Origin of the sequence: Nonomuraea sp. MG754425 (assembly GCF_021699195.1) — a bacterium.
GTDB lineage: Bacteria > Actinomycetota > Actinomycetes > Streptosporangiales > Streptosporangiaceae > Nonomuraea.
Genome location: NZ_SSXE01000087.1, coordinates 1 through 56,236, shown reverse-complemented (window position 1 = coordinate 56,236; position 56,236 = coordinate 1). Strand labels below are relative to the sequence as shown.

The following is a 56,236-nucleotide window of genomic DNA, read 5'->3' as shown; positions in this document are numbered from 1 at the left end:
GACGGCGTGGTGGCGCAGAAGCGGTAGCGCTCCTCGGACTCCGCCATCGCGTACGCCAGCCGCTCCTCGTCCGTCAGCGTCACCCGCACCTCGACGCAGTCGGCCGGCGCGATCCAGCCCTGGTTCTCCATCTCCTTCCAGGGCGCGTCGTAGCGCTTGGGGCCGATCAGCGAGAAGACGTCGCCCTCGCGGCCGTCCTCGCGGACCAGCGTGGCGGTCAGGCCGACCCGCCTGCGCGCCTGGAGGTCGGCGGTCATCCGGAAGATCGGCGCGGGCAGCAGGTGCACCTCGTCGTAGACGATCAGGCCCCAGTCGCGGGCGTCGAAGAGCTCCAGGTGGCTGTAGACGCCTTTGCGCCGCGTGGTCATCACCTGGTACGTGGCGATGGTGACCGGGCGGATCTCCTTCTTGTTGCCGGAGTACTCGCCGATCTCGTCCTCGGTCAGCGACGTGCGCTTGAGCAGCTCGGTCTTCCACTGGTGCGCCGAGACCGTGTTCGTGACCAGGATGAGCGTGGTGGCCTCGGCCTGGGCCATGGCCGCCGCGCCGACGATGGTCTTGCCCGCCCCGCAGGGCAGCACGACCACGCCGGAGCCGCCGTTCCAGAACGCCTCGGCCGCCTCGCGCTGGTAGGGCCGCAGCGCCCAGCCGTCCTCGCGCAGCTTGATCGGGTGGGCCTCGCCGTCCACGTAGCCGGCCAGGTCCTCGGCCGGCCAGCCCAGCTTGAGCAGGGCCTGCTTGACGTTGCCCCGGTCGCTCGGGTGCACGACGACGGAGTCGGCGCCGAGGCGGTCGCCCAGCATCGGCTGGATCTTCTTCGAGCGCAGCACCTCTTCGAGCACGGCCCGGTCGGTGGAGGTCAGGACGAGGCCGTGGACGGGCTCCTTCTCCAGCCGCAGCCGGCCGTAGCGGGCCATCGTCTCGGCGACGTCCACCAGCAGCGCGTGTGGCACCGGGTAGCGGCTGAAGCTGATCAGCGCGTCGATGACCTGCTCGGCGTCGTGGCCGGCGGCGCGGGCGTTCCACAGCGCGAGCGGGGTGACACGGTAGGTGTGCACGTGCTCGGGGGCGCGTTCGAGCTCGGCGAACGGCGCGATGGCCTTACGGCAGGCGTCGGCCCGCTCGTGGTCGACCTCGAGCAGCAGCGTTTTGTCCGACTGGACGATCAGCGGTCCATCGCTCACTGGCTAATCTCCGTGGGTTCAGACGGGGGCCTGGCGCAACAGGACCATCGTCTCCTGATCCCGGCTCCCCCGCTCCGAGGATGCAACAACGCGCGGGCCAGGATTAGTCCGCGCGGATCGGCTGATCAGCGGCCGAACCAGCCGGTTGATCAGTCGTCGAAGGCGCCGGCGAGCCCCAGGACGATGAATCCGCCGATGGTCAGCACGAAGCCGACCCCGAACAGCACCCAGCTCCAGATGACCATGGTGCGCGCCTTCTCCGGCTCGGTGCCGGACCTGCCGATCGCCAGGCCGGCCAGGATGGCGCCGGGGATGGCGAGGATGTTGCAGCAGCCGACGACCGCCAGGAGATTGAGCACGAGGGAGACGATGGCGTTGGCGCTCGGCCCGCTGTTCCTCGGGGGCGGCGGCCGGCCGTAGCCGTAGGCAGGAGGCGGCTGCTCGCCGTACGGGGCGCCGTACGGCTGGTACGGGTATCCCGACGGGTCGTCCTGACTCATGTTCACCTCCAGACAGGTCAACACTTATCACGGAATTGACGCCCCTCTGACCGGGAGGACGAGATCGGCCGGCACCCGCGAAGCCCGCCGGCGGCGGGTCAGCCGAGCCTGGCGCGCAGCGCCCTGCGGTCGAGCTTGAGCACGCTCGTCAGCGGCACGGAGTCGACGAAGCGCACCTCGCGCGGGTACTTCACCCGCCCCACCCGCTCGCGGGTCCACTCGATCAGCTCCCCGGCGGTCACCGTAGCATCCGGCCCGAGCTGCACGAACGCCACGACCTCCTCCCCGAGCTGGGGGTCGGGGCGGCCCACGACGCCCGAGGTCACGACGTCGGGGTGCAGGTTGAGGGCGTCCTCGACGTCGCGCGGGAACACGTTGAAGCCGCCCCGGATGATCAGGTCCTTCTTCCTGTCCACGACATACAGGTAGCCGTCGTCGTCGAGGCAGCCGAGGTCGCCGGTACGCAGTTCCTTGCCGACCAGCGCGGTGCCGTCGGGGTCGGGCTCGTGCTCGCCCCAGTAGCCGAGCATCAGCGAGTCGCCGGTGACGCAGATCTCGCCGACGTCCCCGAGTTCCGCCGCCTCGCCGTCGTCGTCGCGGATGGTGATCGTGTACCCGGCGAGCGGCAGGCCGACGCTGCCGATCCGCCGCCGGCCCGGCGGGTTGAACGTGGTGACGGCGCTGGTCTCGGTCAGCCCGTATCCCTCCAGGATCTGCACGCCCGGCACCCTGCGCTCGAACTCCTCCAGCGTCTGCCGGCCGAGCGGCGCCGCGCCGCAGGTGAGGTAGGCCAGGTCGGGCAGCGGGTGGGATTCGAGCGGCTCGGCGAGCAGGAGGTGGATCATGGCGGGGACCACGGTGCCGTACTGGACGCGCTGCTCGGCGGCCAGTTCGAGGAACGCCCGCGGCTCGAACCAGCGCATCAGCACCGCCTGCTGCGGCTCGGTGGCGTGCATCCCGGCGATGGTGACGATCAGCCCGTACGCGTGCGACAGCGGCACGGGCACCAGCGCCCGGTTCCGGCCCTCCCGGTGGGACAGGTGGAAGGAGTCCCTGGCCACGTGCCACAGGCCGTGATGGCTCAGCATGACGCCCTTGGCCCTGCCGGTCGTGCCGCCGGTGTACATGAGGGCGGCCAGGTCGTCGGGGGCCCTGGGCACGGGGCCGCGCTCGGCCGCCCGTTCGAGCTCGGCCGTGTTCACGTGGACGGGGATGTCGACGCCGGCGGCGCGGACGTGCTCCGCCAGCTCCGGCGAGGTGACCACCGCGACGGCGCCGCTGTCGAGCAGGACGTGCCGCAGCTCCTGCGGCCCCACCAGGAACACCACCGGCGTCACCACCGCGCCCGCCGCCCACAGGGCCTGGTAGACCAGGGGCACCTCGGGGGAGTTGGCCATCATGACGGCCACCCGGTCGCCCGGCCGGATGCCCGCCTCGGCGAATCCGCCGCACATCCGGCGGGCCCGTTCGGCGAGCGCGTGGCTGCGGTGCCAGACGCCTTCGTAGTACATCGAGTCGTGGTCGTCGAACCGGTTCCACGACTCTTCCGCCAGCCTGCCCAGTGTCTGCTCGGTCACATGCACCACCTGATCCGTGTGAGGATGCCGAGTCAAGCCCGCCGCCTCTTGACTAGTCACTGTGGACGGTGTTCGTGTAGTCCGTAAATAGGTATATATCTTCTTCTGGAGTCATTCGTGTTTTCAGGCCCGCTAGATCGTGCAATGGTGGGATGCCGAGAGGCTGTAGGGTCTGAGCAGAGCAGTGGAGGGCTGGTCGGCGTGTCGGCACCGCGTCCATATTCGCAGGTCAGGGCGGATTTGGTGACGCTGTGCAACCCTCCGGTATAAAGCGAAGAATCTCGTTGTCCGACAATAATCGCTGTAGAAAACTTTCCCGTTCATTACCGAGGTGGCTTCGTGACCGAAACGCCTGAGCCGGGCGAGATCGACCTCGACAACATAACGCTCACCGGCAGTCTCATTGCCGTCACCGAGCATCTTCGAACGGTGGCCCGCCCGGCCACCCGAGACCTGACCCGGCGGGAGGCCGACACACTGCTGCGCTCCTACCTGGAGCCCGGCTGCTTCCCCGACGCCGTGCGCCGGCTCTCCACCCGCCACCTGCTCGTCCTGGTGGGGGAGCAGGAGACGGGCCGCCGATTAGGAGCGCTCGCGCTGCTGTCGCGCATGTCGCTGGCCGAGAGCACGATCACCGTGCTGTCACCGGCCGCAGGCGCGCCCGACCTGCTGTCCGCCACCGACTACGAGCCGGGCCGGGCATACCTGCTGCACGACTGGATCGCGGTCAGCACCGACCGCACCGAACTGGTCAACCTGGCCCGCAAGCTGGCCGAGCTGGGCTCGTACCTCGTGATCACCAGGAGCGGCGGCGTCTCGCAGGCCGTCGAGGTGGAACACCAGTGGGCCGTCCCCGAGCCCGGTGAGCTGTTCGACCTGTGCCTGAGGGCGTTCGGCCGGCGCGCCGGGCTGCGCGAGGAAGAGCTGACCCGGGCCAGAGACCTGGCGCTCGCGCTGCCGACCCCCGCCGAGGTCGTCCGCCTGGCCACCCACCTGACGCGGGCCGGCGAGCCGGCCGGTGAGGAGGTGGCCGCCTGGCTCGACACCAAGCCGGTCATGCGCGAGGTGCTGGCCGTGGCGGCGCTGGCGTTCGTGCACCGGCTGCCCGAGCCCGCCTTCGACGAGCAGCTCACCCGGCTCGAACGGCTCTGCGACGAGACCGGCCGCCGCCCGCTCACCGGCCCGCTGATCACCGTCGCGAACGGGCTCGCCGGATTCCGCGCCGCCCACCAGCGCGACCGCGTGCTGGCCGAACTGCTCACCCGGTACGGGTACTGGCTCTGGCAGCCGCTGCGCGAATGGGTCAGGTCGCTGCCCGGACAGGGGCCCGCCGTCCAGGTGCGGGCCGCCGAGGGCGTGGCGCTGCTGGCCCGGCACTCGATGAAGGAGGTCCGGCAGGAGTTCCTGGAGGTCTGGGCGCAGGGCAGCGCGGCCGAGCGGGTCGCGGCGGCCAACGTGCTGTCGTACATGTGCGCCGACGACACCCTCGCCCCCGAGGCGCTCGCCGTCGCGCTGGCCTGGGCCGGCGACCCGGCGGACATCAGGGCGACGGCGGCGGCCCTGGTGCTGGGCGGCGGGCTCTCCGTGCGCTACCCGGACGACTGTGTCCGGCTGCTGCGCCGCCTGGAGGGCGCCGGCGGGCCCGCCGCGGCGGTGGCGGGCCAGTCGCTGTCGCTCAGAGACCTGCCACGCCGGTGATGCGGTGCAGGGCGAAGCGGTGCACGGCGGCCCTGGTCTCGTCGTACGCGGTCAGGTAGCCGCCCTCCATCCGGGCCGGCTCCAGGATGCGTGAGGTGGCGTTGCCCTGCGAGTCGAGGTAGCCGATCCACACCCGCACGCCCTGCTTGATCGCGTCCTGCAACGCCGTGATGGTGGCTGTGGCGGGCCCGCGCGGCACCTGCCCGGCGGGGGCGTCCACCGGCTCCCGCCTGGCCAGGTGGGCGGCGTCGCCGGCCCGCAGCGCGCGTACGGCCGCCGCCGCGACCTCGGGGTCGAGACCGCTGGACGAGGCCACGGCCCGCGCCGGGGCGACCCCCTCGGTGCGGCGGCTCTCCAGTTGGGAGATGATCACGTCGCCGTCGAGCGACTCGGCGACCGGGGCGTACCCCATGGCCCGCAACGAGTCGACCAGCGCCGCCCTGGACGAGCGGGAGGCGATGACGGTCGGGGCCAGCCGGCGCAGCCGCAGCGCGGCCGAGCGGCGGTCGGCGGTGATCTGGTCGAGCAGCGCGGGGTCGTCGCAGCGCACGTACGCGCTCGCGGTGCCCACCCGGATCCGCCCGTGCCGCCTGGCCACGTCGGTCACCAGGTACGACAGCGCCTGCGGCATCGGCGTGGCCGAGTGCCGGGCCAGCATCGACACCAGCTCCTCGCCGCCGTGGCCCGCGTCGAGCGCGCGCCGGATCGAGCTCTCGCTGAACCGGTAGACCGTGGCCCCGCCCTTCGACTCGACGTCGGCGGTGAGCGTCATCCAGCGGTTGAGCTCGCTCGTGAGCGGGCCGGGCGCGACGGCGGTGAGGTCGGCCTGCAGCAGCACGTGATCGACGGGCTCGGGCAGCAGCGGCGCCAGCGTCTTGGCCGCCTCGCCGCCCTCGACCAGCGCCCGGCCGTGCCCGGACAGCGCGCCCAGCCCGGTCACGCCGACCTGCTCGGCCTCCCGCAGCGTGAAGTCGATGAGCTGCTCGCGCAGCGGCCCGCGATGGCGCGGCTGCTCCCACGCCAGCCGTTCCAGCACGGAGTCACGTTTCGGCGCCAGCCCCGGCACCGTGGCCAGCACGCCCAGCGTGACCGCCCGCACCCCCGGAGCGGAGGAGCGGCGCAGGTCGGTGTGCAGCGCGTTGAGCGGCCTGTCGCGTTCGTCGCGGTCGCCGACCAGGCCGGGCACCCGGTCCATGTGCAGCCAGGTGGCCGCCAGTGTCGTCCACCGGTCGGCGGTGGACCTGACCCGCCACAGGTCGTAGCCCGAGGTCGGCAGCCACTCGCCGTCGACGCCGCCGCCCGCCGCGACGAGCCCGGCCGCGTGCGCGACCTCGATCACCAGCGCCGCCACCCACTCCGGCAGGTCGAGCTCGCCCGCCGCGCGTTTCAGGTCGCGCACGCCCAGCCCGCCGGTGCGCAGCACGCCCGGCGGCTCGATGCTCCACCGCTCGCACAGCTCCTCGACGGCCCGGACGAACGAGAACGCCTGCCCCGCCGCCGTGCGGTCGGCCAGTTTCCGGTCGCGGGCGGTGCCCTCCAGCGGCGGCGGCTCGGCCGGCAGGTCGCGGTGCACCCGGCCGCCGCGCAGGTGGAGGCCGACCTCGCGGGGCAGTGTCACGCTCTCCTCGCCGGTGGCCGCCAGCAGGCCGCGCGCGAGCAGTTCCTCGATGGGGGACCGGGCCGAGGCCACCCGCACCTCGCGTCTGGCGTTGGGCACACGGCCCGCCGGCGGGCCCCAGACGAGCTGGTCGAGCGCGCCCCGCGCCTCGGGCGAGACGGACGCGATCAGGGCGGCGGGCTCGGCCAGCGCCGCGGCCAGGCGCTCCTTGCCGGAGCCCGGGGTGCCGGGGACGACGTCGTCGGCCATCTCGTCGAGCTGTTCGGGCGGGTGGTGGCGGAAGGCGTCGAGCGCGCGCGGGCCGAGCCCGGCCGGGTCGTCGAGCACCTTGCGTACGCCGGGGCCCAGCTCCAGCGCGTCGTCGGGCCCGTAGACCAGGGCCAGGTCACGCAGCCGGTCGAGTGCGGCGGAGAGCGCGGGCTCGGGGCCGGGGCCGGCCAGCGCCCTGCCGACGAGGTCGAGCAGCGCGCCCTTCGCGATCGGCTCCTCCCGCACCGCCAGCGTCTCCACGACGGCCAGCGTGAACCGGTCGAGCCGGTCGAGCACCCTGCCGATCGCCGAAGGACTGGCGGCCCGCGAGGCGAGGCCCTCCAGATGCGCGGGCACCGGAGTGATCAACTCGGGACGCGCGGAGACGAGCGCCCGTAGCTGTTCGTCGGTGCGCCCCCTGATCCACTCCGTGAACTCCATCGTTGCCATGGTATGTCCCCCCTGATTGAGGCAGCATGGCTAGGCGTGATAGAGCGCGCGGACCAGCTCGTACTGAACTATGTCTCCAAGGCGGCCGACGCCGCCCACGGGGTGCTGAGGGCCGACCAGCGGCTCGACTTCGCCGGACGCCTGCGGGCCAGGGTCGAGGCCGAGCGGCGCGGCAGCCAGGACGCCCGCGAGGTGGCGAAGGTGCTGGCCCGCTTCGGCGATCCGGTCGAGCTGGTCGAGCGCGAGGCCCGGCGGCTGGCCGGGCAGGGCGTCCCCACCGCGCGGGACACGGCGCTCGCGGGGGACACGCCTTCTGCCGCGGACGCGGTGTCTGCCGCGAACACGGTGTCCGCAGGTGACGTGGTGTCCGCCGGGCCGGCCGCCGCGGGCGCGCCGGCGGCGGTGCGGGGCCCGGGGGCGACGCGGCGCTTCCCCGCCATCGTGGACGACCGTGACGCCCCGGCCGGCGTCCACGCGCACCGGCGGCTCGCGCGGGGCCGGCTGGACCGGCGGCCGGGCCGGGGGCTGCCGTTCGCGGGGCTGCGCAGGGCGGCCATGTCCACCGCAAACCCGATGGCCACCGGCGGCAGGGACGCCAGGACCATCGTCAAGGAGCACCCCCGTGACGTGGCCGCCATGGTGATCCTGGTGCTGGCCGCGCTGCTGGTGCCGATCGACCTGGCGCCGCTGGCGATCTTCGAGGTGCCCCTGGTGGCGTGGGCGGCCGGTGCGGCGCTGGTGCTGTTCAGCGACGCGTGGAACGTGCGCGACAAATTTGCCGGGATCGGCGCGCCGCTGCTCGGCTACTCGGTGGGCGGGGTGCTCATCGGCGGCCTGCGGGTCGGGTTCGAGGCCGGGGCACAGGCGTTCGTCCAGCAGTTCTTCGACGTCAGCGGCACCATGTTCATGATCGGTACGGCGGTGGGCGTCGTGTGGCTGGCCTACCGGCTGCTCGACCTCAACTGACCGGCGCGGGGCTGGGCAGCAGGCCGATCGCCAGGCGTACCCAGGCGGTCACGAACTGGTCCTTCTCCGCGTGCCCCGGCAACTCGCCCACGGTCTCCTGGAACAGCCGGTAGTGCACCACAGAGCCCCCGAGCACGGCGGCGATGCCGGTCCAGTCGAGCTCGGCGTTGCGGTACTCGGGCTGCGCCTGGAACCAGGTCACGATGGCGTCGAACATCGGCTGCAGCAGCCCTTCGCGCACCACCGCGACCAGTTCGGGGAACTGGCTCAGGTCGCGGAAGAACACCCGGGTCAGCTCGGACTCCTCGCGGACCTTGGCCAGGCCCGCCCGGCACACGTGGGACAGGCGCTCCTCCAGGTCGACCGACGCCTCCATGGTGCTCAGCGCGGACAGGCTCTCGGCCACCTGGACCCTGGTGCGGCTGGCGTGCTCGTTGATGGCGGCGGCCAGCACCTCGTACTTGGACTTGAAGTGCCGGTAGAGCCCTCCTGCGCCGGGAGAAAGGCCTGAGGCGGCCTCGATCTCGGCCACGGACGTGGCGGAGTAGCCCCGTTCGGCGAAGAGCCTCAGGGCCTCGTCGATGATCCGCTCACGGGTCGATCTGCTCATATCTACGCTGATACCTCCGTAAGGAGAGTAATCGTTACGAGGCGGCACGACGGATCAGGCTCGCCAGAGCCGAGCCGACGGCCAGCCAGACGACGGCGGCGAGCCCGTAGTTGACCAGCGCCGTCCAGCGCGGGTCGGCGAGCTGGAACAGGTTGGCCAGGCCAAGCGACGACCACGAGGCGAGCGTCTCCACGTGCTGGTACCAGACGTTGGCCGGGTTGGCCCTGAACACCGTGAACAGCGCGTGGAGCAGCACGGCGAGCGCGGCCACCCGGGAGACCAGCCGCACCAGCCCCGCCAGGGCCATGACCGCGCGCCGCCAGGTGCTCACCACCCGCCCGCCCGGCAGGGCCGGACGGTGCGGACGCGGCGCGCCGAGGAGGCGACGAGCCGGTCCGCGGGCCTGGGCGGCGCGGAAGGCGGTTGGGGGGTGTCGGTCACAGCCGCTCCTCTCCGATAAGTAATTCCTTTCTTCCCATTCCCGCGCCCGCGGAACAAGGGCGGTTACGCGAGTGAGGGGCGCGTTTGGCATCCTGCACCTGTGGTGACTTCGGTGGGATTCGACCTTGACATGACTTTGGCGGACACGCGGACGGGCATCGCGGCCGTTTACGACGAGCTGTCCGTGCGATTGGACGTGCCATTTGACAGTGCGGCGATCGTGGACCGGCTGGGGCCGCCGCTGGAGACGGAGCTGGCCAACTGGCTGCCGTCGGAGCGGATCGAAGCGGCCGCGGACCTGTATCGCGAGATATATCCGAAATTGGGGGTTCCGGCACACACCGCCATGGCCGGCGCGCACGCCGCCATCGACGCCGTACGCCGGGCCGGGGGCGGGGTCATCGTGGTGACAGGCAAGAACGTGCGTGACGCGAGAGGCACGGTCACGGCACTCGGGCTGGATGTGGACGAAGTGGTCGGCTCGGTTTTCGGCGCGGACAAAGGATCGGCACTCGCGCGCTTCGGCGCGGCGGCTTATGTTGGTGACCATGTAGCGGACATCCAGGCGGCCCGCGCCGGCGGCGCCGTGAGCGTGACAGTCGCGACAGGCCCTTACACGGTGGGAGAGCTGCGTGAGCACGGAGCGGATGTGGCGCTGGACGACCTGACCGAATTCGCCGCCTGGTTCAGCGGTTGGCGAGAGCACGATGCACTTCGGTAATTGTCCCCTATTTACCCGGTCGCCCCCGGGCTTCGCGGGGCATAACCTACTTCCAGCCATCCTTCTTCTCGACTGTTTGAACGAGGTCCTCCTGTGCCGAGTGGCAAGGTCAAGTGGTACGACGCCGACAAGGGTTTCGGCTTCCTCACCCGCGACGACGGCGGTGAGGTCTTCGTCCATTCATCCGCGCTGCCCGCCGATGCCGGTGTGCTCAAGCCCGGACAGAAGGTCGAGTTCGGCGTGGCCGAAGGACGCAGGGGGCAGCAGGCGCTCTCGGTGCGGATCCTGGAGCAGCCGCCCACGCTGGCCAAGCCCAAGCCCTGGTGAGGGGCTGGGTGGGGTCGAGCGTGTCCGCCCGCTGCTCGGCGGGCTCGGCGGGCTCCTCGTGCGCGCCCGGCTCGGCGTGCGCGGCGGCCTCGCCGTAGCCGCCGGGCTCCGCGCGGCGGCGGCGCACCTCGGCCCTGGCGGCCCGCACCCGCCGTATCCTCGCGACCAGCAGCCACCCGAGCGCGGCCGTCAGCGCCGCCGCCAGCGTGATCAGCCCCGCCAGGCTGCTGCCGGTGAGCGAGAGCACCAGCCCGACCAGCCCGCCGAACACCCAGGCGAGCTGGAGCACGGCCTCCACCACGCCGAAGGTGGACGAGCGCACCTCCTCGCCGATCTCCCGCTGCACGATCGCGTCGAGCGCCAGCTTCCCCAACTCCTGGGAGAAGGCCGCGACCAGCGAGATGGCCAGCGCCGTCCAGACCCCGAAGAAGATCGCGGTGATGATGGCGGTCGTCACGGTCAGGGCCAGCGTGGCCAGCACGATGAGCTGCGGCGCGTGGTTGCGCGTCCAGTTCGCCACCACCGCCCCGGCCAGGCCGCCCAGCCCGGCCGCGCCCGCCAGCAGCGCGATCGTCTTGGGGATGTCGAAGAACGGGTCGCGCGCCCACGGCTCGGCGGACGCCAGCCACGGCACCGCCTCGTCCTGCACCAGGAACAACAGGAAGAACAGCAGGAACCCGGAGAACACGCGGACGGCCACGTTCGCCCAGACCGCCTCGGCCACCGTGGGCCCCACCTTGAGCAGGGTGCGCCAGCGCGGGGCCGCGCCCTCCTCCTCCATGTCGGGGGAGTCGACGTGGCGCGGCAGGCGGACGGCGGCGACGCCGAGCAGCAGGAAGCCGACCATGGCCACGCGCAGCACCACCGCGCTGCCCAGCCACGCGGTCAGGCCCGCGCCGAGCGGCACCGCCACCCCGGCCGAGACCAGCGTGAACAGCGCCACCCGCGCGTTCGCCGACACCAGCGTGATGTCCGCGGGCAACACGCTCGGCATGATCGCCGCCCGCGACACGTTGTACGACTTCGACAACACCAGCACGCCCAGCGCCCCGATGAACAACGTCGGCAGGTCGCCGGGCCCCACGGCCGCCGCCATGGCGAAGCACAGCAGGCCGCGCCCGAACAGCGTGCCCGCCATCACGTACCGGCGGCCCGACCTGAACCGGTCGAGTATCGGCCCCACGAACGGCGCCAGCAGCGCGAACGGCAACATCGTGATGACGAGGTAAAGGGCCACCGAGCCGCGTGCCTCGCCCACCGGAACCCCGAAGAACACGGTGCTGGCCAGCGCCACCGTGACCAGCGCGTCGCAGGCGCTGTTGCCGGCCGACAGCTCGATCAGCCGGCCGAGCCCGGTGCGGCCCGCTCCGCCCGCGTACGTGAGCCTGCGGGTGGCCTGGCCGACCTTCCGCGCGCCGCCGGCGGTGGCCTTGCCCGCCCTGGTGGTGCCGTTGACCGTGGCCTTGCCGGCGCGCACGGTCGCGCGTCCGGCGTCGGCGGCGCCGTGCGCCACCCGCCGGGAGATCTGGCGCGCCCGCTCCCAGCCGCCCTCCACGACTACCAGTCTTACCCGATCCGGCCCAGGTTCTCAGCGGGGGATCGGCCGTTGTGGGTCCCGCAGGTCCTGTGATGGGTGAGAATGAAGTGTGAGCGAACAGCACCTTTCGGCGGAGGCGGCCCGATGAGCCGCACCAGGGCCCGCGTCTCCGCTCCCGATCAGGCCTGTGTCGCCGCGGTCGATCTGGCCCGCGCCGCGGCCGAGGAGCTCGCGCGTCCGGGTGGGCCCGGCGAGCACCTCGGTTTCGAGAGCGAAGGCGACCGGATCGTCACCCACTACTTCACCTGCCAGGATCGGGCCTATCGCGGCTGGCGCTGGGCCGTCACCGTGACGCGCGCCTCGCGCGCGAAGAAGGTCACGGTCAGCGAGGCGGTCCTGCTACCCGGCTCCGGTGCGCTGCTGGCGCCCGAGTGGCTGCCGTGGAGCGAGCGGCTGCGCCCCGGCGACCTGGGCGTGGGCGACCTGCTGCCGACCGCGGAAGATGACGACAGGCTCGCGCCGGGTTTCACCGAGACCGACGACGACGCCGACCATCAGGCGGTTTTCGAGTACGGCCTGGGCCGAGCCCGTGTGCTCTCGGTCATTGGCAAGGACCGAGCGGCCAGACGCTGGCACTCGGGCGAGCACGGGCCACATACGCCGATCGCACACGCCGCTCCCGCGCAATGTTCCACCTGCGGCTTTTACTGGCTGCTGGCGGGGGGCTTGCGGCAGATGTTCGGGGTCTGCACTAACGAGTACGCCCCCGACGACGGCAAGGTCGTCGCCGCCGACCACGGCTGCGGCGCCCATTCCGAGGCCGCCGTGCAGCCGCCGCCCGTCGAGCAGGCCATCCCGATCCTCGACGATCTCGGATACGACCTGATGGAGGAGGAGGCGGGTTCGGTCGACGAATCGGCCTCCGAAGAGCTCGGCCATTCCTGAACGTGAGTGTCGGTGCGGGCCGCTACCCTACGGTGGCCCCCTAACTCTCCAATCAGGATCGTGATCGATGAGCGACACCTACGGCACTGACCGGATGCGAGCGGCCGTCCTGTCGGCTTGGACGGCCTCACCCGCCCGGTTCCGCGAAGACGCCAACGCGGAGGAGGACTTCGCGCTCGGCGGCTACCGCGATCGGCTGATCGTCGAGCTGGCCCAGAACGCCGCCGACGCGGCGCTGCGGGCGGGCGTGCCGGGGGTGCTGCGGCTGACGTTGCGCGGCGACGTGCTGACGGCCGCCAACACCGGCGCCGCGCTCGACGCCACCGGCGTGGAGAGCCTGTCCACGTTGCGTGCCTCGGGCAAGCGCGACGAGGCGGGCGCGGCGGGCCGGTTCGGGGTCGGGTTCGCGGCGGTGGTGTCGGTCTGCGACGCGCCGGCCATCGGCTCGCGCGGGGCGGGCGCGGTGCGCTGGTCCCGTACCGAGACGGCGGCGCTCGTCGCCGAGATCCCCGCGCTCGCGGGCGAGCTGACCGAGCGCGGCGGGCACGTGCCGCTGCTGCGGCTGCCCTTCGACGAGCCGCCCCTGATCGACATCCCCGACGGGTTCGACACCATCGTCCGGCTGCCGCTGCGCGACCAGGCCGCCGTGGAGGCCGTGCGCCGCATGCTGGCCGAGGCCGGGCCCGCGCTGCTGCTCGGCATGCCGGCGCTGGAGAGCATCGAGATCGACGTCGAGGGCGCCACCCGCGCGGTCGTCGCCGACGGCTGGCACGTGGTGTCGGAGTCCGGCGAGTTCACGCCCGAGCAGGTGGCCGGGCTCTTCGCCGACCGGCCGACCGAGGAGCGCGCCCGGCCCTTCTGGTCGCTGCGCTGGGCGGTGCCCGTCACCGGCACCGGCGAACCCGGCCCGCTGCCCGCCACCGTGCCGCCCGTGGTGCACGCCCCGACGCCCAGCGACGAGCCCATCGACCTGCCCGCGCTGCTGATCGCCTCGTTCCCGATGGCCACCGACCGGCGTCATGTGGCCAAGGGGCCGCTGGCCGACTTCCTGGTCGAGCGGGTCGCCGACGCCTACGTGCGGCTGCTGCGCGAGCTGCCCCGCACCTCCAGGCTGCTCGATCTGGTGCCCTCCCTCATGGGCAAGGGCGAACTCGACGCTCGCGTGCGCCGGGCCGTGCTGGCGCGGCTGCCCGTCACGCCGCTGCTGCCCGCGCTGTCGGCGCCCGCCCCGGCGGTGCAGACGCCGTCGTTCGCCGACTCGAAGGTCTACGAGCCCGACGCGGAGTGGCAGGTCGAGCAGCCCGCGCCCGAGCCCGACGGCGGCGGCTGGGTGGTGACGGGGCAGGAGGCGGCCGTGGTGGCCGCCGCCTCGGCCGAGTTGCTCGCCACCGTCGCCGAGTTCGTCCCCGGGCTGCTGCCCGCGGGCTGGCCCGCCCGCCATCCGGCCATGGCCGCGCTCGGGGTACGCCGGGTGGAACTGTCCGACATCGTCGATCTGCTGTCCGGCGAGGCCGTGGAGGCGCGCGAGCCGTCGTGGTGGCGCTCGCTCTACGGCGTGCTGCCGGCCGACGACCCCGAGTCGCTGGGCGCGCTGCCGGTGCCGCTGGCCGACGGCCGCCTGGTGCGCGGGCCGCGCGGCACGCTCATCCTGGCCGACGGGGGCGCCGAGCTCGACCTGACGCCGCTCGGGCTGCGCATCGTGCACCCGGAGGCGGCCCACCCGGCGCTGCTGCGGCTGGGCGCCGCCGAGGCCACGCCCCGCACGGTGCTCGACGATCCGCTGACCAAGGCCGCCGTCGCGCAGTCGCTCGACAGCCCCGACGCCGAGCCGGTGGCGCGGGCCGTGCTGTCGCTGGTGGAGGCGTCCGGGCTGGCGCCGGGTGAGGCGCCCTGGCTGGCCGAGCTGGCGCTGCGCGGCGCCGACGGCGAGCTCTACCCGGCCGGTGAGCTGATGCTCGCCGACGGGGCGCTGGCCGCGGTCCTGGAGTCCGACACGCATCTCGGGGTGGCCGCCGCCGAGCTGGAGCAGACCTACGGCCCGCGGGTGCTGGCGGCGGCGGGGGTGCTCGACGGGTTCGCCGTGGTGCACGAGCCCGACGTGCTGCTCGACCCCGACGACTGCGACCACGACCTCGACGGCGAGGCCGACTGGCTCGACCACGTGCTCGACCTGCTGCCCGAGCTCGACGTGCCGCCGCTGGTGCCCGAGTTCCTCGCGGTGCGCGACCTGGAACTGGTGGCCGACTGGCCGGCCGCCCTGGAGCTGCTGACCACGCCGCCGCTGCGGGCCTGCCTGCACCCGCTGCGCGTCGAGGGCGTGGAGGTGCCGTCCTACACGGCGTGGTGGCTGGCCAACCGTCCGGTGCTGGGCGGGCGCAAGCCGCTGGAGCTGCGACTGCCCGGGGCCGACCCGCTGCTGCAGGGCCTGTACGCCGACGCCCCCGCCGGGCTCGACGAGGCGGCGCTGTCGATGCTCGGCGTCCGTACGACGCTGGCCGAGCTGCTGGCCTCGCACGGCGGGCCGGAGGAGCTGCTCGACCTGATGGCCGACGAGTCGATCGAGGTCGACCGGGCCCAGTTGCGCGCCCTGTGGATCGCGCTGGCCGCCGTCGATCCGGCCCGGGTCGCGCCGCCGTCCAGGGTGCGGGCGGTGCTCGGCGGGTCGATCGTGGTGGCCGCGGCCGACGACGTCGTGGTGGTGGAGGCGCCCGACCTGCTGCAGCTCGTCACCGACCGGCCGCTGGTGCTGGCCCCGTACGATCTGGCCGAGGCGCTGTCGGAGCTGCTCGACCTGCCGCTGGCCGGCGAGCTCACCTCGGGCGCGGTCACCTCGGAAGGGGCCGGGCGGGAGGTGCCCGCCGCGGTGCGCTCGCTGCTGCCGACCGCTCCCTCGACGTACGTCGAGCACGAGAAGCTGCTGGTGGACGATGTGGAGTGCGCCTGGCGGTTCTTCGAGGGCTCCGTGCACTGCACCGGCGTCGACGGGCTGGCCAGAGGGCTGGCGTGGGCCACCGGCCAGTGGAACGACCGGCTCGCGGTGGCCGCCCTGCTGCGCGACCCGGAGGCGGTGCCGCTGCTGCTGGCCGAGGCCGACCTGTCCTGAGCACGCGCCCGGGGAGGCGCCCCCGCAGGCCCTCCCCGGTGTCCGTCGTTCAGGCGGCGCAGGTGCTGCCCGCGCCCGGCACCTTGCCGTCGATCAGGTACGCGTCCACGGTCCGGGTGAGGCAGCCGTTGCCGGTCAGGTAGGCCCCGTGCCCCTCGCCCTCGTAGGTGACCAGGACGCCCGTCCTGAGCTGCTTCGTCAGGGTCGTGGACCATTGGTACGGCGTGGCCGGGTCGCCCTTGCCGCCGACGACCACGATCGGGGCCGAGCCGGTGGCGTCGATGCGCTTGGCGGCGTCGTCGCCCGGCACCGGCCAGTGCATGCACGTCCCGGTGGCCGCGTCGTCGTACGACAGGATCGGGAAGATCTTCTTGATCCGCTCGTTGACCTGTTCGAGCTGCGCGGCGGTCGGGCGCTCGGAGGTGTCCGCGCACATGATCGCCGTGTGGCTGGTCATCATCGTGCTGTACGTGCCGTCGGGGCGGCGTCCGGTGTAGGAGTCGGCCAGGGCGAGCAGGATGGTCGCGTTGCCCTTGAGCGCGGCGGCGGTCGCCTGCTCCAGCACCGGCCAGCTCTGCTTGGCGTACAGGGGGGTGATGACCGCGAGCTGCCCCAGCTCGTAGGTCAGCTCCCGGTCGCCGACCTTGATCGGCTCGGTCTTGAGGCCCTCGACGAAGTCCTCGACCGTGCGCCTGACGGTGGCGGGGTCGGCGCCCAGCTCGCAGCTCTGCGCCACGCAGTCCTCGGCGAACGCGTCGAACGCGCGGGCGAAGCCCGTCGACTGGGTGACCGCCTGCTCCTCGAAGGTGACCTGGGGGTCGTAGGCGCCGTCCAGGACGAAGCGGCCGACGTTCTTGGGGTAGTGGGTGGCGTAGACCGCGCCGAGGTGGGTGCCGTACGAGAAGCCGAAGTAGTTGAGCTGTTCGTCGCCGAACGCGGCCCGCAGGAGGTCGAGGTCCTTGGCGGCGCTGACGGTGCCGACGTGCGGCAGCACCTTGGCGGAGTGCTGCCGGCAGGCGGCGGCGAAGTCCTTGGCCAGCGTGTCCAGGTCGGCGTCCTGGCCGGGGGCGAAGAGCGCGTCGAGCCCGTCGCCGCACCTGACGCCGGAGCTGCGCTCGACGCCGCGCGGGTCGAAGCTGACCAGGTCGTAGCGGGTGCCGAGGTTGGTGAACGCGGCGGCGGCCGCGGCCAGCGTGTCCACGCCCGACCCGCCGGGGCCGCCGAAGTTGAACACGAGCGAGCCGAGCCGGTCGCCGGTGGCCTTGATCCGGATGAGCGCGAGGTCGATCTGCTCGCCGCCGGGCGCGGCGTGGTCGAGGGGGACGGGAAGCTTGCCGCATTCGATGCCGGGTCCGGGGGTGAGCGGCTTGCCGTCGGGGCCGATCAGGTCGGTGCACGCGCTCCAGGCCACCGTGCCCGTGCCGGTTCCCGGGTTCGTGGTGCTCTTGTCGGCCGGGGCCGGGGTGCCGCAGGCGGTGAGGGCCGCGACGCCCAGGAGGAAGAGTGCGATGGGCTTCTTCATGCGAACAAGCATGGGTTGACGGGCATGTGTTGATGTAGTGGGCAGAAACACCACTTGGGGATGACTTCGGGGAACGTCCGGAGATGACTTCGGGGAATGCCCGGGGATGACGAATGTCAACCGTCCCCGGCGGCCGGAGCGGGTGGTCCGGGGATCGCGTGGTGGGAATGAAGAAGAGGTCCGGGGGCCGGACCTCTTCAGGGGTGGTGCCGGGTCAGAAGTCGAATTCTCTCTCCTTCACCCCCTGGGTGAACGCCGTCCACACCGATGCGCTCACCACGAAGGGCAGCCGGTCAGGTCGCTCGGTGTCCCGGATGCCGACCCGGCCGCCGGACAGGGGGGCGATCTCAAGGCAGTTGCCGTTGTCGCCGGAGAACGAGGACTTACGCCACGTGGCGGCGGTGAGCTCTGCGTTCAGCTCCAGTTCCATTCCTGGTCCAACCTTTCGTTAATCTTGCGGATCGAAACACTTTGGGGGAGAGCTTCGGAGCGGCACGTCTGGTAGCGGCGAACGAGGGTTTCGATCTCTGATTCGCCGCCCCATACCTTCCCGGCAACCGGGCTGTCTATGTAAGCCGCGGTGGGTCCGGTGGCCGAATGCGCGATCAGGCATCCGCCCAGCAAGCCGGCGGTCACCTGGGCGCTGAAGGGAAGGATCTGGATGGTGATGGGGTGGCGGGCCACCTCGATCAGGAACGCGAGCTGGTCGCGGGTGACACTCTCGCCGCCGATCGGACGGTGCAGGATCGACTCGTCCAGCACCGCGTACAGGGTGGGCGGGCTGGCTCTGCGGAAGATCTCCTTGCGTGCCATCCGATCCCGGACCGCCGTCTCGATCTCCTCCCCGGTGACGCCGGGTTTGCCCGCCACGATGGCCCGCGTGTAGTCGGGCGTCTGGAGGAGCCCGGGGACCATGGTCGGTTCCCACGTCCACAGCTCGCGTGCGCCGGCTTCGATCTCCAGCCACGGGACGAGGGTCTTGAAGATGGTCGGCGAACTCCGCCTTGACCCGCCGTTCCGCGCGCTCGAACATGCCGATGGCATTCGGGTGATAGCCCGATTTCTGCCCTAATTGTGCCTGGGTGAGCCCGGCGTTTTCGCGGGCCATGCGTAGTTCGTAGCCGAATCTGGCTGCCGCGCCGGCCTCGGGGTCGAGCTGTTTGGGTGCAGGCAAGCGCCCTCCCGAACTGGTGTCACGACTATCCCACGTTCATCTCACATGATGGGCGTTGATTTCGTGTGACACAAGTACGTGCGTGATGGGCTCGGTGAAATTGATTGGTGTCACGCTGGCCAATAACGCGGGCTCTGATGCCACAGGGAGGCCACTATTATGTGTGACATCACAACAAAGGCGGATGTGTCGGCCTGGAATGCCGCGATTCTCGTTCGCGGTCTCCTCGCCCCGCGGAAGGCGAGGCAGGCCGTCAGGTCGTGGCTCGGTGCGGAGCATCCCCTGCGTGCGGACGTCGAGCAGGTCGTGGCCGAGTTGGTGAACAACAGCGTGGTCCATGTGCCGGTCACGCGGGAGGGCGACTGGGTCAGGGTGCGGCTCGGCTTCGGGGACCGTTTCGTCCGGGTGGATGTGGTCGATCCGGGAATGGAGACGGCCGATGAGAATTTCATTCCGCGCCGGCCGGAGACCGCCGAGGAGAACGGCCGTGGCCTGTATATCGCGGCGGCGGTTTCGGAGCGGTTGGGAAGCTTTGTCGATGAGCGGGGCTATCGCCACGTCTGGTGTGATTTCGCGCTGCCTGAACCTTCATGAAGGGCGGACGGCGAAAAGGCGGGCACTTTCCGGGTGCCCGCCCATCGATTCGGTGACGCCGCCGACCAATGACTCATGCCACGGCGAGCGCCACCGGCTTCTTCTCCAGCCGCGAGCTGATCAGCCGGGTCAGCAGCACGGCCAGCCCCGTGCCGACCAGGACCAGCGCGCCCGACAGGATGACTCCCGTCCGGGGCCCGCCCCACTCCGACAGCCACCCGATCAGCGGCGCCCCCAGCGGTGCGCCGCCGGTGAAGACGAGCATGTAGATGCCCATGACCCGGCCGCGCATCTCGGGTGAGGTGGCGAGCTGGACGCTGGCGTTGGCGGCGGTGTTGATGGTGATCAGCGCGATCCCGGTGGGGATCAGCAGCAGCAGGTAGGCGGGGTAGAACGGGGCCACTCCGGTCGCGATCTGGAACAGCCCGAACCCGATCGCACCCGCGAAGAGCACCCGGCGCGACAGCCGGGCCCGGCGGGCGGCGAGCAGCGCCCCGCCGAGTGCCCCCACCGCGAACATGCTGGACGCCAGCCCGAACGAGGACGCCCCCGCCCCGAACGTCTCGCGCGCCATGAGCGCGATCGACATCGAGAACGACTGCGAGAACATCGACACGAAGGCGATCAGCAGCACCGGCATGAGCAGTTCCTCGTGCCGGAGCACGTACCGGAGCCCCTCGCGGAGCTGGCCCTTGGCCCTGGGGACGGGGACGGACAGGTTCAGCTCGGACTTGCGCATGAAGACCAGGCTGGAGATCACGCCGCCGAAGGTCAGCGCGTTGACCAGGAAGATCGGCCCCGTGCCGCCCAGCACGTAGATCAGCACTCCGGCGAGCGCCGGGCCGACCACGCGGGCCAGGTTGAAGATGGAGCTGTTCAGCGCGATCGCGTTCGTCAGGTCGGAACGGCCGACCATCTCGACCACGAACGCCTGCCGCGTCGGCACCTCCACGCAGGCGATGAGGCCGAGCAGGAACGCCATCACGTACACGTGCCACACCTGGGCGGTGCCCGTCATCGTGAGCAGGCCGATGGAGAGCGCGAGCCCTGCCATGAGGAGCTGGGAGGCGATGAGGATCGGCCGCTTGGGGTAGCGGTCGGCGAGCACGCCGCCGAACATGCCGAACAGCAGCATCGGCAGGAACTGCAGCGCGGTGGCCGTGCCGAGCGCCGCCGCGCTGCCGTGCGCGTTGCCCGGGCCGGCGGTCAGGTCGAGCACCAGCCAGTCCTGGGCGGTGCGCTGCAGCCAGGTGCCGACGTTGGAGACGGCGCCGCCCGCCGCGAACATGCGATAGTTGCGAACCCTGAGTGACCGGAACATCCCGGTCCTGGGTTCTTCAGGCTCTATATCTTGCTGAGCTTCTCCAGGATCGGCGCCGCCTGCCTGAGGATCGACCTCTCCTCCGGAGACAGTTCCTTCAGCCGCTGCGTCAGCCACGCCTCCTTGCGGCGTCGTTCCTCCTTCAGCAGCTTCTCGGCGTCCTCGGTCACCGAGACGGTCACCTGACGCCGGTCGGTCGGATGCGGGGTGCGGGCGACCAGGCCGCGCTCCTCGAGGGCGGCGATCACGCGCGTCATCGAGGGTGGCTGAACCTTCTCGAGCTCGGCCAATTCGCCGGGGGTTATCCCGGAATGCCGTTCCACCGCGGCGAGCGTCGCGAACTGGGTGGGAGTCAGAGAGTGGGCTGCCGCCTGCCGTCGAAGGCGTCGGTTCAGCCTTGTTAGGGACACGCGGAGGGCTGATGCCAGACCTGCGTCGCTGCGCAGGTCCATCTTGGGCTGGGTTTTGGTTAGCATGAGTCATTACCTTTGCTAACTATACGGCAAAGCAAGATATTTCCCCACATAGGTTTCCGTCTCACCCCTTGATACCCCGAAGCCGCCCCGCGTGCGCGGAGCGGCTCCGGAGGTGTTGACGGTAGCGTGCGGGGCTCAGATCCCGAACAGCGCCCGGATCGGCCCGATCGCGAAGTAGAGCGCGAACAGCGCGGCCACGGTCCACAGCAGCGGATGGATCTCGCGCGTCTTGCCGCGCACCACCTTGACCAGCACGTAGCTGATGAAGCCGGCGCCGATGCCGTTCGAGATCGAGTAGGTGAACGGCATGATCACGATGGTCAGGAACGCCGGGATGGCGATCTCGAAGTCGTTCCAGTCGATGTCCCGGATCGCGGTCATCATCATGAAGCCCACCAGGACCAGCGCGGGCGCGGCGGCCTCGTACGGCACGACGGTGACCAGCGGCGCGAAGAAGATCGCCACCAGGAACAGCAACCCGGTGACCACGCTGGCGAGGCCAGTGCGAGCGCCCTCGCCGACGCCGGCGGCCGACTCGATGTAGGTGGTGTTCGACGAGACCGAGCCCGCGCCGCCGACCGCCGCGCCGATCGAGTCGACGAGCAGGATCTCCTTGGTACGCGGCAGCGTCCCGTCCTCCTGTACCAGGTTCGCCTGACGGCCGACGCCCACCATCGTGCCCATGGTGTCGAAGAAGTCGGTGATGAGCAGGGTGAACACGAACAGCGCCGCCAGCAGCACGTCCACCCGGACGAACCCGCCGAACGGGTCGAACTCGGTGAACAGCGTGAGCGGGTTGTGGAAGCCGAAGACCTGGTCGGGCACGACGGGCTGGTTGAGCTGCCAGCCGCCCGGGTTCTCCGGCGAGAAGGCGCCCGCCTTGGCGATCATCTCGACCACGATGGCCAGAATCGTGGTGCCGGCGATGCCGATGAGGATGGCGCCCTTGACCTTCCGCGCCACCATCGCCGCCGTGGCCAGCAGGCCGACGATGAAGACGAAGATCGGCCACGACGTCAGGCTGCCGCCGATGCCCAGTTCCAGGGGCGTGCCCGCGGCCTTGCGCACGAAGCCCGCGTCCACGAACCCGATCAGCGCGATGAACAGTCCGATGCCCACGCTGATCGCGGTCTTGAGCTGGGCCGGGATGGCGTGGAAGACCGCCGTCCGCAGCCCGGTCAGCACCAGGACGGCGATGATGACGCCTTCGAGGAAGACCAGGCCCATCGCCTCCTCCCAGGTCATCACCGTGGCGATCTGGAAGGTGACGAAGGCGTTCAGGCCGAGCCCGGCCGCCATCGCGAAGGGCACCCGGCCGACGACGCCCATGACGATCGTCAGCACGCCCGCCACGAACGCCGTGCCGGCGGCGACGAGCGCCACGGGGGCGGTCGCGGAGTCGGCGATGAACTCGCCGTCCACGTCCTTGCCGGTGGCGATGATCAAGGGGTTCAGCACGACGATGTACGCCATGGTGAAGAAGGTCGCGATGCCGCCCCGTACCTCACGGGAGAGGGTCGAGCCTCGTGCGGAGATTGCGAAGAAACGGTCTATCGCATTACGTGTGTCACTCACGACGCGAACAGTGACAGTCGTGGTGAACTGCGAAAAGAGCCAGTGATGAGATCGAGACCCGATTGGAAGCTAGGCTGGATGCGTGAAGCAGCAGTGGCATCCCGACCCGGAGCCCATCAAGACCAACGACACCGCCGCCATCGCCGTCGGCACGGGCCTCTGGGCGGTCGCGCTGGTCGTCCTGCTGATCTTCCCGCCGTCTCCCGGCAACTCGTGGTGGCTCTGGACCTGCGTGACCGGGGTGGTCTTCGGGTTCTGCGGCATCTGGTTCGTCCGGCGGCCCGGTCGGGGCTGAGGCCGCGCTCCGGCATTCTCCGGCAAGATCGTGGGGCATGAGGCTTTTCACGGCGTTGGTGCCGCCTGATGAGGTGCTCGACGAGATCGCCCGCGCCATCGCGCCCTACGTCGGGCAGGTGCCGGGGTTGCGCTGGCCCGACCGCGAGACCTGGCACATCACGCTCGGCTTCTTCGGCGAGGTGCCCGAGCGAGTGCTGCCCGAACTGGAGACGCGCGTGGCCCGCGCCGTGGGCCGGCACTCCGCGCTCGACCTGGCCTTCTCCGGCTTCGGCGGCTTCTCCTCCGCGGGGCGGGCCCGGATCTTCTGGGCGGGCGTCACCGGCGACTCCATGACCAGGCTCGCCGACTCCGTCCGGGCGGGCGCTCGCCGGGCGGGGGCGACGGAGACGGACGACAAACGTTTCCACCCCCACCTCACGCTGGCCAGGAGCAAGCGGGAGACCGACCTGCGACCGCTGATCGAGGCGTTGTCGGGGTTCAGCGGCTCGCCGTGGCGGGCGGAGAGCGTACGGCTCGTACGCAGCCACGCCGGGCCGCCGGTGAGGTACGAGTCACTCGCCGAATGGGCGCTGGCACCCGCCGGGCGGAGTTAGGCTCCAGGTCGTGGACCGTCCTCGCTCCTGGTTGCTGCCCATCGTGCTCGGCCTGCTCCTGCTGATCGTGATCATCGGCGCGCTGCTGACCTGACGCCGCGTCGAAACCGATCGCACACGGAAAGACGCCCGCCGGAACTGATCGCGGCGGGCGTCCGGGAAGTTCCGGCCCGGGTTACCAGGCGTAGTCCTCCGGGGCCGTGCGGTGGCCGGGGAAGATCTCGTCGAGGCGGGCCAGCGCGGCCTCGTCGAGGTCGATCTCCAGGGCGCGCAGGCTGCCTTCGAGCTGCTGCAGCGTACGCGGGCCGATGATCGGCGCCACCACCGCGCGCTGCTTGAGCAGCCAGGCCAGCGCCACGTCGGCCGGGTCCTCGCCCAGCTCGTCGCAGAACTTCTCGTACTGCTCGATCTTGTCGCGGTGCCGGTCGAGCTGCTTGAGCATGTGCTCGCCGCCCGAGCGGCCCTTGTCGACCTTGCGCAGGACGCCGCCGAGCAGGCCGCCGGCCAGCGGGCTCCACGGGATGACGCCGAGGCCGTAGTCCTCGGCCGCGGGCAGCACCTCCAGCTCGGGCGCGCGGGTGAGCAGGTTGTAGTGCGTCTGCTCGCTGACCAGCCCCAGGGACCCCCGGCGGGCGGCGGTCTCCTGCGCCTTGGCGATGTGCCAGCCGGCGAAGTTGGACGAGCCCACGTAGAGGATCTTGCCCTGCTGCCGCAGGACCTCCATGGCCTCCCAGAACTCGTCGAAGGGGGTCTCCCTGTGGACGTGGTGGGCCTGGTAGACGTCGATGTAGTCGGTCTGCAGGCGCTTGAGCGAGGCGTCGCAGGCCCGGCGGATGTTGAGCGCCGACAGCCCGCGCTCGTTGGGCCACTCGCCCATGTCGCCGTAGACCTTGGTGGCGATGACCGTCTTCTCGCGACGTCCTCCGCCCTGGGCGAACCACCGGCCGAGGATGCTCTCGGTGATGCCCGCGCCCTTCTGCCCGCCATAGACGTTCGCCGTGTCGAAGAAGTTCAGCCCCAGCCCGTGAGCCCGGTCCATGATCGCGAAGGAGTCTTCCTCCGAGGTGCGCGGGCCGAAGTTCATGGTGCCGAGGCAGAGCGGGCTCACCAGCAGGCCGCTGCGTCCGAGGTTGACGTAGTCCATGAGACACCACCCTAAGCACCTGGAGTGCGCTCCAGGCCATAGACTCGGCCCATGATCTCAGAGGAAGCGCGGCTGACCTCGACAGATCTCCTCTTCTCATGATCGCGTTACTGCGCGCGGCCGTGCCGATCTTCCTGGCGATGGTCGCCGGAACGGCCGGTTCGCTGATCGTCACGTCGGTGCTGGGCAAGCACGACACGGTCACGCTGGCGGCGTTCGCCGTGGTCAGTTCCGTGCTCGGCGCCGCTGCCGCCGCCGTGCAGGGGGCGTTGCGCGGGCTGGGGCCGTTCGTGGCGCCGTACCGGGACGATCCCGCGGCGGCCGTGCCGATCGTGCGGGACGCGCGCTGGCTCAGCATGGCCACGGGCACGCTGGGGGCCGCCGCGCTGCTCTGCGTGCCGCTGCTGGCCGGGGCCACCGGGGTGCCGGACGAGGTGGTGCGCGAGATGGGGCCGATGCCCTGGTTCCTGGCGGCGTACCTGCTGGTCTTCGCCTCCACCGGGGGCGCGAGCACCATCCTGGTGGCGCTCGGGCGCAGCCGCGACGTGCTCTGGCCGACCCTGGTCTTCGGGATCGGGGTGGGCGGCCTGTCCGCCCTGCTGGTGCCGCGGCTCGGGCTCACCGGCGTCGGTGTCGCCTGGGTGCTCTCCGGCGTGGCGGCGGCGGTGGTGGCCGCGATCAGCCTGCGCCGCGCGCTGGGCCGGCCCATCGGGCAGAGACGGCCGAGGCCGGCCGAGATCGTGAAGCTGGCGAGGGTGAGCATCCCGCTGGCCGGGACCGTGCTGATCAAGTTCGGCGTGCTGGGAGTGGTGACCTTCGCCGCGAGCGTCACGGGCGCCCGCGACACCGCCGCCCACGCGGTGCTGAGCACGCTCACCGGCCTGATCATGCTGGCCTCGCTGTCCGTCGCGCAGGCCGCGGTGCCCGAGGTGGCCCGCGCGCCCGACCCGGCGGGGGCGCGGCGGGCCCATCGCGGCGCGGCGCTGCTCGCCGTCACGGGGACGCTCGTGGTGGCCGGACTGCTGCTCGGGTTCGGGGACAGGCTGCTGGCGCTGTTCAGCGACGACGCCGCCGTCCGGGAGCGGGTGCTCGGGCTGCTGCCGCTGATGCTGCTCGCCTCGGCGCTGGACGCGGCCCAGGCGGTGCAGGGCACCGGCCTGACCGCGCTCAAGCGGTCGGCGGCCAGCCTGAGCTACTTCGCCGTCGGGTACGGCCTGCTGGTCGCGGCGGCCGTGCCCGTCGCCGGGGCCTGGGGGATCGACGGCCTGTGGACGGCCATGGCACTGGCCAACGGGCTCCTGGTGGTGCTGCAGGGCACCGGTTTCCACCGGCACAGCGCCAAGGTGGGCCAGGGCGACGCCGAGGCGCGGTGAACCCGTCCGCGTTCCCCGGTGGGGCATGATGGCTGACGTGGGGGACTTCGTGATCAGGATGCTCGTCGTCGTGGCCGCCGTGTGCCTGCCGCCCGCCGCGCCGGCCTTCGCGGCCCCGGACGACGACGGCCCGCGCAAGCTGTTCACCTTCAGGGACGAGCGGATCACGGAGTCGAGCGGGCTTGCCGTCTCGCCGACGCACGAGAACGTCTACTACACCCACAACGACAGCGCGGCGGCCCCGACGTTCTACGCGGTGGACGGCCAGGGGCGCACGCGGGCCACGTACCAGGTGCGCGGCGCGGAGGCGCGCGACTGGGAGGCCATGGCGGCCGGCAAGGACCCGGCCACCGGGCGCGGGGTGCTGTGGTTCGCCGACATCGGCGACAACCTCGACGGAGCCTGGCCCGACATCTCGGTCTACAAGGTGATGGAGCCGCGCACGCTCGCCGACGCCACGGTGCCCGCCACCCGCTACCGCTTCCGGTACGAGGACGGCGGGCGCAACGCCGAGGGCCTCATGGTCCACCCGAAGACGGGCCGGCTGTACATCGTGTCGAAGGAGTTCGCCGGCTCGGTGTACCAGGCGCCGAAGAAGCTGCGTACCGACCGGGTGAACGTGCTGCGCAAGATCGCCGGCGCGCCCATCATGGCCACGGACGCCGCCTACGCCCCCGACGGCTCGTCGTACGTCGTCCGCACGTACTTCTCCGCGACGATCTTCAACCCCGAGGGGGAGACGATCAGCCGGGTGACGATGCCGGAGTTGAAGCAGGCGGAGTCGATCGCGTACACGCCGGACGGCAGGTACCTGCTCACCGGCAGCGAGGGGGTCGACAGCCCCGTCTACCGGGTGCCGGTTCCCGACGCGGCGCGGCCGTCCCCCACGCCGAGCCCGTCCAGGGCCGAGGAGCCGGACACCGGCGACGCCGGGGAGAGCGACGATCCGGCGACGGCGGCGCGCGCCGCCGAGAGCGCGGGCACCGGGCTGACGCTCGGCAACGTGCTGATCTGGCTGGCCGCCGCGGCGGCGGCGATCGGCGTGATCACCTTCCTGGCCCGCCGTACCCGCTGATCGAGGTTTCGCGCGCTCAGGAGCCGCGGCGCATGGTGGCGGTGAAGATGTCGCCCCGCAGGGCGCGTTCGACCACCTCGACCGAGCGTGACAGCCGGACGAGCCGCGGCCCCTCCTGCCGGTAGGCGTCGAGGACCGCCTCGATGGCGTGCGGCTGCAGGTGGCCCTTCAGATCGACCGCGGCGGCGCGGTATCCGGCGCGGGCGGCCTCGATCGCCGACCCGACGTGCAGGCGGGCCATCGCGGCCAGCGCCACGGGATGCCGCCTGAGCACCTCGTACGCCCGGTAGTCCGGCGGCACGGCGTCGAGCAGCCAGGCCACGGCGGAGGTCTCCCAGTCGGGCACGCTGGGGGGCCGGACCTCCGCCGGCCATTCCGGTGGGACGTACATACCGGCATCGTACTCATGTTCGATTCGCGGAGATATGGCGGGGATGGCGGGTTGTGCGGAGAATCATCGTGTGACGGAGAAGATCGGAGTCGTCGGCGCCGGCATCGTCGGGCTGGCGGTGGCGCGCGAACTGGCCACCGCCCGGGGGGCCGAGGTGACCGTGCTGGAGAAGGAGGGGCGCGTCGGCGCCCACCAGACCGGGCACAACAGCGGCGTCGTGCACGCGGGGATCTACTACCCGCCGGGTTCGCTCAAGGCCAGGCTGTGCCGGGAGGGCGTGGCGCTGCTCAAGGAGTACTGCGCCGCGCACGGGCTGCCGTACGACGAGGTCGGCAAGCTGGTCGTGGCCGCGCGCCATGCCGAGCGCCCGCGGCTGGCCGCGTTGGCCGAGCGGGCGCGCGCCAACGGCGTGCCGGGCCTGACCGAGCTGGACGCGCTCGGCCTGCGCGAGATCGAGCCGCACGCGGTCGGCGTGGCCGCCCTGCACTCGCCGCACACCGCGATCTGCGACTTCCCGGCCGTCACGCGCCGGCTCGCGCTGGACGTGGCCGAGCTGGGCGGCACGGTCCGGCTCGATCACCGGGTCAGGGCGATCAGGGAGCGGGCGGGGCGGGTCGAGGTGCTGGCGGGCGGGCGCGGGTTCGCCTTCGACCGGCTGGTGGTGTGCGCCGGGCTCGGCTCCGACGCGGCGGCCAGGATGACCGGGGCGGGCGGCGACGTGCGGATCGTGCCGTTCAGGGGCGAGTACTACGCACTCAGGGACGCGGCCCAGGGCCTGGTGCGGGGGCTCATCTACCCGGTGCCCGACCCGCGCTACCCGTTCCTGGGGGTGCACCTGACGCGGCGGATCGGCGGGGGCGTGCTGGTGGGGCCGAACGCGGTGCTCGCCACCGCGTACGAGGGCTACCGGTGGTCGGACGTCCGCGATCTCGGGCGAATTCTCACCTGGCCGGGAACGCTGCGCATGGCCAGGACGCACTGGCGTACCGGGATCAAGGAGGTCTACGGCTCGGTGGCCAAGGGCGCCTTCCTGCGGGCCGCCCGCCGGTACGTGCCCGAGCTCACCGCCGGCGACCTGGAAAGAGCTCCCGGCGGCGTGCGCGCGCAGGCGGTCGCGCGGGACGGCGGCCTCGTGGACGACTTCGTGGTGGACGTACGCGGGAACGTGGTTCTCGTGCGTAACGCCCCGTCACCCGCCGCCACCTCAAGCCTGGCCATTGCCCGACATATCGCCGGAATTGTCCCAGCACTCGTCCGATGAGGGCATCCTTGGAGGTGATGGAATCACGCCTGCTGATAGTCGAGGACGATCCGAACATCCTCGAACTCCTCGCCGCAAGCCTGAGGTTTGCGGGTTTCGACGTGACCACGGCGAAGAGCGGCCTCGACGCCGTCGCCGCCGTGCAACGACACCGCCCTGACCTCGTCGTGCTCGACGTCATGCTGCCCGACCTGGACGGTTTCGAGATCGTCAAGCGGTTGCGCGGCGGCGGGCTGCACACCCCGGTGGTGTTCCTGACCGCCCGCGACGAGACCGAGGACAAGATCCGCGGGCTCACGCTCGGCGGCGACGACTACGTGACCAAGCCGTTCAGCCTGGAGGAGGTGGTCGCCAGGATCCACGCCGTGCTCCGCCGCACGGCCGGGGAAGCGCAGGCGGCCCCGCCGAGGCTGACGTTCGCCGACATCGAGCTGGACGAGGAGAGCCACGAGGTGTGGCGCGGCGGCAACGCGGTGGCGCTGTCGCCGACCGAGTTCAAGCTGCTGCGCTACTTCATGACGAACTCCGGGCGCGTGCTGTCCAAGCCGCAGATCCTCGACCACGTGTGGGACTACGACTTCCGCGGCGAGGTGGGCATCGTCGAGTCGTACGTGTCCGTGCTCCGCCGGAAGATCGACAACCGGAGCCCGCGGCTCATCCACACCCTGCGGGGCGTCGGATACGTCCTGCGGCTGCCACCGAGCCCCTGATGCCCCTGCTGCGCGGCCTGCCGTTGAGGGTCAAGCTGATCGCGTCGATGCTGGCGCTGCTCGGCTTCGGCATGTTCTTCATCGGCCTGGTGAGCGTCTCGGTGCTGCACGGCTACCTCATCGACCGTGTGGACAGCCAGTTGCACCTGCTCAGCGCGCGCATGGACAAGAAGGTCAAGGTCGACTGGCGCAAGGACAGGGAGACCGCCGAGCACCCGATCCTCATCGAGTCCGACGCCATCGCCATGGTCAGGGAGCGCGGCGGCACGTACATGCCGATGCTCACCGACCGGGACGTCGACATGAAGCCGAAGCCCGTCCTGCCGAACTCGCCCGGCCACGAGCCCTACACGGCCCCGGCCGTCAGCGGCGACGGCGAGTGGCGGGTGCTGGGCAGCGAGACCCAGTGGCGCACGCTCGTGGTCGCGGTCAGCCTGGAGGAGGTGAACGCGATCACCACCCGGCTCGCGCTCATCGAACTGCTCGGCGGCGGCGGCATCCTGCTCATCCTGGCCGTGGCCGGGGTCACGATCGTCCGGCACAGCATGCGGCCCCTGAGCGAGATCGAGCGCACGGCCGAGGCCATCGCCGGGGGCGAACTGCACCGCCGGGTGCCGGACGGCGACCCGCGCACCGAGGTCGGCGGCCTGGCCCGATCGCTGAACGGGATGCTGGCCCAGATCGAGAGCGCGTTCGCCGCCAGGTCGGCGTCCGAGGCGGCGGCCCGCCGCTCCGAGGACCGCATGCGGCAGTTCGTCGGCGACGCCTCGCACGAGCTGCGCACCCCGCTCACCTCCATCCGCGGCTTCGCCGAGTACTCCAGGCAGGACCGCGACGCCGACCCCGCCGAGCTGATGCAGCGCGTGGAGAAGGCCGCCGGCCGGATGAGCGTGCTGGTGGACGACCTGCTGCTGCTGGCCAGGGTGGACCAGCAGCGTCCGCTGAAGATGCAGCCCGTGGACATGCTCGCGCTGGCCGCCGACGCCGTGCAGGACGCCCGCATCATCGCCCCCGACCGGCTGATCAAGCTGGACGTGGTCGGCGGCGCGGCCCTGATCGTCTCCGGTGACGAGGTACGCCTGCGCCAGGTCGTCAGCAACCTCGTCACCAACGCCATCGTGCACACCGAGCCCGGCTCCCCGATCATCGTCCGGGCCGGGGCGGCCGGCGGCAAGCTGTTCATCGAGGTCGTGGACAACGGCCCGGGGCTCGGCCCCGAGCAGCTCGAACACGTCTTCGAGCGCTTCTACCGGGCCGACTCCGCCAGGTCGCGCCGCCGCGCGGCCGAGGACCGCGGCAGCGGCCTGGGCCTGGCCATCGTGCAGGCGCTCGTGCGGGCCCACGACGGCACCGTCACCGTGGACAGCTCCCCGGAGTCGGGCTCCACCTTCCGCGTCGAACTCCCACTCGCCTTGGAGTGAGCCTTCAGCTAACCCTCAGGTCGTTTTGTCACTCTAAGTAGGTGACGAAACCCGAGGCGCTGATCATGGTGGTGGACGACGAACCCAGTATCAGGGACCTGCTCTCCGCCAGCCTGCGCTTCTCCGGGTTCGAGGTGCTGACCGCCGCCGACGGCGAGGAGGCCGTGGAGGTGGCCGTCCGGACCTCGCCGGACCTGGTGGTGCTCGACGTGATGCTGCCCGACCTCGACGGGTTCGAGGTCGCCAGGCGCATCGACGCGCCCGTGCTGTTCCTGACCGCCCGCGACGCCACCGAGGACAAGATCGCCGGGCTGCGGGTGGGCGACGACTACGTGACCAAGCCGTTCAGCCTGGAGGAGGTGCAGGCCAGGATCCGGGCGGTGCTGCGGCGCACCCGGGGCGAGGTCGCGCCCGCCAGCAAGCTGAAGGTCGCCGACCTGGAGCTGGACGAGGAGGCGCGCGAGGTGTGGCGCGGCGGACGGCAGGTACGGCTGTCGCCCACCGAGTTCAAACTGCTGCACTACTTCATGGTCAACGCCGGCCGGGTGGTGTCCAAGGCGCAGATCCTCGATCACGTGTGGAACTACGACTTCGGCGGCGACGCGGGCGTGGTCGAGTCGTACGTCTCCTACCTGCGGCGCAAGGTCGACGACGTCGAGCCGCGGCTCATCCACACGCTGCGCAGCGTCGGCTACGTGCTCCGCGAGCCCCCCACGTCCGGCTGACCCTCGACGTACGGTCCGGACACGGCGGACGACCGGGAACGCGGGTCAGTCCCGGAGCGGCGGCGCAAAGAACGTTAGCGTGGTCCCATGGACCTGCTGGGCGCGCTGGAGTCGCTGCGTCGGCCACTCGACAGGGAACTGTTCCCGCTGACGGTCGGCGAGACCGAGGCCGACCGGCGCGCCCTGCGCGAGCTGACCGGCCAGCTCGACGACTACCTGCTGCCCCGCCTGCGCGCCATCGACGCCCCGCTGCTCGCCGTCGTCGGCGGCTCCACGGGGGCGGGCAAGTCCACGCTGGTCAACTCCCTGGTCGGCGCCGACGTGGCCGAGCCGGGCGTGCTGCGCCCCACCACCCTCGTGCCCACGCTCGTGGTCAGCCCCGACGACCGCTCCTGGTTCATGGGCCAGAACGTGCTGCCCGGCCTGTCCCGCGCCACCGGCGCGGGCCCCGGAGCGCTGCGCCTCGTGACCTCCCCGGCGCTGGGCGCAGGCCTGGCGCTGCTCGACGCGCCCGACATCGACTCCGTCGTGACCGCCAACCGCGAACTGGCCGCCCAGCTCCTCGCCGCCGCCGACCTGTGGCTGTTCGTCACCACCGCCGCCCGGTACGCCGACGAGGTGCCGTGGAGCTTCCTGCGCTCGGCCCGCGAACGCAGCACCGCCCTGGCCGTCGTCCTCGACCGGGTGCCGCCGGAGGCCGTCGAGCCCGTCTCGCGCGACCTGGCCCGCCTGCTCACCGAGAACGGACTCGACGGCACCCGGCTGTTCACCGTCCCCGAGAGCGCGCTGCCCGACGAGAAGTCCCGGCTGCCCGCCGCGTCCGTCGCGGACATCTCCGCCTGGCTCGCCGGGCTGGCCGCCGACGCGGCCGAACGGGCGCGGGTCGTCCGCCAGACGCTGTCGGGGGCGCTCGACAGCCTGGCCACCCGCGTGCCGGCGCTGGCCACCGCCGTCGAACGCCAGCAGGCCGCCTTCGACGGCCTGCGCGCCATCGTCTCGGGCGCGTACGCGGGCGGGATGGCCGACTTCGACGAGGGCATGCGCGACGGCTCGCTGCTGCGCGGCGAGGTGCTGGCCCGCTGGCAGGACTTCATCGGCACCGGCGACCTCATGCGCTCCCTGGAGAGCCGGGTCGGCCGGATCCGCGACCGCGTCGTCGGCTTCTTCACCGGACGGGTGCCGGAGGCCCAGCTCCGTGACGCCCTGGAGAGCGGCGTCGAGGCGCTGATCAGGGGAGCCGCCGACGGGTCCGCCGAACGGGCCCTGGAGGGCTGGTCGGCCGCTCCCGGCGGGCCCGGCCTCCTCGAACGGATCGGCCCCGTCGAGTCCGCCCGCCTCGGCCGCGCCTCCGCCGGCCTGTCCAAGCGGGCCGAGGCGGTGGTGCGGGGGTGGCAGGAGTACGTGCTCGATCTCGTCCGCGCGGAGGGGGCCGAGCGGCGCACCACCGCCAGGCTGGCCTCCTTCGGGGTGAACGGGGCCGGGCTGCTGCTCATGCTGGCCGTGTTCGCGTCCACGGGCGGGCTGACGGGCATCGAGGTGGGCATCGCGGGCGGGACGAGCGTGCTGTCGCAGAAGCTGCTGGAGGCCGTGTTCGGGGACCAGGCGGTGCGGACGCTGACCGTGCGCGCCAGGGAGGACCTGCGGGAACGGGTGCGGGAGCTGCTGGACGAGGAGGCGGCGCGGTTCACGGAGCGGCTGGAGCCGGTGGAGCCGCCCCGGGGCACGGCGGACGCGCTGCGCGCGGCGGCCGGCCGCATCCGCGACCGCCGCGCCGAACTCCCGGCGTCCACGACGGCCGAACTGCCCGCACCGGACGGCACACGAACGGCTGAGTCGCCCGCGCCTGGGGACGCGGCGGCGGGTGAGGGCGATGTTGCGGGTGAGGGTGCCGTGGCGGGCGGGTCGCCGGCGGCGGAGACGGGCGAGCCGCCGGCGGGTGGGCCGGCCGCGCCCGATCGCACGCGGACGGCCGAGTACCCGGTGCCGGAGGACCCCGGGCCGGATGGGCCGCCCTCGCCGAGGGCCGGGGACGCGCCGGAGGAGAGGCCGTGAGGTTGCTGCGCCGTAAGGAGGGCCCGTCGCTGGACACCCGGCTGGCCGCGCTGCTGGAGGCGGCCACGCTGGGCGAGGGCCGGCTGTCCGGCCCGGCGGTGTCCGGCGCGCGTACGGTGGCCGAACGGGCGGGCGCGCGCCGCGACCTGTCCATCGACCACACCGTGGCGGCGCTGGCCGGAGCCACGGGCAGCGGCAAGTCCTCCGTGTACAACGCGCTGGCCGGACAGGCCCTGGCGGACGTGGGCGTCACCCGTCCGACGACCTCGACCGCCCAGGCCGCGCTGTGGGACGGCGCCGGCGCGGGCCCGCTGCTGGACTGGCTGGACGTCCCGCACCGCCACTCCGCCGCCGAGGACCCCGCGCTGTCCGGGCTCGTCCTGCTCGACCTGCCCGACCACGACTCCATCCGGCTGTCCCACCGCCTGGAGGTGGACCGGCTGGTGGAGCAGGTCGATCTGCTGGTGTGGGTGGTGGACCCCCAGAAGTACGCCGACGCCGCCCTCCACGAGCGTTACCTACGCCCCCTGGCCAGGCACCGTGACGTGATGGTCGTGCTGCTCAACCAGGTGGACCGGCTGCCCGCTGACGCGGTGGACCGCTGCCTGCACGATCTGCGGCGGCTGCTCGAACACGACGGCCTGCCCGGCGTCCCCGTGTTCGCCGTCTCGGCCCGTACGGGGCAGGGCATGGACGGGCTGCGTTCGCTGCTCGCGGACCGGGTCTCGCGGCGCAGGTCCTGGTCGGCGCGCCTGTCGGCGGACATCGCCACCGCCGCCGACCACCTCGCCACCGCCGGTTCGGCGACGGTCGCGGCCGACGGTCTTCCCGCACCGCACGGGGAGGAGGGCGACCTCGCGGCCGGTGGCGCGCTGGCGCTCGGGCGCGGCGAGGCCGACGGCGAGGACGGCTCGGAGGCGGCGTCCGGCGGCGGGGCGGCATCCGGGGGCGGTGTGGCGCCCGGTGGCGTGGCCAAGCGCGTGTCCGGGGCCGAGCGGGCGCTCACCGGGGCGTTGTGCGCGGCGGCCGGGGTGCCGCTGGTCGTGGCGGCCGTGGCCAAGGGACACCGGCATCGGGCCGTCGTCGCCACCGGATGGCCGGTCACGCGGTGGGTCAGGAAGTTCCGCCCCGACCCGCTGCGCCGCCTGCGCATCGGCGGCGCTCCCCGGGACGGGCGGGCGGACGCGCAGATCGTCGGGCGCACCTCCGTGCCCGCGGCGTCCGCCGTGCAGCGGGCGCAGGTCGAGACCGCGATCCGGGACGTCGGCGAGGTGGCCGCCGCCGGGCTGCCCGGACCGTGGGCGGCGGCGGTACGGCACGCGGCCAGGTCACACGCCCAGGACCTCACGGACGCGGTGGACCGGGCGGTGGCCACGACCTCGGCCGCCGGCGCGCGACGGCCCCGGTGGTGGCGGGCCGTCAACGTGCTGCAGTGGCTGGTGTTCGCGACCATGCTGGCCGGGGCCCTGTGGCTGGGCGTGCTGTTCGGGATGGACTACCTGCGCCTGCCCCAGCCGCCGCTCCCGACCGCCGGCGTGGTGCCGTGGCCGACGGTGCTGCTGGCGGGCGGGGCGCTGGCGGGTGTGCTGATCGCGCTGCTGTCCAGGCTGGCGGCCTGGGCCGGCGGCAGGCGCCGGGCCCGCCGTACGGGCAAGGCGCTGCGCGCGTCCGTCGGCCAGGTCGGCCGGCACCTGGTGCTGGAGCCCGTCGAGGCGGAACTGGACACCTACGCCCGCTTCACCGAGGCCGTGGACCTGGCCCGCGCCCCCGTCTGACCGGCCACGCGTCCGCTTGACCGAGACCGTGGGCCTGGTCCGTGTCCCGCACCTGGCCGGGCGTGATCAGTTCCGGGCGAGGGCGTCCAGTTCGTCGGCCCGCCGCAGGTCCTTGGGACGTCCCACGGCGCGGCGCATCCGGATCAGGTCCGCGCGGGAGACGTAGTGCACCTCCAGGCCGTCCGGGCCGGTCGTGGTGAGCGCGCGGTCGAGGAACTCCCGGACCCGCAGGTCGCCCCAGGGGAGCGCCGGGGTGCAGCAGTCGCCGCCGGCTCCGGGCGAGGTGAACTCCACCTTGGGCCGGCGGAAGGCGTCGGGGCGGGTCGCCAACGGGTTGCCGTCGTCGTCGAGGAGCCGGGCGCCGGCGGAGGCGAAGGCGTCCGCCAGGGCGGGAGCGGTCGCGGGGGTGCCGTCCCAGAGCAGGTCCAGGTCGGCGGTCAGTTCGGTGGAGCCGTGCATGATGCCGGCCACCTGCCCGATCACCACGGCCCGGACGCCGTGGCGGTGCAGCGCTTCGAGCAGCGGGAACGGGTCGAACCCCAGCGCTCCGTCGGTGCCGATCGTGCCGACGTCGTCGTCGGCGTCCTGGACGCCCAGGCCGGTGCGCGCCCGTCGCAGGGCCAGTTCGCGGGTGCGCCGGGCGGCGGCGCGGAGCCGTTCGAGAGGTTCGTCGATCATCTGGCTCACTCAACACCGGACGCGCTCACGACGCACCCGGATTTCCGCGCCTCCGGGTCAGGATCGTCGCCAGCCCGGCCCCCACCAGGGCGAACGTGGCGGCGGCCAGGAAGGGGGCCCCTTGGCCGAACCGCTCACCGGCCAGCCCGGCCACCGCCGACCCCGCCGCGCCGCCCATCCCGAGCGCCGTGGAGACCCAGCCGAACGCCTCGGCCTGGGCGGCCGGCGCGTACTCGTCCACGAGTAAGGACGACGTCGTCAGCGCCGGGTTGAGCGCCAGGCCCACGGTGAACAGCACCGCCCCGAACAGCGGCAGCGGCCCGACCAGGGCCAGCGGCGTCAGCGCCGTCCCGAGCAGCAGCATCAGCAGCGCCAGCCGCACCGGGACGCGGGAGCCCCAGGAGCGGGCCCCGTAGGCGGCGGCCCCGGTGATCCCGCCCACCGACAGCGCCGCCACCAGCAGCCCCGTGGCGGCGGGCACGCCACGGGCGGAGGCCAGCGCGGGCACCCCGACCTGCAGCGCCCCGAAGACGCAGCCGTGCAGCAGCACCACGCTCAGCAGCACCGCCATCCGGCGATCGCCGAACACCCGCCCCCGCTCCCGCGTGGTCGCCCGCGCGCCCGCGCGCAGTGCCCTGGCGAAGGCGAGCGTCCCGGCCCCGGCCGCGACGGCGACCAGGCCGAGCGCCAGCGAGGACGAGGCCACCGCGATCAGCAGCCCGAACGCCAGCGGCCCCGCGAGCATGGCCAGCTCCTGCACCAGGTACACGAGGCTGTAGGCGGCGGTGCGCCGTCCATCGGCCACCCGGTGGCCCCATTCGAGGCGCATGCTGACCGACACCGGCGGCAAGCCGATGCCCGCCGCCCAGGCCAGCGCCGCCATCGGCCACTGCGGCCAGCCCGGCCTGGCGCAGCCGACCAGCGCCAGCAGCGCCGCCACGTGCAGGAACGCCGTGGCGGCGAGCACCGGCCCGGTCCCGTGCCGGTCCATGAGCCGCCCCTGCACGGGCCGTCCCATGCCCGCCCCGACGGAGAACGCCGCCGCCGTCACCCCCGCCAGGGCCAGCGAGCCGCTCGATCCCTGGACGACGAGCACGATCCCGATGGGGGCCACCTGCTGCGTGAGCTGGGCCAGGAAGCCGAACACGGCCTGCGCCGTCACGCCGGGCAGGAGGAGCAGCTCGCGGTACGACATCACTCCATGATGATCGGTTTCACCCGGTTCCGAGGGATTCGGCTACCTGGCGGAGGGCCGTCAGCAGCGGACGCAGGAGGGGATGGGCGTCCGAGCCCCGGCGTACGGCGGCGAAGACGCGGCGCTCCGGGCCCGGCGTCTGCCGCACCACCACCCCGGGCAACGCCATGTCACGCAGCGCCAGCCGGGGCACCAGCGCCACCCCGGCCCCCGCTCCGACCAGGGCGACCACGGCGCGGAAGTCGTCGGAGCAGTGCACGAGGTCCGGCGTGAACCCCGCCTGCCGGCAGGCGAACGCGATCACGTCGTGCACCGGGTTGCCCGGATAGGGGCCGATCCAGGTCTCGTCGGCCAGCGACACCAGCGTGGCCGAATCGGCGAGCGGGTGGCCGCCGGGCAGCACCAGGTCGAACGGCTCGGCGTACAGGGGGCGGCGGGACAGCCGGGGGTCGGCGGCGTCGGGCGCGCCACGGTACTCCACGGTGACGGCCAGGTCCGCCCGCCCGTCGAGGAGCAGGGCCAGGCTGTGGTCCCCCTCGGCGTCCTGCACGCGGACGCGCACGCCGGGGGAGCTCTCGCGCAGGGCGGCGATGGCGGGGGAGAGCACCGCGCTGATCGCCGTGGCGAAGCAGGCCACGGTGACCTCGCCGGCCTCGCCCGCCGTGTACGCCGCCACCTCGGCCTCGGCGCGTTCGAGCTGGGCGAGGACCTCGTTGGCGTGGCTCAGCATGATCCGGCCCACGGCGGTGAGGTGCACGCCGCGCCCGTCGCGCGTGAGCAGGCGGTGGCCCACCTCGTGCTCCAGCGCCACGAGTTGCTGGGACACCGCCGAGGGCGTCAGGTGCAGGGCGGCCGCGGCGGCGGTGACCGTGCCGTGGTCGGCCACCGCCCGCAGCGTACGCAGCCGCCGCGTGTCTATCACGCAGCGAGGATACTCAGCCGCGCGCCCGCCCCACGCACCTCGCCCCCGGCGCGCGGGCTCAGCCGCGCGCCTGGACGAACGCCCGGACGGCGCGGTCCACGTCCTGCTCCGAGTGGGCCGCCGAGAGCTGCACCCGGATCCTGGCCTTGCCGTGCGGCACCACCGGGTAGGAGAAGCCGATCACGTAGATGCCCAGGTCGAGCAGGCGCTCGGCCAGGGCGGCGGCCTCGCCGGCGTCACCGATCATGACGGGCACGATCGGGTGGTCGCCCGGCAGGATGTCGAACCCGGCCTCGGTCATCGCGCCGCGGAAGCGGGCGGTGTTGGCGCGCAGCCGCTCGCGGGCCTCGTTCGAGGTCTCCAGCAGGTCGAGGATGCGCAGCGACGCCGAGGCGATGACGGGGGCGAGGGAGTTGGAGAACAGGTACGGGCGCGAGCGCTGCCGCAGCAGCTCGCAGATCTCCTTGCGGGCGGAGACGTAGCCGCCGCTGGCCCCGCCCAGCGCCTTGCCGAGCGTGCCGGTGATGATGTCGATCCGGTCGGTCACGCCGTGCAGTTCCGGCGTGCCGCGCCCGGTCGGGCCGACGAAGCCGACGGCGTGGGAGTCGTCCACCATGACCATGGCGTCGTAGCGGTCGGCGAGGTCGCAGATCTCCCGCAACGGGGCGAGATATCCGTCCATGGAGAACACGCCGTCGGTGACGATCAGCCGCCGCCGCGCCTCAGACGCCTCCTTCAGCCGCGCCTCCAGCTCGGACATGTCGCGGTTGGCGTAGCGCAGGCGCTGGGCCTTGGACAGGCGGATGCCGTCGATGATGCTGGCGTGGTTGAGCGCGTCGGAGATCACCGCGTCCTGGGCGTCGAGCAGGGTCTCGAACACGCCGCCGTTCGCGTCGAAACAGGAGCTGTACAGGACGGTGTCCTCCATGCCCAGGAAGTCGGACAGGCGGCCCTCCAGCTCCTTGTGCACCTCCTGGGTGCCGCAGATGAAGCGCACGGAGGCCATGCCGAACCCCCACCGGTCCAGCGCCCGCTTGGCCGCCTCGATCACGGTGGGCTCGTCGGCCAGGCCCAGGTAGTTGTTGGCGCAGAAGTTCAGCACCTCACGGCCGGCCACGCTCACCTGCGAGCTCTGCGGGGTGGAGATCACCCGCTCGGGCTTGAGCAGCCCCGCCTCGGTGATCTCGTCGAGCGTCGTACGCAGTTGCTGGCGCACGTTCGTGAACATTCACAGGCTCCAATCCAGGATGACCTTGCCGGTGCGGCCACTGGCGGCCGTGTCGAAGGCGGCGTCGAAGTCTCGGTACGAGAACCGGTCGGTGATCACGGGGGACAGGTCGAGGCCCTTCTCCAGCAGGACGGACATGTTGTACCAGGTCTCGTACATCTCCCGGCCGTACACACCCTTGATGGTGATCATGGACGTGACGACGGTGGCCCAGTCGACGGCGAACTCCCCGGACGGCAGCCCCAGCATCGCGATCTTGCCGCCGTGCGTCATGCTGGCGATCATGTCGCGCACGGCCGCGGGGTTGCCGGACATCTCCAGCCCGACGTCGAACCCCTCGCGCAGGTGCAGGCGGCGCATGCCGTCGGCGATCGAGGAGCGGGAGACGTTCAGGGCGAGGGAGACGCCGAGCTTGCCGGCCAGGTCGAGCCGCTCGTCGCTGACGTCGGTGATCATCACGTTGCGCGCGCCGACGTGCGTGGCCACGGCCGCCGCCATCAGGCCGATCGGGCCCGCGCCGGTGATCAGCACGTCCTCGCCGACCAGGGGGAAGGACAGCGCGGTGTGCACGGCGTTGCCGAACGGGTCGAAGATGGCCGCCACGTCGGGGTCCACGGGGACACGGTGCACCCAGACGTTCGAGGCGGGCAGCGTGACGTACTCGGCGAAGGCCCCGTCGCGGTTGACGCCGAGGCCGATCGTGTTGGCGCACAGGTGCCTGCGGCCGGCCATGCAGTTGCGGCACTTGCCGCAGACGATGTGCCCCTCGCCGCTGACGAGGTCGCCGACGGCGATGTCCTCGACGCCCGGGGCCACCTCGACCACGTGGCCGGAGAACTCGTGCCCGACGATGAGCGGGAGCTTCAGCGTCTGCCGCGCCCAGTCATCAAATTTCCGGATATGCAGGTCGGTGCCGCAGATGCCGGTCCGCAGGACCCGGATCTTCACCTCGCCGGGACCCGGCTCGGGCTCGGGCACGTCCACCAGCCACAGGCCAGCCTCCGCCCGCTCTTTGACCAGCGCTTTCATGGCTCCCATTCCCCCTTAACGAACCTAGTGCACTGTGCCCGCCCGGCACGGGAGGTGTCCATCGAGGAGTTCTTAAGTGCCCCCACAGTTGCGCTTCACGCGACGTACGCGCCTGGCGGGACCAGGAGATCTGTCACCGGAGGGATGCGCAGACCTGCACGGTTCGGCTGGTTGTATGCATAAATTGGCAAGCATGAACCCAGACCTGCGCATCGGAGTCATCGGCCTCGGACTGCGGACGAGCCTCGCCCTGGCCGCCCACCGGCCGGGCAGGGGCGCGGTGGTGGCCGCGCTGTGCGACTCCGACCCGGCGGTGCTCAAGAGGCAGGCGGGCATGTTCGAGGCGGAGTTCCTGACCGGGGACCACCGCGACCTGCTCGACCGTCCCGACCTCGACGCGCTCGTGGTCAACACCCCCGACGACACGCACGAGCGGCTCGCGATCGACTGCCTGGAGGCGGGCAAGGCCGTCTACCTGGAGAAGCCGATGGCGATCACGGTGGAGGGCTGCGACAACATCCTGCGCGCCGCCCGCCGCACCGGGACCCGCCTGTACGTGGGCCACAACATGCGGCACATGGGCGTCGTCCGGCTGATGCGCGACATCATCCGCAAGGGCGTCATCGGCGAGCCCAAGACCGTCTGGGTGCGCCACTTCGTCTCCTACGGCGGCGACTACTACTTCAAGGACTGGCACGCCGACCGCACCCGCACCACCGGGCTGCTGCTGCAGAAGGCGGCCCACGACCTCGACGTGATCCACTGGCTCGCCGGGGGCTACACGACCAGGGTGAACGCCCTGGGCGACCTCATGCTCTACGGCGACCTGCCCCGCCGCGAGCCGGGCACGCCCCGGCCGGAGGGCTGGCTCCAGGAGTACGAGTGGCCGCCCGCGGCCCGTACCGGCCTGCACCACGTCGTGGACGTCGAGGACGTGTCGGTGATGAACATGCGCCTGGACAACGGCGTCATCGCCGCCTACCAGCAGTGCCACTTCTCGCCCGACTACGTGCGCAACTACACGGTCATCGGGACCGAAGGACGGCTGGAGAACTTCGGCGACGGCCCGGGGGACACGGTCAAGGTCTGGAACACCGGGCCGACGGGGTACCGGGCGGACTGCGACATCGCCTACCGGGTGCCCGCCGCGCAGGGCTCGCACGGGGGAGCCGACGCGGAGATCATGAGCGAGTTCGTCCGGTTCGTCAGGGACGGCGGGCGGACGGACACCTCGCCGGTGGCCGCCCGCATGAGTGTGGCGGCCGGCTACATGGCGACGATGTCGCTGTGCGACGGCGGCACGCCGTACGACGTGCCGGAACTGGACGCCGACCTCGCCGCCTACTTCGACCGGGGGCAGACCCGGTCCTGAAGCGGCCGGGCCGGGCCCCCGCCCTGAGCACGGGGACGCGCCCGGCCGGCGGGCTCAGCGCTCGGTGCCCGGCCGTTCCTGGGGTTCCTTGTCGAAGCCGGGGAACGGCGACGGCTCCTCGGTCGCCTGCGTGAGCTGCCGCGGCCCCCTCGGGCTCTCCGCCTCCTGGGCGTCGGCCACGGCTTCGGCCGCCGCCTTCGAAGCCCTGGCGACCTCCTCGTCGGCCGCCGACGTCTCCGGCACCTCGTCCTGGGTGGCCGCCGAGCGCGGCAGGGCCTCGGTGAACGCCTTCGAGACGCCCTGCAGGGCCGAGGTGACCTCGCTGGGGATGACCCAGAAGGTGTTGCCGTCGCCCTGCGCGAGCTGCGGGAGCACCTGGAGGTACTGGTAGGCCAGCAGCTTCGGGTCGGGGTCGTTGCGGTGGACCGCCTGGAAGACCTGGTCGATGGCGCGCGACTGGCCTTCGGCCTCCAGGATCGCGGCGGTGCGCTGGCCTTCCGCGCGCAGGATGCTGCTCTGCTTGTCGCCCTCAGCCGTGAGGATCTGCGACTGGCGCTGGCCCTCGGCGGTGAGGATCGCGGCGCGCTTGTCGCGTTCGGCCCGCATCTGCTTCTCCATCGCGTCCTTTATGGTCTTCGGCGGGTCGATGGCCTTGATCTCGACGCGGTTGACGCGCAGCCCCCACTTGCCGGTGGCCTCGTCGAGGACGCCGCGGAGCTGGCTGTTGATGGTGTCGCGGGAGGTGAGGGTCTTCTCCAGGTCCATGGAGCCGACGACGTTGCGCAGCGTGGTGACCGTGAGCTGCTCGACGCCGGTGATGTAGTTGGCGATCTCGTACGCCGCCGCCCGCGGGTCGGTGACCTGGAAGTAGAGCACGGTGTCGATCTCGACGACCAGGTTGTCCTCGGTGATGACGGGCTGCGGGCGGAAGGAGACGACCTGCTCGCGGAGGTCGATCATGGGATAGACGCGGTCGACGTACGGGATGACGAAGTTGAGACCGGGTTTGAGCGTGCGGTGATAGCGGCCGAGGCGCTCGATGTTGCGGGCGCGGGCCTGCGGGACGATACGCACCGCTTTCAGCAGGGTGATCGCCGCGAAGAGTATGACGAACAGTCCGACCAGCAACAGCGGATCCATGACTTACTCCCGGGGATATACGAGGGCTGTCGCCCCTTCGATCTCAATGATGTCGACGGACGCACCCGTGGGGATGACCAGGGTTTCGTCGTAGGCGCGCGCCGACCATTCCTCTCCCCCGATGCGTACGCGGCCCTCGCGCCCCGTCACCTCGGACACGACGTACGCGGTCTTGCCGACGAGTGCCTCCACGCCGAACCTTTCCAGTTCGGGCTGTTTGATGTGGCGCATCGCGATCGGCCTGAGCACGACCAGGCCCGCTGTCGAGGCGAGGGCGAAGAAGATCAACTGCAGGGGGACGGGCAGTCCGAGAGCCGCGGTCGCGGCCGTCAGGATGGCGGCGACGCCGAGCAGGCCGAGTGAGGCCGTGAGCGTGAAGATCTCGGCCACGCCGAGGATCACGGCGAGGATTACCCAGATGACCCATTCATCCATGTCCGGCCCTCCTGTAAAGACAACGGGCCTATGTCCGCGAATGGTTCCCCCCACCTCTACCGTAGTCCCGATCTCAGCGCTGTGGCACCCCGTCGCCGGCGGCGTCGGTTTCGGGCAGCGCGCTGCCCTGACGCCACTTCAGCCACGGGAGTTGCCAGAACCCCCATCCGTTGTCCCATTCGAGCACGCGGTCGGTGCCGGTGATCGTGACCGGGTCGCCGCGCAGCGAGGAGGCGTAGAACCAGGCCGCCTGGTCGGGCCGGGCGTTGACGCAGCCGTGGCTGACGTTGGAGCGGCCCTGGGCCCATACGTTGTCCTTGGCGTGCACGTACTCGCCGCTGTTGGAGATGCGCACGGCGTGGTCGATCAGCAGGTCGTAGAAGCCGGGATCGCCCTCCTCGCGGCCCGGCGAGATCATCCGGACCGGGTTTCCCTTGTCCATGGTGAGATGGACGCCGCTGGTCGTGGTGTATTCGGTGGTGGTGGCCATGCCGGCGCTGATGGCCATGCGCCGTACCACGTGTCCGTCGCGCTCGACGACCATCCGGTGGGTCCGGGTGTCGATGGCGCTGGTCTGCCTGCGCCCGACGGTGAAGGAGAAGGTGGAGTCGGCGGCGCCGTAGAGGCCCGCGCCGCCGCGGACGCCCGCCAGGTGCGCGGTGACCGTGACCTCCTGCCTGGGCGTCCAGAACCGCCGGGTGCGGTAGACGACGCGGGTGTCGGTGATCCACCGCCAGGCGCCCTCGACCGGCGTGTGCGCGGTGACCTCGAGCGCCCGCTCGACGGCCGCCTTGTTCTCGATCGGGGTGTCGAAGTCGACGAGGATCGGCATGCCGGCGCCGACCGTCTCGCCCGGCAGCGGCGCGGTGGCGGCCACCTGGAAGGTCCTGGCGGCGGCGCGGGTGCGCAGCCGGCCCATGGCGACCGTGGCGGGCGCGCCCTCGCGGGTGGCGGTGGCCGTCACGGTGTACTCGGCCGCGGGTTTGAGCGTCCAGTCGGTGTGCCACGTGGTGCGCGAGTCGTCGAGCCGGCCGGGCACCGGCTCGCCGTCCACGTAGACCAGCACCTGGGTGAGCGCGCCGCCGAGCGCCTTGACCTCCAGGCCGTGCTCGGTGCGGGCGTGCTTGGTGTCGAACGCCGGGGTGACCTGCACGACGGGCGGGGCCTGCGGCGGCCTGGCCACCTCCGAACCGCAGCCCCCCACCACATTGCAAACCAGGAGAAAAGCGACACAAAACATCACAGCACGCCGCATGTGACTCCTGCTTTCCGAGGGAAGGGTGTTCCCAAGGGTAGCGGTGAGTCACTGTGCAAGCACGTCGAGTCACTTATCCGACAGTTCCGGAAACCTCCCCCAATGTCAGCCCGGCGGCGGTGGCCCGGATCGTCACCGTGTCGCCGTCCTGGAGGAACGCGCGGGTCTCGCCGTCCGACAGCTTGATCGGGTCGGTGCCGTTCCAGGTCAGCTCGATGAGTGAGCCGCGCTCGCCGCGCTCGGGCCCGGAGATCGTGCCGCTGGCGAACAGGTCGCCGGTCCGCAGCGAGGCGCCGTTCACCGTCAGGTGCGCGAGCATCTGGTCGGGCGTCCAGTACATGGCCGAGTACGGCGGCCGGGACACGACCTCCCCGTTGAGCAGCACCTCCAGGCCGATGTCCAGCCCCCAGTCGGCCTGCCTGCGCAGGTACGCGGCCGGTTCGGGGTCCTGCGCGCGGCCGGGGATCCTGGGCAGCGCCTCCAGCGGCGTGACCCACGGGGAGACCGACGTGGCGAACGACTTGGCCAGGAACGGCCCCAGCGGGACGTACTCCCACGACTGGATGTCACGGGCGCTCCAGTCGTTGACCAGCGTCACCCCGAACACGTGCTCCTCGAAGGCCCCGGCGGACGAGCCCATCGCGGTCGGCACGCCCACCACGAAGCCCAGCTCCGCCTCGATGTCGAGCTTCCGGCACGGCCCGAACACCCCCGCCCCGAGCTGCCCCTGAGGCCGCCGGACCGGCGTGCCCGACACCACGACGGTGCCCGACCTGCCGTGGTAGCCGACGGGCAGGTGCCGCCAGTTGGGCTGCAGCGGCTCGGACCCCGGGCGGAAGATCTGGCCGATGTTGCTCGCGTGGTCGATCGAGCAGTAGAAGTCGACGTAGTCGGCCACCTCGAACGGCAGGTGCAGCCGTACCTGCTTCAGCGGGATCAGGTGCCGCTCGGTGACCGCCAGGTCGCCGGTGAGCTTGTTCTGGATGAGGGTCCTGGTGTCGTGCCAGGCCGCGCGGCCCCTGGCCATGAACGGGTTGAGCGAGGGCGCGGCGAAGACCTCGTCGTGCAGGGCGGCGGCCAGGTCGAGGACCCGGTCCTCGTACCGGACGCCGACCCTGGGCGGCTGCCCGGGGCAGGAGAACACTCCGTACGGCAGGTTGTCCACACCCCAGGTCACGAATCCTCCTCGATCAGTCCGAGCGCGCGCAGGTCGTCGAGCGGGGTGCTGGTGCTGCACGATCCGTAGCTCACCATCAGCCGCCGGGCGCGGCCGGCCGTGTCCGCCTGCACGGCGCCGGCCAGCCGGACCAGATGGCCGACGTCCGTCGTGCGCAGCACGGGCACCGGGTCGCGGCCCTCCACGGCCTCGCAGACGGCCAGCAGCAGGTTCAGGAAGCCGTGCCGGTCCACGCCGATCGTGGGGTCGAAGTGGCGGACGGCGTGGTGCAGCCCGGCCGTGGCCTTGAACGGGATGCCGTTCTCCGCGCACGACCTGATGAACTGCCCGAGATGCTCGGCCGGCGGGAACAGGTCGGCCGTCGCGCCGCCGCAGCGGACCTTCAGCGCGACGCCGTCGGGCACGTCCATGGCGATCTTGCGCGCCGGCACCTCGGCGAACAGCCGCACGCCGCCGGGCAGTCCCAGCTCGCGGGCCAGTTCCTCGACGGACGTGTCGTCCGGCAGCCGGGTCTCGACGTAGTCCACGGGCAGGTCGGCGAAGGCGGGCAGCGTGCTCGTGTCGGTGATCAGCCCGATCCGGAGCGGCTGGTAGTCCATGGCGCGCAGCCGGCCGAGGCGGCTGGTCGGGCACAGGAAGCGGTGCGTGAGGATCGTGCTGCCGCGCTCCAGGTCGCGCCGGTAACGGGCGAGCGCCTCGTCCATGTGCAGCGACGTCGGCGGGAACAGGCCCGCGTCGTCCACGAGTGCGGTGTACAGGTTCATCGGGCCCAGGTCCATGCGTATCCGGAGTCCTCGCAGGACAGCGCGCCCTGGCCGAGGTCGAGCGGGCGGAACGTGTCCACCATGACGGCCAGCTCGCTGGTCGTCGTCACGCCGCGCGAGACCGCGTCGATCACCGCCTCCACCGCGCCCGGCTGCGGCCCGTGCGTGAACCCGGCCGGGTGCAGCGAGATGGACCCGACGTCGATGCCGGACCCGGCGCGCGCCCCGTAGTCACCGCCCACGTAGAACATGAACTCGTCGGAGTCCACGTTGTGGTGGTTGTACGGGATCGGCACGGCCTCCGGGTGGTAGTCGAGCGGGCGCGGGCAGAACGAGCACACCACGAACCCCGGCCCCTCGAACGTCTGGTGCACCGGCGGCGGCGCGTGCGTCCTCTTCACGATCGGCTCGAAGTCGGCGATGTTGAACGCGAACGGGTAGAGGCAGCCGTCCCAGCCCACCACGTCGAACGGGTGGTCGCGGTAGACGAGCCTGGTCAGGCCGCCGCGCGTGCGCACGAGGACGGGCACCTCCGCGCCCTCCACGAGGAGCGGCCCGGCCGGGGCGCGCAGGTCGCGCTCGCAGTAGGGGGCGTGCTCCAGGAACTGCCCGTGCTGCGACAGGTAGCGCTTGGGCGGTCTGATGTGCCCGGCCGCCTCGATGGCCAGCACGTTCACCGGGCCGTCGGGCACCCAGCGGTGGATGGTGCCGGTCGGGATCACGACGTAGTCGCCCTCGGCGGCCTCGATCACGCCGTACGTGGACTCGAAGCGCACCCGTCCGCGCTGGACGTAGACGCACTCGTCGCCCATGGAGTTGCGGTAGAGCTCGCTGGGGCGGTCGCTGGTCGCGTACGACAACCGGACGTCGCCGTTGCCCGCCAGCGTCATGCGGCCGGTGACCAGGTCGCCCGCGCTGGACAGCTCCTGGGTGCGGAAGTGGCGCGGGGAGAGCGGCAGGTTGGGGGTCAGCCGGGTCTCCACGGACGGCGTGACCGCCTCCGCCTTGACGATCGCGGTGGGCAGGTGACGGTGGTAGAGCAGTGAGGAGTCGGACGAGAAGCCCTCCTCGCCCATCAGCTCCTCCGCGTACAGGCCGCCGTCCGGCCGCCTGAACTGCGTGTGCCGTTTGCGCGGCACCTCTCCCACGACCCGGTAGTACGGCATCCGGCCCTCCATGCCTGTCCGACTATCGGACAGATGTGTCCCCTATATGCAACTACCGTCCGCCATCGCTCGGGTGATGTCAACCCAGAGCGGCGGCCAGCTCGGTCGCGGCGGCCACCACGCGCGGTCCCGTGGACTCCTCCAGCGTCCCGAACGTCACCACCCCCACCGACGCCTCCAGCCACGGCAGCCCTGTCACCGGCGCGGCGACGCCCCGCGCCCCCTCCTGCAACTGCCCCTCCGTCACGAAGTAGTCGTGCCGGCCCTCCCGCAGCGCCAGGATCGCCTGCCCGGCCGCCCCCTTGGCCAGCGGATGGCGGGCGCCCTCGCGGTAGGCCACGTGCATGTTCGTCCACGACGGCTCCACCACCGCCACGGCCAGCCCGTCGTCGCCCTCGGCCACGGTCAGGTGCGCGGTGGCGCCCACCTCCTCGGCCAGCCGCCGCAGCGTCGGCACCGCCGCCGCGCGCAACAGCGGCTGCACGGCGCGGGCCAGCGCCAGCACCCCGAAGCCGAGGTGCACCCGCCCGTCGGCGTCCCGGCGCACGAAGCCCGCGCCGAGCAGCGTCGTCAGCAGCCGGTACACCACGGGACGGCTCAGCGCCAGCTCCGCGCTCAGCTCGGTCGGCGTGCGCCCGCCCTTGCCGTCGGCGAGCAGTCTGAGCAGGCGGAGCCCGCGCTCCAGGGTCTGGGCTGATTCAGCGGCCATGCGACCGATTATGTAGCGACGCCTCGCGGTGAACAGGCAATGGAGGGGTACGTAAGGCCCTAGAAGAGCCGGGGGGTAATGATGCGGCAAAGGTGGGTTCTCCTGCTTGCCGGGCTGGCGATGTGTGCTCTTTCGCCTGCCATGCCGTCGATCACCACCCCCATGGTCGAGGTGGCCCGCGAGACCCCCGCCGGCCGGAGCCTGGTGGAGGACACCTTCTACCTCACGGTGGGCATCGAGGTGAGCCAGTCGCTGCTGCCCACGGTCAAGGGCGTCACCTTCCGTCCCGGCTACCTCGCCGTCGGCGTCAAGGTCGACGGGAGCGGCCGGCTGTACGGCAAGCCGCAGCGTCCCGGCACCTACCTCGCCTCGGTGCGGACCTGCTCCGGGGCGTCCTGCCACGAGCAGGGCGTCACGCTCGTGGTGCTGGCCAACGTGCCGTGGGAGCCGCGCGAGCTGACCTTCCCCGGCAGGGTCGGCACGCCGCTGGACGGCGAGATCGGCATCAACGGCGGCCCGCCGGGGGTGGTGCCCACCTTCACCGTGACCGACCACGACAAGGTGCCCGCGGGCGTGAGCATCGGCCCCGACGGGCACGTGGGCGGGGTGCCCACCACGCCGGGCATCTCCGAGGTGCCCGTGCGCGTCTGCGTGGCGGGCAACTGCGCGGGCGTGGTCGTGCGGCTCATCATCGTCTGAACCCGTCCCGGCCGGCTCGCTCTTGCGGCGGCGCGGGGTTTGCGGTCACGGTGTTCTCATGAAATCGGTCATTGTGGTCGGAGCTGGTATCTGGGGGTCGTCACTGGCGCTGCGGCTGGCCGAGACCGGCTGGCGGGTGACCCTGGTCGAGCAGCACAAACCGGGTCACGTACGGCAGGCCAGCGCGGGCGAGACGCGACTGCTGCGCTGCGCGCACGGGGCCGACGACTGGTACGCCCGCCTCGCCTGGCAGGCCAGGGACGGCTGGCGGCGGCTGGGGGAGCGGGCCGGCGAGGAGCTTTACCTGGAGTCCGGGATGGTGTGGTTTGCCAGGACGCCGGACGGATGGGAGCACGCCAGCGCTCAGGTCCTGAAAAATCTTGACATCGAGTGTGAGGTGCTGGACCCGGGCGACGGCGGCCGGTTCTTCCCCGACTTCCGCGGCGACGACCTCAGCTTCCTGCTCTGGGAACCGCACGCGGGCGTGCTCAGGGCCAGGCGGGCCACCCAGGTGACCGCGGGCCTGGCCGCGTACGCGGGAGCCCGGCTGGTCCGGGCGCGGGCGCTGCCCGTGGCCGGGCAGGCGGCGGTGCGGATCGAGGGCGAGGTCCACCGCGCCGACCGCGTGGTGTGGGCCTGCGGCGCGTGGCTGCCCCAGCTCTTCGACGGCCTGCCGATCACCGTGACCAAGCAGGACACCCTGCACTTCGCCGTGCCGCCCGCGTGGTCGGTCCCCGAGACCCCCGCCTGGGTGGACCACGGCGCCTCGGCCTACGGGCACGGCGACGTGGACGGGGTCGGCATGAAGGCGACCTCCGACGCGGAGGGGCCGCCGTACGAGCCCGAGCACGGCTCCCGTCAGGTGGACGCCGGCAGCGTCGAGCACGCCAGGGACTACCTGCGGCGCAGGTTCCCCGCCCTGGGCGCGGCACCGGTGCTGTTCAGCCAGGTCTGCCAGTACGCGATCACCCCCGACGCCGAATGGCTGATGACCGAGGTCACGCCCGGCGTGTACGTGCTGGGCGGCGACTCGGGCCACGGCTTCAAGCACGGTCCGGCGCTGGCCGCTCACCTGGCGGGTGTGCTGGAGGGCGAGCACGGGCTGGAGCCCCGCTTCGGCGCGCACGAGCGCACCCCCGCCCGCGGGCTGAGGACGAGCGGCCGGACCGGGTAGGGCCCGCCTCACCGCGACTCGGGGGACCGCGGGCATGCTCCTGACCTGGTGCGCGGCGGACACTTCAGGGACACACCCACTCCGGAGGCCGCCATGCGCACCAGCACCGCGACGGAGCACGCTCCGCCGCCCGTCGTCCACACCGCCGCCATGCTCTGGCTGTCGGCCGTCGCGCTCGGCGCGTTCGAGACCGTGCTGATGATCGGCCGGCTGCTGTACGAGGGCACGCCGGTGATCGGCGTGGCCGGGCAGGCCGGGTTCCGGCTGGCCGTGTTCGCCGGGGCCATGTTCCTCGCGCTGCGGCTGAAGGAGGGGGCGAACTGGGCCCGCTGGACGCTGGCCGGGACGCTCGGCGTCCTCGGCACGGCCTCCCTGGTCGCCGGGCCGGTCGAGTGGCTGCTCGCAGGCGGCTCGATCGCCGTGGCGGCGGCCGAGGCCGACGCGCTGACCTGGGTCTTCGCGGCCGGGCGGACCCTGCACGTGCTGGCCGTGCTCGGGGCGCTGGCGCTGATGTTCCAGCCGCGCGCCAACGCCTACTTCAGGTCGGCGTGAGCCACGGCCCGCGACTCGGGCGCGCGCATGTTGCGCACGCCCGGGGAGAGCAGCGCGGCCAGTGTGGAGATCACCACGATGGCCGCGCAGCCGAGCAGCGCGTTCTCGGTGCCGAACCATTGCGCCGCGGGCACGGCCAGCAGCAGCCCGATCGGGCCGAACATCATCGACCCGAGCATGTCGTACGAGCTGACCCGCGACAGCGACTCGGGCGGCACCTCGCGCTGCATCGTGGTCTGCCAGAGCACGCCGAACACGTCGAACGCCACGCCGGCCACGAACGCCCCCACCACGATCGCCCAGAGCGGCGCGGCCAGCCCCAGCAGCAGGTACGGCAGCGCGGCGGCCAGGCAGAGCAGCACCGCCACCAGGATCGGGCGGCGGGGGCGCAGCCGCAGCGACACCAGCACTCCGGTGATCGTCCCGACGGCCTCGCCCGCCAGGAAGCCCGACCAGGCCAGCGGGCCGCCCAGGCTCTCCTTGGCCAGCAGCGGGCCGAGCACGCCGTGCCCGGCCTGGAGCGCCATGACCAGCAGCGCGAACTGGGCGACCACCACCCAGATCCACTGCCGCGACCTGAACTCCCACCAGCCGTCACGCAGATCGGCCAGCATGGAGTGGGCCCTGCCCCGGGCGCGGTCGCCCGGCTCCAGCCGTAGCAGCGCGATCAGCACGCCCGACACGGCGAACATCGCGCCGCTCATCACCAGCGCCCAGCCCCCGCCGAACAGCACCACCATGCCGCCGCCGAGCACCGCGCCGGCCACCCGGGAGGCGTTCGCGCCCAGGCCGAGCAGGGCGTTGCCGGTCTGCAACCGGTCCAGGGGGACGACCTCGGGGATGATGCCGGTCAGCGCGGGGAACGTGACGGCCGTCGCCACCCCGGCCAGCGCCGCCGCGGCGATCAGCGCGGGCAGCGGGGTCCAGCCGATGAGCAGCATCACGCCCAGCGCGGTGTATCCGCCGGCCATGAGCAACTCGCCGACCATCATCACCCGCTGACGCGGCAGCCGGTCCGCGATCACGCCGCCGACCAGCATGAACAGGATCATGGGCAGGGACTGGGCGGTCAGCACCGCCGACAGGGTGCCGGCGTCTGCGCCGGGCAGTCCGAGGATGCCGAACGCCAGCGCCACGGGGGCGAACGCGCTGCCCAGCACGGAGATCGTGCGCACCGACAGCAGGAGCGCGAAGCGACGGTCCTTGAGCAGGCCGAGATCGCCGAGATAACCGTGCATCGCTACAAGACCCCCCGGAAATTGCCAAACTCCACCATTCTTCCGTAAGGAACCGGCCTTGTCGTGCAATTTTTATTGTCACCGTGGCAACAAGACCGATCGCGGAATGTGCTGGTCGTTGGCAAGAATCGCGAGGGTTTCTCCCGTAATTTGCTAGGTCCCTGCTTCCGGCGAGGGGACCCGGCATGCGCGACATGTTGATCGCCCAGGTGGCCCGGTGGGCCCGGGAGATCCCGCAGGCTCCCGCGTACACGTTCGTCGACCACCTCGGCGGCGGGCGGCACACGCTCACCTGGGGACACGCCGACCTCAGGGCCAGGGCGCTGGCCGTGCGGCTGCGCGAGTTGGGCGGTCCGGGCGACCGCGTGGCGGTGCTCGTCCCGCAGGGGCTCGACTACGTGGTGGCGATGCTGGGCGCCATGTACGCGCGGCTCGTCGCGGTGCCGCTGTTCGCCCCCGGGCTGCCGGGGCACGGCGACCGGCTGGCCAGCGCGTACGCCGACGCCGACCCCCTCATCGTGCTGACCACGACCCCCGCGCTGACCGGCGTCACCGACTTCCTGGCCACCGTGCAGGCGCCCAAGCACGTGCTCGCCGTGGACACCGTCTCCGCCCTGCTCGCCGACGAGTGGGAGCCCGAGCCGGCCGCTTCCGGCGACCTGGCCTACCTGCAGTACACCTCCGGCTCCACCCGCGAGCCCGCCGGGGTCGAGATCACCCACGGCAACCTGACCGCCAACGCCACCCAACTCTGGGAGGCGTTCGAGGCCCGGCCCAGGACGTCCGTGGCGGCGCTGTGGCTGCCGCTCTTCCACGACATGGGGCTCGTCGCCACCGTCGCGATGCCGATGATGGGCGGCAACCACGCGGTGTTCATGGATCCGGTGGCGTTCGTCATGCGGCCGGTGCGGTGGTTGCGGCTGCTGTCGGAGTTCAGCGACGTGTTCACCGCCGGGCCCAACTTCGCCTACGAGTACACCGCCGCCCGCGTCACCCCCGAGGAGAAGGCCGGGCTCGACCTGTCCGGGGTGAGCGTCATGCTGAACGGGGCCGAGCCCGTGCGGCCCGGCGCGATCGAGGCGTTCGACGCGGCGTTCGCCGGGTGCGGGCTGCGGCCCGAGGCGCACACGCCCGCGTACGGGCTGGCCGAGGCCACCGTCTTCGTGACCGCGACCGGGCGGGACGAGCGGCCGGTGGTGACCACCTTCGACCGCGACGCGCTGCGCGACGGCCACGCGGTGCCCGCCGGCACGGCGGCCGGAAGCATTCTCGTGTCCGCCGGACGCCCCCACGGCCAGCGGGTCCGCGTCACCGGCCGCTCCGGGCGGGCCCTGCCGGACGGCACGGTGGGCGAGATCTGGGTCCAGGGACCGAACGTGGCCCGCGCCTACTGGCGCGACCCCGCCCGCACCGCGGAGACGTTCGGCGCGGTGCTGGACGGCGCGGTGCTGGACGGCGCGGTGCTGGACGGTGCGGGCGGCCCCTGGCTGCGCACCGGCGACCTGGGCGTGCTGCACGACGGGCGGCTGTACGTCACGGGCCGGATCAAGGACCTCGTCATCGTGGACGGCCGCAACCACTACCCCCAGGACATCGAGGCCACCGTGCAGGAGGCCCACCCGGCGGTGCGCCGCGACCGGGTGGCCGCCTTCTCCGTGCCCGGGGAGGAGACCGAGCGGCTCGTCGTGGTCGCCGAACGCTCCCGTCAGGGGCAGGCCGCCGACGCCGGCGAGGTCGGGCGCGCGGTACGGGCCGCCGTCCGCGGGCAGCACGGGCTGGCGGTGCACGACTTCGTGCTGACCGCCGCCGGGGCCGTGCCCAGGACGTCGAGCGGGAAGATCGCCCGGCGGGCGTGCCTGCGGGCGTACCTGGAGGGGCTGCTTGTTTGAGTCGGCGGGCCGTCTGGTCTACCGGGGACGGTGGACGCTGCTCGCGCTGACCCTGGCGGTGGCCGTCCTCGTCGCGCCGCTCGGTCTGGACCTGTTCGGCCGGATGGCCGACGGCGGCTTCGAGGACCCGCGCGCCGACTCCACCACCGCCGCCCGCTGGAACGACGAGTGGTACGGCGGTCACGCCCCCGACGTCGTCGTCCTCTACCGGCATCCGGCGGTCAAGGTGGGCGACCGCCGGTTCCGGGAGGCCGTGCACGACTCGCTGCGGGCGCTGCCGGGGCAGTACGTGCGCGCGATGGCCACGTACTGGACGACCGGGTCGAAGAAGATGCGCTCCGAGGACGGGCACGCGACGTACGCCGTCGTCACGCTCAAGGGCGACGAGCAGAGCGCGTACCGGGCCGTCGCCGACCGGCTCAGGAACGTCGAGAACCTCCACGTGTCGGTCGGCGGCTCCGTGCCGCTGCTGGCCGAGCTGAACGACCAGACCGCCGCCGACCTCGCCCGCGCCGAGTCCATCTCCCTTCCGGTCCTGCTGGTGCTGCTCGTCGTGGTCTTCGGCAGCCTCGTGGCGGCCGCGCTGCCGCTGGTCGTGGGGCTGCTCGCGGTGCTCGGCGCGCTGGTGCTGCTGCGGCTGCTCACCTCCGTCACCGAGGTGTCCGTCTTCTCGCTGAACGTCGTCACCATGCTCGGGCTCGGCCTGGCCATCGACTACTCGCTGTTCGTGCTCAAGGCGTTCAGGGAGGAGATCGCCCGCGGGGCCACCAGTGAGCAGGCCGTCGTGCGGACCATGGCCACGGCCGGGCGCACCGTGGCCTTCTCCGGGCTGACCGTGGCCACGGCGCTGCTGGGGCTGCTGCTGTTCCCGCAGATGTTCCTGCGCTCGATCGGGCTCGGTGCCGCCGCCGTGGTGCTGGTCGCGGTGGCCGCCGCGCTGATCGTGCTGCCCGCCGTGCTGGGGGTGCTGGGCCCGCGGGTGAACGCGCTGCGGATCACGCCCGACTTCGGGCCGCGCCGCGCGGGCGGGCTGTGGCACGCCGTGGCGTCCAGCGTGATGCGGCGGCCCGTGCTGTACCTGGTGGCGGTCACCGTGGTGCTGGTCGCGCTGGCCGTGCCGTTCGCGCACGTCAAGTTCGGGAACGTGGATCACCGGGTGCTGCCGGCCGCCTCCGAGAGCCGCCGCGTCGCCGAGACCCTCGACCGGGACTTCGCCAGGAACGCCATGGCCGCGATCGACGTGCACGTCCTGGTCGAACGTTCCTTCACCGGCTCGCCCGTCCAGCCGGGGCCGCTCGGGCAGGGGCACGCGCCGATCAGCGCCGTCACCCCCGTGGGCCCCTCGGACGTCCGGCCGCTGGTGCGGCGGCTGGAACGGCTGCCCGCCGTCACGGAGGTCGAGGTGGCCGGGCTGTCGCCGGACGACGGCGCGGTGCGGCTGGCCGTGCGCTACTCGGCCGACCCGATGTCCGAGGAGGCCAGAGCGCTCGTACGGGCGATCCGCGCCCTCTCACCCGAGCCGAACGTGCGGCGGGTCGTGGTCGGCGGCCCCACGGCGGCGCAACTGGACCTGCAGGACAGCCTGGTCGCCACGCTGCCGTGGATGGCGCTCGTGGTCTGCTCCGTCACGGGGGTGCTGCTGTTCGCGGCGTTCGGGTCGCTGCTGCTGCCGATCAAGGCGCTGCTGATGAACGTGTTGTCGATCGGGGCCTCGTTCGGGGTGATCGTGTGGGCCTTCCAGGACGGGCACCTGGCCTCCGCGCTGCGCTTCACCTCCACCGGGTCCATCGAGGCGACCGTCACCGTGCTGATCCTGGCCGTGGTGTTCGGGCTGTCCATGGACTACGAGTTGTTCCTGCTGTCGCGGGTGCGGGCCGAGTGGCTGCGCACCGGGGACAACACCGCCGCCGTGGCCGCCGGGCTGCAGCAGACGGGCGGGGTGATCACCAGCGCGGCCCTGCTGCTGCTCGTCGTGATCGGGGCCTTCTCCACGGCCGGGATCACGATCGTGAAGCTGCTCGGGGTCGGGATGTTCGTGGCGATCGTGGTGGACGCCACGCTCGTGCGGGCGTTGCTGGTTCCCGCGTCCATGCGGTTGATGGGCAGGGCCAACTGGTGGTTGCCGCGCTCGTGGCGGCGGCTGCACCGGCGCATCGAACTCCGCGAGCCCACGCCGTCACCGGCCCCCGAGCCCCGCCCGGCCGTCGCC

The 56,236-nt window shown here is 72.2% G+C and carries 50 protein-coding genes and 2 pseudogenes (1 of these 52 cut by a window edge); 23 read left to right on the top strand and 29 right to left on the bottom strand.

What is annotated here, in order from left to right:
- The 3 genes from FAF44_RS27945 to FAF44_RS27935 all read right to left on the bottom strand — a co-directional run.
- Positions 1 to 1,184 carry the 5' portion of a DNA repair helicase XPB gene (locus FAF44_RS27945; RefSeq protein ID WP_237106262.1) on the bottom strand. Its footprint begins 463 nt before the window's first position, so the window shows 1,184 of its 1,647 coding nt (coding positions 1-1,184); its start codon is at positions 1,182 to 1,184; its stop codon lies beyond the left edge, outside the window.
- A 149-nt stretch (positions 1,185 to 1,333) separates the two neighbouring features.
- Positions 1,334 to 1,684, bottom strand: a complete 351-nt coding sequence (locus tag FAF44_RS27940) for a DUF4190 domain-containing protein (RefSeq protein WP_237106261.1) — start codon at positions 1,682 to 1,684, stop codon at positions 1,334 to 1,336.
- Between the two features lie 98 nt (positions 1,685 to 1,782).
- On the bottom strand, positions 1,783 to 3,261 hold the full coding sequence (locus tag FAF44_RS27935) for an AMP-binding protein (protein ID WP_237106260.1): 1,479 nt from the start codon (positions 3,259 to 3,261) through the stop codon (positions 1,783 to 1,785).
- Between the two features lie 339 nt (positions 3,262 to 3,600).
- On the opposite strand from FAF44_RS27935, the gene FAF44_RS27930 reads away from it, so the two are divergent.
- Positions 3,601 to 4,959 (top strand): hypothetical protein, encoded by a 1,359-nt coding sequence (locus FAF44_RS27930; protein WP_237106259.1) that lies wholly within the window; start codon positions 3,601 to 3,603, stop codon positions 4,957 to 4,959.
- On the opposite strand, the gene FAF44_RS27925 is transcribed toward FAF44_RS27930, so the two are convergent.
- Positions 4,937 to 7,267: a helicase C-terminal domain-containing protein gene (locus tag FAF44_RS27925; RefSeq protein WP_237106258.1), complete on the bottom strand. Its 2,331-nt coding sequence runs from the start codon at positions 7,265 to 7,267 to the stop codon at positions 4,937 to 4,939. The two genes, FAF44_RS27930 and FAF44_RS27925, sit on opposite strands and share 23 nt — an antisense overlap.
- A 45-nt stretch (positions 7,268 to 7,312) precedes the next feature.
- Between FAF44_RS27925 and FAF44_RS27920 the strand changes: the two genes are divergently transcribed.
- Entirely contained in the window at positions 7,313 to 8,242 is a 930-nt protein-coding gene (locus FAF44_RS27920; RefSeq protein ID WP_237106257.1) for a hypothetical protein, read from the top strand.
- On the opposite strand, the gene FAF44_RS27915 is transcribed toward FAF44_RS27920, so the two are convergent.
- Together FAF44_RS27915 and FAF44_RS27910 are read right to left on the bottom strand one after the other, a co-directional pair.
- Entirely contained in the window at positions 8,235 to 8,852 is a 618-nt protein-coding gene (locus FAF44_RS27915; RefSeq protein WP_237106256.1) for a TetR/AcrR family transcriptional regulator, read from the bottom strand. The genes FAF44_RS27920 and FAF44_RS27915 overlap by 8 nt on opposite strands.
- A gap of 34 nt (positions 8,853 to 8,886) precedes the next feature.
- Positions 8,887 to 9,183, bottom strand: coding sequence for a hypothetical protein (locus tag FAF44_RS27910; RefSeq protein ID WP_237106255.1), 297 nt, complete (start codon positions 9,181 to 9,183; stop codon positions 8,887 to 8,889).
- A 210-nt stretch (positions 9,184 to 9,393) separates the two neighbouring features.
- Between FAF44_RS27910 and FAF44_RS27905 the strand changes: the two genes are divergently transcribed.
- Entirely contained in the window at positions 9,394 to 10,014 is a 621-nt protein-coding gene (locus FAF44_RS27905) for an HAD family hydrolase (protein WP_237106254.1), read from the top strand.
- A 93-nt stretch (positions 10,015 to 10,107) separates the two neighbouring features.
- A pseudogene (locus FAF44_RS27900) lies at positions 10,108 to 10,326 on the top strand (cold-shock protein); the annotation flags it as partial.
- On the opposite strand, the gene FAF44_RS27895 reads toward FAF44_RS27900, so the two are convergent.
- Complete coding sequence (locus FAF44_RS27895) at positions 10,226 to 11,896, bottom strand: MFS transporter (RefSeq protein ID WP_237106252.1); 1,671 nt, start codon at positions 11,894 to 11,896, stop codon at positions 10,226 to 10,228. The pseudogene FAF44_RS27900 and the gene FAF44_RS27895 overlap by 101 nt on opposite strands.
- 126 nt (positions 11,897 to 12,022) lie before the next feature.
- Between FAF44_RS27895 and FAF44_RS27890 the strand changes: the two genes are divergently transcribed.
- Together FAF44_RS27890 and FAF44_RS27885 are read left to right on the top strand one after the other, a co-directional pair.
- Positions 12,023 to 12,823, top strand: coding sequence for a DUF3027 domain-containing protein (locus FAF44_RS27890; RefSeq protein WP_237106251.1), 801 nt, complete (start codon positions 12,023 to 12,025; stop codon positions 12,821 to 12,823).
- A 67-nt stretch (positions 12,824 to 12,890) separates the two neighbouring features.
- Positions 12,891 to 15,926, top strand: coding sequence for a sacsin N-terminal ATP-binding-like domain-containing protein (locus FAF44_RS27885; RefSeq protein WP_237106250.1), 3,036 nt, complete (start codon positions 12,891 to 12,893; stop codon positions 15,924 to 15,926).
- Between the two features lie 49 nt (positions 15,927 to 15,975).
- Here the strand turns inward: FAF44_RS27885 and FAF44_RS27880 are convergent, their stop codons facing one another.
- The 4 genes and pseudogenes from FAF44_RS27880 to FAF44_RS56450 form a co-directional block, all read right to left on the bottom strand.
- Positions 15,976 to 17,448 (bottom strand): alpha/beta hydrolase, encoded by a 1,473-nt coding sequence (locus tag FAF44_RS27880; protein WP_237106248.1) that lies wholly within the window; start codon positions 17,446 to 17,448, stop codon positions 15,976 to 15,978.
- A 214-nt stretch (positions 17,449 to 17,662) separates the two neighbouring features.
- Entirely contained in the window at positions 17,663 to 17,878 is a 216-nt protein-coding gene (locus FAF44_RS27875; protein WP_237106247.1) for a DUF397 domain-containing protein, read from the bottom strand.
- Positions 17,863 to 18,492 (bottom strand): DUF5753 domain-containing protein, encoded by a 630-nt coding sequence (locus FAF44_RS27870; RefSeq protein WP_272895106.1) that lies wholly within the window; start codon positions 18,490 to 18,492, stop codon positions 17,863 to 17,865. Before FAF44_RS27870 ends, FAF44_RS27875 begins: the two co-directional genes overlap by 16 nt.
- Positions 18,449 to 18,622: pseudogene (locus tag FAF44_RS56450) on the bottom strand (multiprotein-bridging factor 1 family protein); the annotation flags it as partial. The pseudogene FAF44_RS56450 and the gene FAF44_RS27870, both read right to left, overlap by 44 nt.
- 159 nt (positions 18,623 to 18,781) lie before the next feature.
- Here FAF44_RS56450 and FAF44_RS27865 point away from each other — a divergent pair.
- The gene (locus tag FAF44_RS27865) at positions 18,782 to 19,216 is read left to right on the top strand and encodes an ATP-binding protein (RefSeq protein WP_237106245.1); all 435 of its coding nucleotides are present in this window, start codon (positions 18,782 to 18,784) and stop codon (positions 19,214 to 19,216) included.
- A gap of 73 nt (positions 19,217 to 19,289) precedes the next feature.
- On the opposite strand, the gene FAF44_RS27860 is transcribed toward FAF44_RS27865, so the two are convergent.
- The 3 genes from FAF44_RS27860 to FAF44_RS27850 all read right to left on the bottom strand — a co-directional run bounded on the left by FAF44_RS27860 (position 19,290) and on the right by FAF44_RS27850 (position 22,588).
- A complete protein-coding gene (locus FAF44_RS27860) occupies positions 19,290 to 20,537 on the bottom strand; it encodes an MFS transporter (protein WP_237106243.1) in 1,248 nt (415 codons plus the stop codon).
- A gap of 23 nt (positions 20,538 to 20,560) precedes the next feature.
- Positions 20,561 to 21,013, bottom strand: a complete 453-nt coding sequence (locus tag FAF44_RS27855) for a MarR family winged helix-turn-helix transcriptional regulator (RefSeq protein WP_237106241.1) — start codon at positions 21,011 to 21,013, stop codon at positions 20,561 to 20,563.
- Positions 21,014 to 21,148: 135 nt separating this feature from the next.
- A complete protein-coding gene (locus FAF44_RS27850; RefSeq protein WP_308193390.1) occupies positions 21,149 to 22,588 on the bottom strand; it encodes an NCS2 family permease in 1,440 nt (479 codons plus the stop codon).
- An 82-nt stretch (positions 22,589 to 22,670) separates the two neighbouring features.
- Here FAF44_RS27850 and FAF44_RS27845 point away from each other — a divergent pair, with 82 nt between their 5' ends.
- Positions 22,671 to 22,883 (top strand): DUF2530 domain-containing protein, encoded by a 213-nt coding sequence (locus tag FAF44_RS27845; RefSeq protein ID WP_237106239.1) that lies wholly within the window; start codon positions 22,671 to 22,673, stop codon positions 22,881 to 22,883.
- 37 nt (positions 22,884 to 22,920) lie between these two features.
- A complete protein-coding gene (thpR, locus tag FAF44_RS27840; RefSeq protein WP_237106237.1) occupies positions 22,921 to 23,478 on the top strand; it encodes an RNA 2',3'-cyclic phosphodiesterase in 558 nt (185 codons plus the stop codon).
- Between the two features lie 175 nt (positions 23,479 to 23,653).
- Here the strand turns inward: thpR and FAF44_RS27835 are convergent, their stop codons facing one another.
- Positions 23,654 to 24,622, bottom strand: coding sequence for an aldo/keto reductase (locus FAF44_RS27835; protein ID WP_237106235.1), 969 nt, complete (start codon positions 24,620 to 24,622; stop codon positions 23,654 to 23,656).
- A 98-nt stretch (positions 24,623 to 24,720) separates the two neighbouring features.
- Here FAF44_RS27835 and FAF44_RS27830 point away from each other — a divergent pair, with 98 nt between their 5' ends.
- Both FAF44_RS27830 and FAF44_RS27825 read left to right on the top strand, forming a co-directional pair.
- Positions 24,721 to 25,995, top strand: a complete 1,275-nt coding sequence (locus FAF44_RS27830; protein ID WP_237106233.1) for an MATE family efflux transporter — start codon at positions 24,721 to 24,723, stop codon at positions 25,993 to 25,995.
- A 37-nt stretch (positions 25,996 to 26,032) separates the two neighbouring features.
- Positions 26,033 to 27,070 carry a hypothetical protein gene (locus FAF44_RS27825; RefSeq protein ID WP_237106232.1) on the top strand — a complete coding sequence of 346 codons (1,038 nt, stop codon included), beginning with the start codon at positions 26,033 to 26,035 and terminating at the stop codon, positions 27,068 to 27,070.
- Between the two features lie 16 nt (positions 27,071 to 27,086).
- Here the strand turns inward: FAF44_RS27825 and FAF44_RS27820 are convergent, their stop codons facing one another.
- Positions 27,087 to 27,461, bottom strand: a complete 375-nt coding sequence (locus FAF44_RS27820; RefSeq protein ID WP_237106231.1) for a hypothetical protein — start codon at positions 27,459 to 27,461, stop codon at positions 27,087 to 27,089.
- A 43-nt stretch (positions 27,462 to 27,504) separates the two neighbouring features.
- Here FAF44_RS27820 and lhgO point away from each other — a divergent pair, with 43 nt between their 5' ends.
- The 6 genes from lhgO (at position 27,505) to FAF44_RS27790 (ending at position 35,405) form a co-directional block, all read left to right on the top strand.
- Positions 27,505 to 28,722, top strand: a complete 1,218-nt coding sequence (lhgO, locus tag FAF44_RS27815; RefSeq protein ID WP_237106273.1) for an L-2-hydroxyglutarate oxidase — start codon at positions 27,505 to 27,507, stop codon at positions 28,720 to 28,722.
- 17 nt (positions 28,723 to 28,739) lie between these two features.
- Positions 28,740 to 29,432, top strand: coding sequence for a response regulator transcription factor (locus FAF44_RS27810; protein WP_237106230.1), 693 nt, complete (start codon positions 28,740 to 28,742; stop codon positions 29,430 to 29,432).
- A complete protein-coding gene (locus FAF44_RS27805; RefSeq protein ID WP_237106229.1) occupies positions 29,432 to 30,853 on the top strand; it encodes a HAMP domain-containing sensor histidine kinase in 1,422 nt (473 codons plus the stop codon). The genes FAF44_RS27810 and FAF44_RS27805 overlap by 1 nt, the downstream gene beginning before the upstream one ends.
- 65 nt (positions 30,854 to 30,918) lie before the next feature.
- Positions 30,919 to 31,578: a response regulator transcription factor gene (locus tag FAF44_RS27800; RefSeq protein ID WP_237106272.1), complete on the top strand. Its 660-nt coding sequence runs from the start codon at positions 30,919 to 30,921 to the stop codon at positions 31,576 to 31,578.
- Positions 31,579 to 31,665: 87 nt separating this feature from the next.
- Entirely contained in the window at positions 31,666 to 33,630 is a 1,965-nt protein-coding gene (locus FAF44_RS27795) for a GTPase domain-containing protein (protein WP_237106228.1), read from the top strand.
- Positions 33,627 to 35,405: a GTPase gene (locus FAF44_RS27790; RefSeq protein ID WP_237106227.1), complete on the top strand. Its 1,779-nt coding sequence runs from the start codon at positions 33,627 to 33,629 to the stop codon at positions 35,403 to 35,405. Before FAF44_RS27795 ends, FAF44_RS27790 begins: the two co-directional genes overlap by 4 nt.
- Before the next feature lie 66 nt (positions 35,406 to 35,471).
- On the opposite strand, the gene FAF44_RS27785 is transcribed toward FAF44_RS27790, so the two are convergent.
- From FAF44_RS27785 to tdh, 5 genes are read right to left on the bottom strand one after another with little or no spacing between them, the layout of a single operon-like run.
- Positions 35,472 to 36,083: a hypothetical protein gene (locus FAF44_RS27785; protein WP_237106226.1), complete on the bottom strand. Its 612-nt coding sequence runs from the start codon at positions 36,081 to 36,083 to the stop codon at positions 35,472 to 35,474.
- A 25-nt stretch (positions 36,084 to 36,108) separates the two neighbouring features.
- On the bottom strand, positions 36,109 to 37,278 hold the full coding sequence (locus tag FAF44_RS27780; RefSeq protein WP_237106225.1) for an MFS transporter: 1,170 nt from the start codon (positions 37,276 to 37,278) through the stop codon (positions 36,109 to 36,111).
- Positions 37,279 to 37,297: 19 nt separating this feature from the next.
- Complete coding sequence (locus FAF44_RS27775) at positions 37,298 to 38,200, bottom strand: LysR family transcriptional regulator (RefSeq protein WP_237106224.1); 903 nt, start codon at positions 38,198 to 38,200, stop codon at positions 37,298 to 37,300.
- 58 nt (positions 38,201 to 38,258) lie between these two features.
- Positions 38,259 to 39,428, bottom strand: coding sequence for a glycine C-acetyltransferase (locus tag FAF44_RS27770; RefSeq protein WP_237106223.1), 1,170 nt, complete (start codon positions 39,426 to 39,428; stop codon positions 38,259 to 38,261).
- Entirely contained in the window at positions 39,429 to 40,457 is a 1,029-nt protein-coding gene (tdh, locus tag FAF44_RS27765; protein WP_237106271.1) for an L-threonine 3-dehydrogenase, read from the bottom strand.
- 193 nt (positions 40,458 to 40,650) lie between these two features.
- On the opposite strand from tdh, the gene FAF44_RS27760 reads away from it, so the two are divergent.
- The gene (locus FAF44_RS27760) at positions 40,651 to 41,829 is read left to right on the top strand and encodes a Gfo/Idh/MocA family protein (protein WP_237106221.1); all 1,179 of its coding nucleotides are present in this window, start codon (positions 40,651 to 40,653) and stop codon (positions 41,827 to 41,829) included.
- Between the two features lie 54 nt (positions 41,830 to 41,883).
- On the opposite strand, the gene FAF44_RS27755 is transcribed toward FAF44_RS27760, so the two are convergent.
- The 7 genes from FAF44_RS27755 to FAF44_RS27725 form a co-directional block, all read right to left on the bottom strand.
- Complete coding sequence (locus tag FAF44_RS27755; RefSeq protein WP_237106219.1) at positions 41,884 to 42,969, bottom strand: SPFH domain-containing protein; 1,086 nt, start codon at positions 42,967 to 42,969, stop codon at positions 41,884 to 41,886.
- A 3-nt stretch (positions 42,970 to 42,972) separates the two neighbouring features.
- Complete coding sequence (locus FAF44_RS27750) at positions 42,973 to 43,404, bottom strand: NfeD family protein (RefSeq protein ID WP_237106218.1); 432 nt, start codon at positions 43,402 to 43,404, stop codon at positions 42,973 to 42,975.
- A gap of 73 nt (positions 43,405 to 43,477) precedes the next feature.
- Positions 43,478 to 44,587 carry an Ig-like domain-containing protein gene (locus FAF44_RS27745; protein WP_237106216.1) on the bottom strand — a complete coding sequence of 370 codons (1,110 nt, stop codon included), beginning with the start codon at positions 44,585 to 44,587 and terminating at the stop codon, positions 43,478 to 43,480.
- Between the two features lie 145 nt (positions 44,588 to 44,732).
- Positions 44,733 to 45,836: a fumarylacetoacetase gene (gene fahA, locus FAF44_RS27740; protein WP_237106215.1), complete on the bottom strand. Its 1,104-nt coding sequence runs from the start codon at positions 45,834 to 45,836 to the stop codon at positions 44,733 to 44,735.
- Entirely contained in the window at positions 45,833 to 46,615 is a 783-nt protein-coding gene (locus FAF44_RS27735) for a hypothetical protein (RefSeq protein WP_237106214.1), read from the bottom strand. The genes fahA and FAF44_RS27735 overlap by 4 nt, the downstream gene beginning before the upstream one ends.
- Positions 46,597 to 47,766 (bottom strand): homogentisate 1,2-dioxygenase, encoded by a 1,170-nt coding sequence (locus FAF44_RS27730; protein ID WP_237106213.1) that lies wholly within the window; start codon positions 47,764 to 47,766, stop codon positions 46,597 to 46,599. Before FAF44_RS27730 ends, FAF44_RS27735 begins: the two co-directional genes overlap by 19 nt.
- 79 nt (positions 47,767 to 47,845) lie before the next feature.
- Positions 47,846 to 48,475 carry an IclR family transcriptional regulator gene (locus FAF44_RS27725; protein ID WP_237106212.1) on the bottom strand — a complete coding sequence of 210 codons (630 nt, stop codon included), beginning with the start codon at positions 48,473 to 48,475 and terminating at the stop codon, positions 47,846 to 47,848.
- Between the two features lie 141 nt (positions 48,476 to 48,616).
- Here FAF44_RS27725 and FAF44_RS27720 point away from each other — a divergent pair, with 141 nt between their 5' ends.
- The 3 genes from FAF44_RS27720 to FAF44_RS27710 all read left to right on the top strand — a co-directional run bounded on the left by FAF44_RS27720 (position 48,617) and on the right by FAF44_RS27710 (position 50,900).
- Positions 48,617 to 49,174 (top strand): hypothetical protein, encoded by a 558-nt coding sequence (locus FAF44_RS27720; RefSeq protein WP_237106211.1) that lies wholly within the window; start codon positions 48,617 to 48,619, stop codon positions 49,172 to 49,174.
- 58 nt (positions 49,175 to 49,232) lie between these two features.
- Complete coding sequence (locus FAF44_RS27715; protein ID WP_237106210.1) at positions 49,233 to 50,348, top strand: FAD-binding oxidoreductase; 1,116 nt, start codon at positions 49,233 to 49,235, stop codon at positions 50,346 to 50,348.
- Positions 50,349 to 50,441: 93 nt separating this feature from the next.
- Positions 50,442 to 50,900 carry a hypothetical protein gene (locus FAF44_RS27710; protein WP_237106209.1) on the top strand — a complete coding sequence of 153 codons (459 nt, stop codon included), beginning with the start codon at positions 50,442 to 50,444 and terminating at the stop codon, positions 50,898 to 50,900.
- Here FAF44_RS27710 and FAF44_RS27705 read toward each other — a convergent pair.
- Positions 50,882 to 52,138: an MFS transporter gene (locus FAF44_RS27705; protein WP_237106208.1), complete on the bottom strand. Its 1,257-nt coding sequence runs from the start codon at positions 52,136 to 52,138 to the stop codon at positions 50,882 to 50,884. The two genes, FAF44_RS27710 and FAF44_RS27705, sit on opposite strands and share 19 nt — an antisense overlap.
- Positions 52,139 to 52,323: 185 nt before the next feature.
- Between FAF44_RS27705 and FAF44_RS27700 the strand changes: the two genes are divergently transcribed.
- Positions 52,324 to 54,027: a fatty acyl-AMP ligase gene (locus tag FAF44_RS27700; RefSeq protein WP_237106207.1), complete on the top strand. Its 1,704-nt coding sequence runs from the start codon at positions 52,324 to 52,326 to the stop codon at positions 54,025 to 54,027.
- Positions 54,020 to 56,236 (top strand): MMPL family transporter (locus FAF44_RS27695; RefSeq protein ID WP_237106206.1); only part of this gene is annotated, 2,217 nt, incomplete at its 3' end. The genes FAF44_RS27700 and FAF44_RS27695, both read left to right, overlap by 8 nt.

What these genes read in the sequence shown, in the direction of transcription:
- FAF44_RS27795 (WP_237106228.1), top strand. Translation starts at nt 31,666, where the DNA reads ATGGACCTGCTGGGCGCGCTGGAGTCGCTGCGTCGGCCACTCGACAGG.
- FAF44_RS27890 (WP_237106251.1), top strand. Translation starts at nt 12,023, where the DNA reads ATGAGCCGCACCAGGGCCCGCGTCTCCGCTCCCGATCAGGCCTGTGTC.
- FAF44_RS27860 (WP_237106243.1), bottom strand. Translation starts at nt 20,537, where the DNA reads ATGTTCCGGTCACTCAGGGTTCGCAACTATCGCATGTTCGCGGCGGGC.
- FAF44_RS27720 (WP_237106211.1), top strand. Translation starts at nt 48,617, where the DNA reads ATGCCGTCGATCACCACCCCCATGGTCGAGGTGGCCCGCGAGACCCCC.
- FAF44_RS27725 (WP_237106212.1), bottom strand. Translation starts at nt 48,475, where the DNA reads ATGGCCGCTGAATCAGCCCAGACCCTGGAGCGCGGGCTCCGCCTGCTC.
- FAF44_RS27710 (WP_237106209.1), top strand. Translation starts at nt 50,442, where the DNA reads ATGCGCACCAGCACCGCGACGGAGCACGCTCCGCCGCCCGTCGTCCAC.
- FAF44_RS27715 (WP_237106210.1), top strand. Translation starts at nt 49,233, where the DNA reads ATGAAATCGGTCATTGTGGTCGGAGCTGGTATCTGGGGGTCGTCACTG.
- FAF44_RS27800 (WP_237106272.1), top strand. Translation starts at nt 30,919, where the DNA reads ATGGTGGTGGACGACGAACCCAGTATCAGGGACCTGCTCTCCGCCAGC.
- FAF44_RS27915 (WP_237106256.1), bottom strand. Translation starts at nt 8,852, where the DNA reads ATGAGCAGATCGACCCGTGAGCGGATCATCGACGAGGCCCTGAGGCTC.
- FAF44_RS27870 (WP_272895106.1), bottom strand. Translation starts at nt 18,492, where the DNA reads ATGCCATCGGCATGTTCGAGCGCGCGGAACGGCGGGTCAAGGCGGAGT.
- FAF44_RS27780 (WP_237106225.1), bottom strand. Translation starts at nt 37,278, where the DNA reads ATGTCGTACCGCGAGCTGCTCCTCCTGCCCGGCGTGACGGCGCAGGCC.
- FAF44_RS27830 (WP_237106233.1), top strand. Translation starts at nt 24,721, where the DNA reads ATGATCGCGTTACTGCGCGCGGCCGTGCCGATCTTCCTGGCGATGGTC.
- FAF44_RS27835 (WP_237106235.1), bottom strand. Translation starts at nt 24,622, where the DNA reads ATGGACTACGTCAACCTCGGACGCAGCGGCCTGCTGGTGAGCCCGCTC.
- FAF44_RS27770 (WP_237106223.1), bottom strand. Translation starts at nt 39,428, where the DNA reads ATGTTCACGAACGTGCGCCAGCAACTGCGTACGACGCTCGACGAGATC.
- FAF44_RS27785 (WP_237106226.1), bottom strand. Translation starts at nt 36,083, where the DNA reads ATGATCGACGAACCTCTCGAACGGCTCCGCGCCGCCGCCCGGCGCACC.
- FAF44_RS27880 (WP_237106248.1), bottom strand. Translation starts at nt 17,448, where the DNA reads ATGAAGAAGCCCATCGCACTCTTCCTCCTGGGCGTCGCGGCCCTCACC.
- FAF44_RS27735 (WP_237106214.1), bottom strand. Translation starts at nt 46,615, where the DNA reads ATGGACCTGGGCCCGATGAACCTGTACACCGCACTCGTGGACGACGCG.
- FAF44_RS27925 (WP_237106258.1), bottom strand. Translation starts at nt 7,267, where the DNA reads ATGGAGTTCACGGAGTGGATCAGGGGGCGCACCGACGAACAGCTACGG.
- FAF44_RS27700 (WP_237106207.1), top strand. Translation starts at nt 52,324, where the DNA reads ATGCGCGACATGTTGATCGCCCAGGTGGCCCGGTGGGCCCGGGAGATC.
- FAF44_RS27855 (WP_237106241.1), bottom strand. Translation starts at nt 21,013, where the DNA reads ATGCTAACCAAAACCCAGCCCAAGATGGACCTGCGCAGCGACGCAGGT.
- FAF44_RS27755 (WP_237106219.1), bottom strand. Translation starts at nt 42,969, where the DNA reads ATGGATCCGCTGTTGCTGGTCGGACTGTTCGTCATACTCTTCGCGGCG.
- FAF44_RS27705 (WP_237106208.1), bottom strand. Translation starts at nt 52,138, where the DNA reads ATGCACGGTTATCTCGGCGATCTCGGCCTGCTCAAGGACCGTCGCTTC.
- FAF44_RS27885 (WP_237106250.1), top strand. Translation starts at nt 12,891, where the DNA reads ATGAGCGACACCTACGGCACTGACCGGATGCGAGCGGCCGTCCTGTCG.
- thpR (WP_237106237.1), top strand. Translation starts at nt 22,921, where the DNA reads ATGAGGCTTTTCACGGCGTTGGTGCCGCCTGATGAGGTGCTCGACGAG.
- FAF44_RS27940 (WP_237106261.1), bottom strand. Translation starts at nt 1,684, where the DNA reads ATGAGTCAGGACGACCCGTCGGGATACCCGTACCAGCCGTACGGCGCC.
- FAF44_RS27810 (WP_237106230.1), top strand. Translation starts at nt 28,740, where the DNA reads ATGGAATCACGCCTGCTGATAGTCGAGGACGATCCGAACATCCTCGAA.
- lhgO (WP_237106273.1), top strand. Translation starts at nt 27,505, where the DNA reads ATGGCGGGTTGTGCGGAGAATCATCGTGTGACGGAGAAGATCGGAGTC.
- FAF44_RS27805 (WP_237106229.1), top strand. Translation starts at nt 29,432, where the DNA reads ATGCCCCTGCTGCGCGGCCTGCCGTTGAGGGTCAAGCTGATCGCGTCG.
- FAF44_RS27865 (WP_237106245.1), top strand. Translation starts at nt 18,782, where the DNA reads ATGTGTGACATCACAACAAAGGCGGATGTGTCGGCCTGGAATGCCGCG.
- FAF44_RS27760 (WP_237106221.1), top strand. Translation starts at nt 40,651, where the DNA reads ATGAACCCAGACCTGCGCATCGGAGTCATCGGCCTCGGACTGCGGACG.
- tdh (WP_237106271.1), bottom strand. Translation starts at nt 40,457, where the DNA reads ATGAAAGCGCTGGTCAAAGAGCGGGCGGAGGCTGGCCTGTGGCTGGTG.
- FAF44_RS27730 (WP_237106213.1), bottom strand. Translation starts at nt 47,766, where the DNA reads ATGCCGTACTACCGGGTCGTGGGAGAGGTGCCGCGCAAACGGCACACG.
- FAF44_RS27875 (WP_237106247.1), bottom strand. Translation starts at nt 17,878, where the DNA reads ATGGAACTGGAGCTGAACGCAGAGCTCACCGCCGCCACGTGGCGTAAG.
- FAF44_RS27820 (WP_237106231.1), bottom strand. Translation starts at nt 27,461, where the DNA reads ATGTACGTCCCACCGGAATGGCCGGCGGAGGTCCGGCCCCCCAGCGTG.
- FAF44_RS27750 (WP_237106218.1), bottom strand. Translation starts at nt 43,404, where the DNA reads ATGGATGAATGGGTCATCTGGGTAATCCTCGCCGTGATCCTCGGCGTG.